At 65.0% G+C, this 55741-nt stretch carries 66 protein-coding genes (2 of these 66 cut by a window edge); 49 read left to right on the top strand and 17 right to left on the bottom strand.

Features of this window, described 5'->3' with window-relative positions; translation table 11 throughout:
• From AX725_RS00725 to AX725_RS00560, 38 genes are all read left to right on the top strand, one after another.
• On the top strand, positions 1-1064 hold the end of the coding sequence (locus tag AX725_RS00725) for a PriCT-2 domain-containing protein (protein WP_066114944.1). 1333 nt of this gene lie to the left of the window's left edge; 1064 of the gene's 2397 nt are visible here — the last part of the coding sequence; its start codon lies off the left edge, out of view; it ends in the stop codon at positions 1062-1064.
• Positions 1065-1516: 452 nt separating this feature from the next.
• Positions 1517-2077 carry a hypothetical protein gene (locus tag AX725_RS00720; protein WP_066114942.1) on the top strand — a complete coding sequence of 187 codons (561 nt, stop codon included), beginning with the start codon at positions 1517-1519 and terminating at the stop codon, positions 2075-2077.
• Positions 2074-2274, top strand: a complete 201-nt coding sequence (locus tag AX725_RS21090) for a hypothetical protein (RefSeq protein ID WP_202185036.1) — start codon at positions 2074-2076, stop codon at positions 2272-2274. Before AX725_RS00720 ends, AX725_RS21090 begins: the two co-directional genes overlap by 4 nt.
• Positions 2271-2675, top strand: coding sequence for a terminase small subunit (locus AX725_RS00715; RefSeq protein WP_066114940.1), 405 nt, complete (start codon positions 2271-2273; stop codon positions 2673-2675). The genes AX725_RS21090 and AX725_RS00715 overlap by 4 nt, the downstream gene beginning before the upstream one ends.
• Positions 2672-3895 carry a PBSX family phage terminase large subunit gene (locus AX725_RS00710; protein ID WP_066114939.1) on the top strand — a complete coding sequence of 408 codons (1224 nt, stop codon included), beginning with the start codon at positions 2672-2674 and terminating at the stop codon, positions 3893-3895. Before AX725_RS00715 ends, AX725_RS00710 begins: the two co-directional genes overlap by 4 nt.
• 45 nt (positions 3896-3940) lie before the next feature.
• Positions 3941-5434 (top strand): phage portal protein, encoded by a 1494-nt coding sequence (locus tag AX725_RS00705; RefSeq protein ID WP_082737523.1) that lies wholly within the window; start codon positions 3941-3943, stop codon positions 5432-5434.
• The gene (locus AX725_RS20785; RefSeq protein ID WP_156439114.1) at positions 5431-5607 is read left to right on the top strand and encodes a hypothetical protein; all 177 of its coding nucleotides are present in this window, start codon (positions 5431-5433) and stop codon (positions 5605-5607) included. The genes AX725_RS00705 and AX725_RS20785 overlap by 4 nt, the downstream gene beginning before the upstream one ends.
• Entirely contained in the window at positions 5607-6407 is an 801-nt protein-coding gene (locus tag AX725_RS00700) for a phage minor head protein (protein WP_197421690.1), read from the top strand. The genes AX725_RS20785 and AX725_RS00700 overlap by 1 nt, the downstream gene beginning before the upstream one ends.
• Before the next feature lie 90 nt (positions 6408-6497).
• Positions 6498-7259: a hypothetical protein gene (locus AX725_RS20780; RefSeq protein ID WP_156439112.1), complete on the top strand. Its 762-nt coding sequence runs from the start codon at positions 6498-6500 to the stop codon at positions 7257-7259.
• A gap of 32 nt (positions 7260-7291) precedes the next feature.
• Complete coding sequence (locus tag AX725_RS00695; RefSeq protein WP_066114935.1) at positions 7292-8644, top strand: DUF2213 domain-containing protein; 1353 nt, start codon at positions 7292-7294, stop codon at positions 8642-8644.
• Between the two features lie 12 nt (positions 8645-8656).
• Positions 8657-9127: a structural cement protein Gp24 gene (locus AX725_RS00690; protein WP_066114933.1), complete on the top strand. Its 471-nt coding sequence runs from the start codon at positions 8657-8659 to the stop codon at positions 9125-9127.
• A 12-nt stretch (positions 9128-9139) separates the two neighbouring features.
• Positions 9140-10234 (top strand): DUF2184 domain-containing protein, encoded by a 1095-nt coding sequence (locus AX725_RS00685; protein WP_066114931.1) that lies wholly within the window; start codon positions 9140-9142, stop codon positions 10232-10234.
• Between the two features lie 10 nt (positions 10235-10244).
• Positions 10245-10421: a hypothetical protein gene (locus AX725_RS00680; protein ID WP_156442078.1), complete on the top strand. Its 177-nt coding sequence runs from the start codon at positions 10245-10247 to the stop codon at positions 10419-10421.
• Between the two features lie 81 nt (positions 10422-10502).
• A complete protein-coding gene (locus AX725_RS00675; RefSeq protein ID WP_066114927.1) occupies positions 10503-10943 on the top strand; it encodes a phage tail fiber protein in 441 nt (146 codons plus the stop codon).
• A gap of 6 nt (positions 10944-10949) precedes the next feature.
• On the top strand, positions 10950-12737 hold the full coding sequence (locus tag AX725_RS20775; RefSeq protein WP_156442076.1) for a serine-rich family protein: 1788 nt from the start codon (positions 10950-10952) through the stop codon (positions 12735-12737).
• Positions 12737-13396 carry a DUF4054 domain-containing protein gene (locus tag AX725_RS00665; RefSeq protein WP_066045940.1) on the top strand — a complete coding sequence of 220 codons (660 nt, stop codon included), beginning with the start codon at positions 12737-12739 and terminating at the stop codon, positions 13394-13396. Before AX725_RS20775 ends, AX725_RS00665 begins: the two co-directional genes overlap by 1 nt.
• On the top strand, positions 13393-13770 hold the full coding sequence (locus AX725_RS00660; protein WP_066114922.1) for a hypothetical protein: 378 nt from the start codon (positions 13393-13395) through the stop codon (positions 13768-13770). The genes AX725_RS00665 and AX725_RS00660 overlap by 4 nt, the downstream gene beginning before the upstream one ends.
• Positions 13767-14198, top strand: a complete 432-nt coding sequence (locus AX725_RS00655) for an HK97-gp10 family putative phage morphogenesis protein (protein ID WP_066114918.1) — start codon at positions 13767-13769, stop codon at positions 14196-14198. The genes AX725_RS00660 and AX725_RS00655 overlap by 4 nt, the downstream gene beginning before the upstream one ends.
• A gap of 2 nt (positions 14199-14200) precedes the next feature.
• Positions 14201-14395: a hypothetical protein gene (locus AX725_RS20770; protein ID WP_066114916.1), complete on the top strand. Its 195-nt coding sequence runs from the start codon at positions 14201-14203 to the stop codon at positions 14393-14395.
• Complete coding sequence (locus AX725_RS00645; RefSeq protein WP_082737522.1) at positions 14337-14777, top strand: DUF3168 domain-containing protein; 441 nt, start codon at positions 14337-14339, stop codon at positions 14775-14777. The genes AX725_RS20770 and AX725_RS00645 overlap by 59 nt, the downstream gene beginning before the upstream one ends.
• Positions 14778-14790: 13 nt before the next feature.
• Complete coding sequence (locus AX725_RS00640; RefSeq protein WP_066114912.1) at positions 14791-15012, top strand: hypothetical protein; 222 nt, start codon at positions 14791-14793, stop codon at positions 15010-15012.
• A 47-nt stretch (positions 15013-15059) separates the two neighbouring features.
• Positions 15060-15503, top strand: a complete 444-nt coding sequence (locus tag AX725_RS00635; RefSeq protein WP_066045922.1) for a phage tail tube protein — start codon at positions 15060-15062, stop codon at positions 15501-15503.
• A gap of 3 nt (positions 15504-15506) precedes the next feature.
• Positions 15507-15992, top strand: a complete 486-nt coding sequence (locus AX725_RS00630; protein ID WP_066114910.1) for a GTA-gp10 family protein — start codon at positions 15507-15509, stop codon at positions 15990-15992.
• On the top strand, positions 15989-16174 hold the full coding sequence (locus AX725_RS00625) for a hypothetical protein (protein WP_066114908.1): 186 nt from the start codon (positions 15989-15991) through the stop codon (positions 16172-16174). The genes AX725_RS00630 and AX725_RS00625 overlap by 4 nt, the downstream gene beginning before the upstream one ends.
• Complete coding sequence (locus tag AX725_RS00620) at positions 16174-18783, top strand: tape measure protein (RefSeq protein WP_066114906.1); 2610 nt, start codon at positions 16174-16176, stop codon at positions 18781-18783. The genes AX725_RS00625 and AX725_RS00620 overlap by 1 nt, the downstream gene beginning before the upstream one ends.
• Entirely contained in the window at positions 18780-19382 is a 603-nt protein-coding gene (locus AX725_RS00615; protein WP_156442074.1) for a hypothetical protein, read from the top strand. Before AX725_RS00620 ends, AX725_RS00615 begins: the two co-directional genes overlap by 4 nt.
• Positions 19379-20038, top strand: a complete 660-nt coding sequence (locus tag AX725_RS00610) for a hypothetical protein (RefSeq protein WP_066114902.1) — start codon at positions 19379-19381, stop codon at positions 20036-20038. Before AX725_RS00615 ends, AX725_RS00610 begins: the two co-directional genes overlap by 4 nt.
• The gene (locus AX725_RS00605) at positions 20035-20430 is read left to right on the top strand and encodes a DUF6950 family protein (RefSeq protein WP_066045906.1); all 396 of its coding nucleotides are present in this window, start codon (positions 20035-20037) and stop codon (positions 20428-20430) included. The genes AX725_RS00610 and AX725_RS00605 overlap by 4 nt, the downstream gene beginning before the upstream one ends.
• Complete coding sequence (locus tag AX725_RS00600) at positions 20427-24734, top strand: hypothetical protein (protein ID WP_066119034.1); 4308 nt, start codon at positions 20427-20429, stop codon at positions 24732-24734. The genes AX725_RS00605 and AX725_RS00600 overlap by 4 nt, the downstream gene beginning before the upstream one ends.
• Positions 24735-24875: 141 nt before the next feature.
• On the top strand, positions 24876-26078 hold the full coding sequence (locus tag AX725_RS00595) for a tail fiber domain-containing protein (RefSeq protein WP_066114898.1): 1203 nt from the start codon (positions 24876-24878) through the stop codon (positions 26076-26078).
• The gene (locus AX725_RS00590) at positions 26075-26329 is read left to right on the top strand and encodes a hypothetical protein (RefSeq protein WP_066114894.1); all 255 of its coding nucleotides are present in this window, start codon (positions 26075-26077) and stop codon (positions 26327-26329) included. The genes AX725_RS00595 and AX725_RS00590 overlap by 4 nt, the downstream gene beginning before the upstream one ends.
• Positions 26326-26517: a hypothetical protein gene (locus tag AX725_RS00585; protein WP_066114892.1), complete on the top strand. Its 192-nt coding sequence runs from the start codon at positions 26326-26328 to the stop codon at positions 26515-26517. Before AX725_RS00590 ends, AX725_RS00585 begins: the two co-directional genes overlap by 4 nt.
• The gene (locus AX725_RS20765) at positions 26514-26651 is read left to right on the top strand and encodes a hypothetical protein (RefSeq protein WP_156442073.1); all 138 of its coding nucleotides are present in this window, start codon (positions 26514-26516) and stop codon (positions 26649-26651) included. The genes AX725_RS00585 and AX725_RS20765 overlap by 4 nt, the downstream gene beginning before the upstream one ends.
• A complete protein-coding gene (locus AX725_RS00580) occupies positions 26641-27804 on the top strand; it encodes a helix-turn-helix domain-containing protein (RefSeq protein WP_082737521.1) in 1164 nt (387 codons plus the stop codon). Before AX725_RS20765 ends, AX725_RS00580 begins: the two co-directional genes overlap by 11 nt.
• Positions 27801-28001 carry a hypothetical protein gene (locus AX725_RS00575; RefSeq protein WP_066114890.1) on the top strand — a complete coding sequence of 67 codons (201 nt, stop codon included), beginning with the start codon at positions 27801-27803 and terminating at the stop codon, positions 27999-28001. The genes AX725_RS00580 and AX725_RS00575 overlap by 4 nt, the downstream gene beginning before the upstream one ends.
• 68 nt (positions 28002-28069) lie before the next feature.
• Positions 28070-28591 carry a glycoside hydrolase family 108 protein gene (locus AX725_RS00570; RefSeq protein WP_066114888.1) on the top strand — a complete coding sequence of 174 codons (522 nt, stop codon included), beginning with the start codon at positions 28070-28072 and terminating at the stop codon, positions 28589-28591.
• A gap of 29 nt (positions 28592-28620) precedes the next feature.
• Positions 28621-28887 (top strand): Pam3-gp28 family putative phage holin, encoded by a 267-nt coding sequence (locus tag AX725_RS00565; protein ID WP_066114886.1) that lies wholly within the window; start codon positions 28621-28623, stop codon positions 28885-28887.
• 184 nt (positions 28888-29071) lie between these two features.
• Positions 29072-29464: a hypothetical protein gene (locus AX725_RS00560; RefSeq protein WP_066114884.1), complete on the top strand. Its 393-nt coding sequence runs from the start codon at positions 29072-29074 to the stop codon at positions 29462-29464.
• A 415-nt stretch (positions 29465-29879) separates the two neighbouring features.
• Here the strand turns inward: AX725_RS00560 and AX725_RS00555 are convergent, their stop codons facing one another.
• From AX725_RS00555 to radA, 16 genes are all read right to left on the bottom strand, one after another.
• Positions 29880-30140 (bottom strand): hypothetical protein, encoded by a 261-nt coding sequence (locus AX725_RS00555; RefSeq protein ID WP_066114881.1) that lies wholly within the window; start codon positions 30138-30140, stop codon positions 29880-29882.
• On the bottom strand, positions 30130-30366 hold the full coding sequence (locus AX725_RS00550; protein WP_066114878.1) for a hypothetical protein: 237 nt from the start codon (positions 30364-30366) through the stop codon (positions 30130-30132). Before AX725_RS00550 ends, AX725_RS00555 begins: the two co-directional genes overlap by 11 nt.
• Positions 30356-30619 carry a hypothetical protein gene (locus AX725_RS00545; protein WP_066114876.1) on the bottom strand — a complete coding sequence of 88 codons (264 nt, stop codon included), beginning with the start codon at positions 30617-30619 and terminating at the stop codon, positions 30356-30358. The genes AX725_RS00550 and AX725_RS00545 overlap by 11 nt, the downstream gene beginning before the upstream one ends.
• The gene (locus tag AX725_RS00540; protein ID WP_066114873.1) at positions 30612-31109 is read right to left on the bottom strand and encodes a hypothetical protein; all 498 of its coding nucleotides are present in this window, start codon (positions 31107-31109) and stop codon (positions 30612-30614) included. The genes AX725_RS00545 and AX725_RS00540 overlap by 8 nt, the downstream gene beginning before the upstream one ends.
• 413 nt (positions 31110-31522) lie before the next feature.
• Complete coding sequence (locus tag AX725_RS00535) at positions 31523-31951, bottom strand: hypothetical protein (protein ID WP_066112741.1); 429 nt, start codon at positions 31949-31951, stop codon at positions 31523-31525.
• 259 nt (positions 31952-32210) lie between these two features.
• Entirely contained in the window at positions 32211-32555 is a 345-nt protein-coding gene (locus tag AX725_RS00530; protein ID WP_066112743.1) for a hypothetical protein, read from the bottom strand.
• Positions 32555-32983, bottom strand: a complete 429-nt coding sequence (locus AX725_RS00525; protein ID WP_082736285.1) for an endonuclease domain-containing protein — start codon at positions 32981-32983, stop codon at positions 32555-32557. Before AX725_RS00525 ends, AX725_RS00530 begins: the two co-directional genes overlap by 1 nt.
• A 140-nt stretch (positions 32984-33123) precedes the next feature.
• Positions 33124-33507 (bottom strand): type II toxin-antitoxin system VapC family toxin, encoded by a 384-nt coding sequence (locus AX725_RS00520; RefSeq protein ID WP_060979900.1) that lies wholly within the window; start codon positions 33505-33507, stop codon positions 33124-33126.
• A complete protein-coding gene (locus tag AX725_RS00515) occupies positions 33504-33761 on the bottom strand; it encodes a type II toxin-antitoxin system Phd/YefM family antitoxin (RefSeq protein WP_060979899.1) in 258 nt (85 codons plus the stop codon). Before AX725_RS00515 ends, AX725_RS00520 begins: the two co-directional genes overlap by 4 nt.
• A gap of 57 nt (positions 33762-33818) precedes the next feature.
• Complete coding sequence (locus tag AX725_RS00510; protein ID WP_060979898.1) at positions 33819-34571, bottom strand: sulfite exporter TauE/SafE family protein; 753 nt, start codon at positions 34569-34571, stop codon at positions 33819-33821.
• Between the two features lie 6 nt (positions 34572-34577).
• The gene (gene secA / locus AX725_RS00505) at positions 34578-37301 is read right to left on the bottom strand and encodes a preprotein translocase subunit SecA (protein WP_060979897.1); all 2724 of its coding nucleotides are present in this window, start codon (positions 37299-37301) and stop codon (positions 34578-34580) included.
• Between the two features lie 122 nt (positions 37302-37423).
• Positions 37424-37702, bottom strand: coding sequence for a hypothetical protein (locus tag AX725_RS00500; RefSeq protein WP_060979896.1), 279 nt, complete (start codon positions 37700-37702; stop codon positions 37424-37426).
• A 74-nt stretch (positions 37703-37776) separates the two neighbouring features.
• A complete protein-coding gene (locus tag AX725_RS00495) occupies positions 37777-39567 on the bottom strand; it encodes a monovalent cation:proton antiporter-2 (CPA2) family protein (RefSeq protein ID WP_060979895.1) in 1791 nt (596 codons plus the stop codon).
• A 3-nt stretch (positions 39568-39570) separates the two neighbouring features.
• Entirely contained in the window at positions 39571-40005 is a 435-nt protein-coding gene (locus AX725_RS00490; protein ID WP_060979910.1) for an iron-sulfur cluster assembly scaffold protein, read from the bottom strand.
• 20 nt (positions 40006-40025) lie between these two features.
• Entirely contained in the window at positions 40026-40529 is a 504-nt protein-coding gene (locus tag AX725_RS00485) for a CvpA family protein (protein ID WP_060979894.1), read from the bottom strand.
• Positions 40530-40540: 11 nt separating this feature from the next.
• A complete protein-coding gene (radA, locus tag AX725_RS00480) occupies positions 40541-41920 on the bottom strand; it encodes a DNA repair protein RadA (protein ID WP_060979893.1) in 1380 nt (459 codons plus the stop codon).
• Between the two features lie 122 nt (positions 41921-42042).
• Between radA and AX725_RS00475 the strand changes: the two genes are divergently transcribed.
• From AX725_RS00475 to AX725_RS00455, 5 genes are all read left to right on the top strand, one after another.
• On the top strand, positions 42043-44379 hold the full coding sequence (locus AX725_RS00475) for a patatin-like protein (RefSeq protein WP_060979892.1): 2337 nt from the start codon (positions 42043-42045) through the stop codon (positions 44377-44379).
• 38 nt (positions 44380-44417) lie between these two features.
• Entirely contained in the window at positions 44418-45338 is a 921-nt protein-coding gene (locus AX725_RS00470; protein WP_060979891.1) for a TraB/GumN family protein, read from the top strand.
• A 119-nt stretch (positions 45339-45457) separates the two neighbouring features.
• A complete protein-coding gene (locus AX725_RS00465; RefSeq protein ID WP_060979890.1) occupies positions 45458-46069 on the top strand; it encodes a 50S ribosomal protein L25/general stress protein Ctc in 612 nt (203 codons plus the stop codon).
• A gap of 113 nt (positions 46070-46182) precedes the next feature.
• On the top strand, positions 46183-46752 hold the full coding sequence (pth, locus tag AX725_RS00460; protein ID WP_060979889.1) for an aminoacyl-tRNA hydrolase: 570 nt from the start codon (positions 46183-46185) through the stop codon (positions 46750-46752).
• Complete coding sequence (locus AX725_RS00455) at positions 46749-47579, top strand: hypothetical protein (RefSeq protein WP_060979888.1); 831 nt, start codon at positions 46749-46751, stop codon at positions 47577-47579. The genes pth and AX725_RS00455 overlap by 4 nt, the downstream gene beginning before the upstream one ends.
• On the opposite strand, the gene aac(3) is transcribed toward AX725_RS00455, so the two are convergent.
• Positions 47576-48373 carry an aminoglycoside 3-N-acetyltransferase gene (gene aac(3), locus AX725_RS00450; protein ID WP_060979887.1) on the bottom strand — a complete coding sequence of 266 codons (798 nt, stop codon included), beginning with the start codon at positions 48371-48373 and terminating at the stop codon, positions 47576-47578. The two genes, AX725_RS00455 and aac(3), sit on opposite strands and share 4 nt — an antisense overlap.
• A gap of 215 nt (positions 48374-48588) precedes the next feature.
• On the opposite strand from aac(3), the gene AX725_RS00445 reads away from it, so the two are divergent.
• From AX725_RS00445 to AX725_RS00420, 6 genes are all read left to right on the top strand, one after another.
• Complete coding sequence (locus AX725_RS00445; RefSeq protein WP_060979886.1) at positions 48589-50490, top strand: PhoX family protein; 1902 nt, start codon at positions 48589-48591, stop codon at positions 50488-50490.
• A 126-nt stretch (positions 50491-50616) separates the two neighbouring features.
• Complete coding sequence (locus AX725_RS00440; RefSeq protein ID WP_060979909.1) at positions 50617-51612, top strand: SDR family oxidoreductase; 996 nt, start codon at positions 50617-50619, stop codon at positions 51610-51612.
• Positions 51613-51702: 90 nt separating this feature from the next.
• Positions 51703-52803, top strand: coding sequence for a redox-regulated ATPase YchF (gene ychF / locus AX725_RS00435; protein ID WP_060979885.1), 1101 nt, complete (start codon positions 51703-51705; stop codon positions 52801-52803).
• Between the two features lie 71 nt (positions 52804-52874).
• Positions 52875-54437 carry an alkaline phosphatase D family protein gene (locus AX725_RS00430; protein ID WP_060979884.1) on the top strand — a complete coding sequence of 521 codons (1563 nt, stop codon included), beginning with the start codon at positions 52875-52877 and terminating at the stop codon, positions 54435-54437.
• On the top strand, positions 54434-55642 hold the full coding sequence (locus AX725_RS00425; RefSeq protein ID WP_060979883.1) for an alkaline phosphatase family protein: 1209 nt from the start codon (positions 54434-54436) through the stop codon (positions 55640-55642). The genes AX725_RS00430 and AX725_RS00425 overlap by 4 nt, the downstream gene beginning before the upstream one ends.
• 42 nt (positions 55643-55684) lie before the next feature.
• Positions 55685-55741 carry the 5' end (the start) of a MaoC family dehydratase gene (locus AX725_RS00420; protein WP_060979908.1) on the top strand. It continues 408 nt past the right edge of the window, so 57 of the gene's 465 nt are visible here — the first part of the coding sequence; the start codon lies at positions 55685-55687; its stop codon lies off the right edge, out of view.

Raw genomic sequence — 55741 nt, 5'->3', positions numbered from 1 at the left:
GCGCGGGCAAGAACCATGCCCTCAAATCGATCGGCGCGACCTTCGCCGCGCTCAACCTGCCAAAGCTCATCGGTGGCAGCGAGATCGCATCCGGCGCCGCCATAGTATCCACGCTGGTCAAGCACCCTTCCGTCTGCTTCGCCATCGACGAGTGCCAGTTCCTGCTCAAGGTGATGAACGACGGTGACCGCGCCGCCTTCAACCAGCAGCAGATCCTCAAGGTGCTCATGGAGGCCTATTCCAGCGCAGGCCTCGCCTATTTCGGCACCGCCTATGCCAACCAGAAGGAAAAGCCGACCGAGGTGATATTCGAGCCGTGCCTCTCGTTCGCCGGCGCCACCACTCCCGACAAGATGTGGGCTTCCTTCTCCAGCGCCAACGCCCGCGACGGCTCCCTTGCCCGCTTCCTCGTGTTCGATGACCCGACGCGCGGCGAGCTGGTGCGCTATCCCGGCCCCGGCATGGACGACATGCCCGACGCGCTCAAGGATGCCATGCTGGCCGTGCACGCGGGCGCAGAGGGGCACGATTACGCGCCGCTCGACATGGGCGGCGATCGGGGCGCGAACAGCCACAACGCCTATCGCGTGCCCTATGCCGACCATGCCGCCTCCGACCTTGCCTGGACAATGCGCGTGGAGGCCGATAACCTGATCTACGCCAGCAACCCCGCGCACGCCTCGTTCATCGCCCGCCTGGCCGAGAATGCCGCCAAGCTCGCGCTGCTCAAGGCCGTTACCGATTGCCCGCAGCGCCCCGCCATCACCTGCGCCGATCTCGAATGGGGCATGGCCCTCGCCCGCACCTGCCTCGACAACCTCATCGCAGGCGTCGACAAGCACGTCGCCGACAACGAATACGAGCGCGACAGCAAGCGGGTGCACGCGATCATAGAGGACGCAGGGGCAGGCGGGATTACCAAGTATCACCTGACCCGGGCTACCCGCTCGCTCGATACACGCCGCCGCGATGACATCCTACGCTCGCTGGTCGAGGCGGAACTCATCCGGCACGACAGCCACGGCACCGGCCCAGCGCGCAAGTCCGTATATTACGCCCAGTGACCAGCGCATAAACAGCCCCGGTCATATCCCCACCTCACCCCGCCCTAACCCGGCGGGGTTTTTTGTTGCCAAAATGCAACTGCAACTTTCCATTGTTTTGCGTAATAATGTTGCGAGAAGGTCGCTTGCATCCCTTTACATCCCTTTGCATCCCACCCCATTCGGGATGCAAAGTCCCGCAGAAAACTGCCAAAAACTACGCTTATATCCTTATATCCCTCTATGAGTCTGAGTTTGTGTCTCTCTCCTTCTTCCCCCTCTCCCTTAAAGGGGGATATGGGATGCAAGGATATAAGGGCCAAAACCCTAGGATTCCTGCGGGACTTTACATCCCAAACACCTCGGGATGTAAGCGGGATGCAAGCGGGATGCAGTCTCCGCCTTGAAATCCGGGCGGCGATCGGATAAAAACGACATCGACGCGGCGAGGCTCAACACCAAGGCCCGCCATTATGACCGCTATCACCATCGCGCCCATGGTCCCCTCCGACCAATCCGTCGCGCTCGCCCTCCCCCCCGATACCGACCTCGAAACCTGGCGCGCCATCGGCCAGACCATCGCAGCACAGCACCGCAACACCGGATGGCTCGTCGGCGACTGGCTCAACTTCGGCAAGGCACAGTTCGGCAACCAGGCCGAGATGTTCGCCGTCGAGCTCCTCGGCGAGCCCAAGTCCGCGCGCCAACTCGCCGCCCTCTGCTCCGCCTTCCCCTCCGACCGGCGCAACCCCGCCCTGTCGCAGCAGCACTATCTCGCCGTCCGCGACCTGCCCGCGCCCGATCGCGAGCGCCTCCTCTCGCAGGCCGAGGCCGAGCGCTTCACGCCCCGCGATCTCAAATACCGTGCCGCTGCACGTAAGGCCGAGATCGCCCCGCCGCTAATTCCGGAGGCCGACCTGGATTATGCCGAGCTCATGGCCATCGTCCGCGCATGGAACTGCGCCAGCAGCGGACCGCGCCGCGAGTTCGCAGAGCTCATGTCCGAATCTGACTACGGGATTATCAAGGCATGAGAGTTCTCCGCTACATTCCTCCATTTGCCAAGCGTATCCCCCGTGAGTTCAAAGAAGTTCTCGATGAGAGCGGATGGAGAGAGGTTGAACATCTGTTCGGAAAACGCACTTCTGTGAACCGTCGATGGGTCGAACATCTCGGCGGGAAGGATTATCTGCAGGCGCGCAAGCGCGAACGCAAGCGGAGGGCGAAGTGAGCCTCACCCCGAAGCAGGAAGCGTTCTGCCAGGCCTATATCGAGACCGGCAACGCTTCCGAGGCCTATCGGCGATCCTATTCGGTTGAGCGAATGAAGCCGAACGTCGTTAATGTGAAGGCCTGCCAATTGCTCGCGACGGCTAATATTTCGGTAAGGGTCGCCGAGTTGAAGGCCATGCACGCCGAACGGCACGCCATGACGGTCGACGATATCGCCGAAATGCTCAAGCAGGATCGGCAGTTCGCTCGTGAGATGTCCACGCCTGCTGCAGCCGTATCGGCGACCATGGGGCTGGCGAAGCTCTACGGACACCTGCGCGACAAGGTGGACCATACCAGCAGCGATGGCAGCATGGCGCCCAAGCCCAGCACGATCATCATCAAGGCAGCCGAGGCTTGACCACAGCCACGATCGAGATACCCCCCAAGCTCGTCCCGATCTACGCCCCGCCGCGCGGCTCGGTCCAATACCGCGCAACCTATGGCGGCCGCGGCTCGGCCAAGTCCTTCACCGCCGCTCTCATGGCGGCAGTGTGGGGCTATGCCGAGCCCCTGCGCGTGCTTTGCACCCGCGACCTGCAGGTATCGATCAAGGAGAGCTTCCACGCCGAATTGAAGGCGGCGATCGCTACCTACCCATGGCTCGAAGCGCATTACGATGTGGGCGTCGACTATCTGCGCGGGGCGAACGGCACCGAGTTCCTGTTCCGAGGGTTGCGCCACAACAGCGGCGGCATCAAGTCGCTGGCCAAGATCGACCTCACCATCGTCGAAGAGGCCGAGGACGTGCCCGAGGCGTCATGGCTGGCGCTTGAGGCAACCGTGTTCCGCCAACCAAGGTCCGAGCTGTGGTCAATCTGGAATCCCCGCCTTGACGGCTCGCCTGTCGACAAGCGGTTCATCAAGACACCGCCGCCCAATGCGCTCATTACCGAGATCAACTGGAACGATAACCCGTTCTTCCCTCCCGGCCTCGACGCCCTGCGCCAGCGCGAACAGGAACGCCTCGACCCGGCGACTTATGCCCATGTGTGGGAAGGCGCTTATCTCACGAACAGCGCAGCGCAGGTGTTCAGCGGCAAATGGCGGGTGCAAAGCTTCGAGCCTCAAGCCGGATGGGACGGCCCTTATCAGGGCGGTGACTTCGGCTATAGCCAGGATCCGACCGCCGCAGTGCGTTGCTACATTCACGGGGACACGCTCTACGTCAGCCACGAAGCCGGCGGGCGCGGTATCGAGCTTGATGCGATCGGCGAAAAGGTATGCACCGATATCCCAGGCTACGACCGCTATGTCAGCCGTTGGGACAGCGCCTCGCCCGGTTCGATCAGCATCCTCACCCGCTCCGGCGTGCCCAAGGCTGTTGCTGCCGTGAAGTGGCAAGGCTCTGTCGATGACGGCATCCGCTTCATGCGATCGTTCCGCGAGATCGTCGTGCACCCGCGTTGCAAGGCGACGATTAACGAGATGCGCCTCTACAGCTACAAGGTAGATCGGCTCACCGGCGATATCCTGCCCGTGCTGGTCGATGCCAATAACCACTATATCGACGCCATCCGCTACAGCATATCCAGCCTCATCAAGGGCTCCCGCTTCAACCCCCGCGCGCTCGCCTCATAGCCTGCGTCCGTAGGGCGCGCACGGCACCAGCGCCATTGTCAGCCCATGGGTATGATCCGCCGCCTCGCCGATGGGCTGACCAGTGCATTGACCGGCATGGGGCGCACCAGCGACCCGCGCACGGCCAATCGCTACGTCTACACCCCCAAGACCCGTGAGGATATCAACGCGGCCTATCGCGGCTCGGGCATCATGCGCAAGATCGTCAATGCGCCCGCCGATGACATGATCCGCGAATGGCGCGAGTGGAAGGCCGATGCCGACCAGATCGCCGCTATCGAGGCGGAGGAAGCCCGGCTTGCCATCCTGCACAAGATCCGCAAGGCCGAGGTGCTGCGCGGGCTCGGCGGCGGCGCCATGCTGCTCGGCCTGCCCGGCAACCCCGAGGCTCCCGCACCCGCATCCGTCGGCCAGGGCGGCCTTGCCTATGTCCATGTGTTCAGCCGGTGGCAGTGCCAGCTTGGCGACGAGGTGACGGACCTTGAAGACCCGCGCTATGGCCAGCCCGCATTCTATCGCTTGTCGAGCAAGGACGGGCAGATGTGGAACGTCCATCCCTCCCGCATCATTCCCTTTCAGGCGCGCCCGCTGCCCAATCTGCTCTCGCTATCGTGGGAGGACGAGTTCTGGGGCGAGTCCGTGGTCGAGCAGGTGCTGGACGCGGTGGAGAACAGCGACGCGGCCCAATCCGCCTTCGCCTCGCTCATCCAGAAGGCGCACCGCCTGCGCATCGGTGTGCGCGGCCTGTCCGAGCTCGTATCGACGCAGGAGGGCGAGCAGATCATGGCCGCCCGGTTCGCCAACCTTGCCCTGTCCGAATCGATCTACAACGCCACCGTCTACGAGCTGGGCGCGGATGGCGAGCCTGCCGAGCAGGTCGATGACGTGACCTACAATTTCGCGGGCATGAAGGACGTGATGAACGCATTCGGCGAGTTCGTCGCTGCCGTGTCCGACATCCCGGCCACCCGCCTGCTCGGCCGCGCGCCCGAGGGCATGAACGCCAGCGGCGAAAGCCAGCAGAAGGATTGGAACAAGAAGGTCCGCGCGCGTCAGACGATCGAGCTCAAGCCCTGCCTTGACCGGCTCGATCAGTATCTCATCCCCTCGGCCCTGGGCTCTCGCCCGGCGGACATCTGGTATGACTTCGCCCCGCTCGACAACCCGAGCGAGAAGGAGATGGCCGAGTATTTCAAGGTCGGCACCGACGGTATCGAGAAGCTGCAGGCGACGAACACGATCCCCGAGGTCGCGCTGGCCAAGGGCGTGCAATCGTGGATGGTCGAGCATGGCTTCCTGCCCGGCCTCGAGTCCGCGCTGGAGGAAACGCCCGAGAGCGAGCGTTATCCCGAGACGCCGGACGACGACGGGACCGACCCGAGTGCAATGCAGGCTCCAGCGGAAGGAGGTGATCCAGCATCTGCCGGTGGCGGGGCCACGCGCCCCGCCCGCCGCGCTGTGAATGACGCGGTCTTGGAGGTAATCAGGGCTGGCAATGGGCCGCTGGTTGACGCGACGCCAGAGGAGAAAAAGCCTTGACCAATCTGAAACTCAACTGCTCGCTTGCTTGGTGGGCTGGTCCGGCCCTCGAATGCCTGTCTGTGGTTTGCGCTGTCTTGTCGATGGCTGGCCTTGAGCGCAGCGCCGAATGGATTTCCGATGTCGGTGTCGGCTTCATCGCTCGCCACGGGGTGCGCGTCGGGGCAGAATAATGCCCTTCGACCTCCCCGCCATGGCCCGCCGCGCCCGGAACGTCCGGCGCAAGACCATCACCATCCGCGATATCATCCCGCCGCAGATGCTCGCGCGCGACCTCGCCAGCACCGCCTACGCCCCGATCGTCGCGGTATGGGAGGACGCCACTCCGCGCATCATGGACGCCTATTCCCTATCGCTCACGCAGATGACCATGGACAGCCCCGCCGATGTGCAGCGCGAGATCGAGGCGGCCGAGGGCGAGGCGTCGCGGCTCTACCTGCTGCTCGACGCCCGGCTGCGCGACTGGACCTTACGCGTCGAGCGCTGGTTTCGCGGCAAGTGGCGCGGGGCGATCCTGTCCGCAACCGGTGTCGATCTCGGCACGCTGATCGGACCGGAGGGCGTGCGCGCCTCGCTCGAGACGCACCTCGCCTGGAATGCCGACCTCGTGCGCGACGTGTCGGCCCAGGCCAGACAGCGCATCAGCGCCGCGGTGTTCGACGGCCTGCGCGCTCGCACCCCCGCGCGCGAGGTGGCGGCCAAGATCCGCGAGGCGACCGGCCTGGCGCGCGATCGCAGCGTCCGCATTGCATCCGACCAGCTGACCAAGCTCACCAGCTCGCTTGCGGACGAGCGGCGGCGGGAGGCGGGCATCGCTGATTGGGAGTGGAAGCACAGCGGCAAGCGCCATCCGCGCGTCGATCACAAGGCGCGCGACGGCAAGGAATACAGCGACGCGAAGCCGCCGCCGGAGATGCCTGGCCAGCTGCCGTATTGCGGGTGTCGCCAGCTCGCGGTGCTCAAATTCGATTAGGCGCGCGCGGCGGACTGTGGTAGAAAAGCGGGCCGGAAACGCTGCGTCAACAGCGCCCGGCCCTGACCACAACGATCATTGGAGGATCGAATGGCTGAACACGACAGTACCACTACGCCCAGAAAACGGAAGTCCTACCCGCCGATCAATCCAGGCGATGTTTTCGGCTCACTCCGGGTGTTGTCCGCTGCGCCCGATCGTGTAAATCCGAACGGCTCACAAACTCGGCGCTGGCTCACCGTCTGCGAATGCGGGCGAACGTCGGTCAAAGAGCAGAGCAAGCTCTATTCTGGCCAGTCGCGCCATTGTGGGTGCCAGCGAGAGTTTCAGGATTTCAGTGTCGGACAGGTATTTGGCCTGCTAACCGTGACCGGCCCTAGCTTCAAAAAAGGCAAGCAGTGGAAAACACCATGCAAGTGCCAATGCGGCGCTGATACCTTCCCTTTTGCCTTCTCGCTTTCGTCGGGAAAAACCAGATCTTGCGGCAAGTGCATCCGAGTGTGTTCCGACAGCACAAAGCAAGCAGTTTCCGCTGCCAATACCAAGCATGGCTGGCGCAACACCCCAGAGTATCTGGCGTGGATCAATATGCGCAAGCGATGCAACAATCCCACGAATCGCGCATATCGAAATTATGGCGCGAGGGGCATCAAGGTCTGCCCTGAGTGGCAGGACAATTTCGAGGCTTTCCTCTCGTATATCGGCCCTCGCCCTTCGCCAGAACTGAGCATAGACCGCATTGACAACAGTCGGGGTTACGAGCCGGGCAATGTCCGCTGGGCTGATCGATCAACGCAGTCGCGCAATCGCAGGCCGTTCATGATCGTGCCGGGCTCCCGAAGCCGTCCGTAAAGCGAGCCCATGGGCTGACATAGCGTCCGCCCATGGAATTCTCGGATAGCCTCATTCTCGACGCGCCGCGCCGGACAAGCGCCGGGTATCTGGTTGCGCGGGCGCGTGCAGCTACCACCGGGGTTTACCAGTATGCAGGCTATGAGGTCGATCCGACCAACGCCCACGGCCTGCGCGACAAGCAGATTGTCAACGTCCTTCGGGACGAAAACACGGTGTTCGACAAGGCCGCCGTGCAGTCGTTTATCGGCAAGCCGGTCACCGACGATCACCCTTCTCAGCCGGTAACCGCCGCCAATTGGCGAGATCACGCGCGCGGCACCATCATGGGCGCGATGCGTGACGGAGAATACCTCGCCTTCGACCTGATGCTGACCGACGCAGGCGCGATCGCCAAGGTCGATGCGGGCAAGCGCGAGCTCTCCAACGGCTATACCGCCAATCTGGAATTCGGCCAGTTTACTGCGCCGGACGGCACGGTCTGTGACGCGCGCCAGTCGAAAATCACGGGCGGCAACCATGTCGCCATCGTCGATCGGGGCCGGGCTGGCTCCGCGTGCCGAATCGGTGATGGTCTGCCGCAGTTGATGAGCGATGGGGTAAAGGAAGCTGCGTCGTGGCTCAAAAAGGCCATCGCGCTTCATAAGAAGCACATGGACGGATCGGCACCCACGACCGGTGCAGCCGGCGAAAAAAGCCAAATGCTCATGATGGAGCAGATGGAGAATGCGCTCGCGGCGTTAGTCGCCACCACTTCTAAGTCGCGCCCTTCCATGAAAATGGACCGCACCGGTTCCCAATGCCGAATCTCGGACAGCAAGCCCTTTGCTGCCTGCGATGCCAACCCCGCCATCCTGGCGGACCTAAACAAGGAAAAAGTGATGAAGAAGATCGTGCTCGACGGTCTGCAGGTCGATTTGTCGGACGCGGATGCAGTCGCAGCCGCGTTCACCAAGCTGCAGGACCAGGCCAAGGCTTCCGCTGATGAAGCCGACGAACACAAGAAGAAGATGGCTGCAATGGACGGTGAAATCGCCGCTCTGACCAAGCAGCTGGCCGATGCAAAGGCCGCAGCCGAACCCGCTGCCATCGACAAGCTGGTCGCCGACCGCGCCGCGCTGGTCTCGACCGTCAAGGCACTCGACGCCTCGATCGTCACCGACGGCAAGACCGATGCGGAAATCCGCCGCGCACTGGTCGAGGCCAAGCTGGGCGACGACGGCAAGGCGCTCGAAGATGCTGCCATTCCCGGCGCGTTCGCGGTGCTGGCACGTGATTCCGGCTCGTGGGCTTCCGCCGCCAAGGTCGTGCACATCGACGCTCGTGCGAACGTCGTGGATGCCCGCGCTACCGTCAACGCCATCCGCGCTTCGCGCTACGCATAAGGAGCCAGCACAATGCCTGTCCTTCAGAGCACCTATTCCGACGATCTCCCGGTTGCCTATGCCGGTATGATCGGCAACGGCGAGACGTCGAACCGCATCACCCGCACGGTCGAGACCAGCGGCGGTATTGCCTTTGGCCGCCCCGTCTATCGCGGCACCGGCGACCACGGCTGCACCAGCACCGTTGGCACGCTGGCGACGTTCCTGGGCTGGACCATCGCGACCTCGGCCATGGCCCCGGTGGCTGGTCAGGATGCCGATGAATATCAGCAGTATGACAACGCCTCGATCCTCACCAGCGGCGCCATCTACGTGACCGTGACCGGCAACGTCGCCGATGGCGCGGCCATCACGATCGGCACCGGCGCCGGCGCGGCCGACGACATCGGCACGACCGCAGCGGACGCGACGCACATCGCGACCGGCTGGATCGCCGACCAGACTGTTACCGGCGGCGGTCTCTGCCGCATTGTCAAGCGCTAAGGAGGCGTGGAAATGAACGCGATTACCAATCTCTACGACAGCGCTTCGGGCATCAAGGATCCGGGCCTGTTCATGGCCGCCGATGCGGACGTGAAGCGCGCCGTCATCTCGACCTGGGCCGCGGACAACGCGCGCCATGCCGCGACCTTCGCCGATAAGGTCGATGCGTTCTTCTCGGATGCGCAGGTCGGCTATGCCTTCCTGACGCCGCAGCTGCACCGCATCGAGGCCGAGGTCTACATGACCCGCTATCCCTCGTATGACATCACGCCCTTCATGCCGGTCATCACCGACGGCGATATGTGGGATGTCGGCACGCTGGTCTATTCGATGGACAATGTGGGCCATGCCGAGTTCATGGCAGGCGGCGCGTTCGACGTGCCTTATGCCAGCACCCAGATGTCGCAGGCCACCCGCAACTTCCACCTGGCCGCAATCGGCTATGAGTGGAACACGCAGGAACTGCAGCGCGCTGCCAAGCTGGGCCGCTCGCTCTCGTCTGACAAGGCGCAGGCCGCTGTCATGGCTGCCGACCGCTTCATCTACGGCATCGCGATGACGGGCCGCAACGCCAAGGGCGTCGATGAGAAGGGCTGGACCGGCTTCACCAACGCATCGGGCGTGACGTCGGCGCAGGTCGCTGCGGATGGCACCAGCTCGTCGCGTCTGTGGACGGCCAAGACCCCGGCGCAGATCCTGCGTGACATCAACGCCGCGCTGACCGCCGTGGAAACCGGCACCAGCGAGACCTCGATCGCCGACACGCTCGTTCTGCCGACCAGCGCCTACAACTACATCGCGACCACGCCGCGCGCCGATGGTTCGGACATGACTGTCCTTTCCTATCTGCGTGCGAACAACGTGTTCGGCCCGAACCTGACCATCCTCAAGAGCCGCGCGCTCGAGACGGCGGGCACGGGTAGCACGACCCGTCTGGTGGCTTATGAGCGCAATCCGCAGGTTCTGCGCTTCCTGCTGCCTGCGCCGCACCAGTTCCTGCCCGCATTCCAGAAGTCCAGCCTGACCTACGAGGTTGCTGGCCTGATGAATGTCGGCGGCCTGGATGTTCGCCTGCCCAAGGCGATCGTTTACCGCGACAGCTTCTAAGGTGGCTGGCGTGGCAAGGTATCGCAACATCGCGCCGGGCCCGCGTGGCGGCTATCTCAAGGGCAACCTTGTGGAAGTCGCGCCGGGCCAGGAGGTCGAACTCGACGACGCTCCCGAGGAGTGGTTCGAGGAAGTCGACGCGGGCCCCAAGCCCAAGCGGACGGGCAAGGCCGCGGCCGCAGAGTAACGTTAGACGCCGAACAGCGTCAGGGGTGGGCCCGCTCGGGAAGCCGGGCGGGCCTTTTTCATGGCCGAGGAGGGCCGATAAATGTCCAAAGGCAACACATTCGAGAACGACCTGCTGGCACTGATCTTCAACGCCACCACGATCGCCAACATCGCGAACAATGCTTCGACCTCGCCCCTGACGCAGCTGTTCGTCAGCCTGCACACGGCAGACCCTGGCGAGGCGGGCGATCAGACGACCAGCGAGTGCAATTACACCAGCTATGCGCGCGTCGGCGTGAACCGCAACTCGGGTGGCTGGACCGTGACCGGCAACAGCGTGAGCCCGGCGGCGAACATCGACTTTGCCAATCCGAGCGCGGCGACGAACCTTCCCCAGACCGCCACGCATTTCGGTGTGGGCACGGCGTCGAGCGGCACGGGCAAGCTGCTCTACAAGGGCGCGATCACCCCGAACATCGTCATCAGCAATACAGGCGTGACCCCGCGCCTGACGACCTCGACCGCGATCACCGAGGACTGATAGCCGATGGCTCTCGAATATGTTGGTGGCAAGACGGCGAGCATTACCGGCTCGACCTCGACCGCCACCAATATATCGCTGACAGACCTGACCGGCGGCCTGGCGAGTGCGCCCGCTGCCGGGGATATCGTGATCGTCGCTTATGCGGTGAGTTCATCGGGTGATGTGGCAATCGGCGTCAATACCTCTGGCTATGATGAAATAGCGGAGTTGTTCGCCAACGACACAAGAGACACCAACCTCTCTGTCAGCCGCAAAATTATGGGGTCGACCCCCGACACCTCGGTCGATGTTAGCGCAACTGGGGGAACGTTTAATCCTGGGGTCGTGACGATAGGCGTATGGCGCGGCGCTGACGCCACGACCCCACTTGATGTAGCGGCCACTACCGCCACCGGCCTTGATAGTTGGGCCCCCAATCCAGCGGCCATCACGCCTAGCACCACGGGCGCGCAAATCATTGTTATCGGCGCGGGTGCTGGGGGCACCGGCACTGCGGCGATCGGGGCGCTTTCCAGTTCAGAACTCAGCAACTTTAGAACCATCAGCTTTGACAACACGGCAAGGTCTGTTGGCGTCGGCATGGGCAGCTTCGCCTGGACATCCGGCGCGTTTGACCCGGCAGCGTTCAGCGTCACCGGCACCAACTCTACGTCCAACTCCAACGCATCCGTCACCCTCGCCTTGCGCCCGGCGGCGGAAAGCGGTGGCAACTCAGGGGCCGGCTCATCCGCAGGCGTTGCCAGCGCGACCGGCACCGGGCAAGCGATCGGCGCTGGTTCTGGCTCGGCCAGCGGGACAGCTACGGCCAGCGGCGCGAGCTCGACTCAAGAGGTGGCGGCGGGTGCAGGGTCGGCCTCGGGCAGCGCAACAGCAACAGGCGCGGGCGCATCAGCGGCAGCGGGCAACGGCGGCGCTTCCGGCGTGGCTTCTGTCACGGGCAGCGGCGCAGCGCAGGCCTCGGGCACGGGAGCGTCTGCAGGCACGGCGACTGCAAGCGGCGCGGGAACGGCTGTCAGCAACGCAGCGGGCACCGCGACCGGCTCCGCCTCGGGCGCGGCTGTCGGTTCTACCATCGCCGCCGGGGCGGGCAGCGCACCCGCATCTACCAGCTTGTCCGGCGCTGGCCTGGCGCTCGACAACAGCGGCGCATCGGGCAGCGCAGCGGGTGTTGCCACGGTATCGGGTGTCGGTCGCACGATCGCATCAGGCGCAGGCACAGCCAGCGCGGGCGCTTCCGTCTCGGCAACCGGCGCGCAGATCGTCGGCGCAGCAGGCGCAGCATCCGGCTCCGCGACTGCATCCGCCACGGGCCGCGCGCCATCGGCGGCCACAGCGTCAAGCGCGGGCAGTGCCACAGCAGCGGCGGGCGGAACGGGCATCGTCTCGGCCAGCGGCTCGGCAGCAGGCGAGAGCAACCTTGTCGCGATCGGGACAGCCATCAACGGCGGCACGGGTGTCTCGACGGGCGCGGCGACTGTCGCAGGGACCGGGCGTGCCTATTCGGCGGGTGTCGGCCTCGCGGCGGGCTTCGGTGTCGCTGTGGGCGCTGGGCAGTCCATTGCCGAGGCGGTGGGCGTCTCGTTCGGCCAGGCGAGCGCGAATGGTGCGGGCCTGTCGCTCGTCCCCAAGCCGTCCAGCCCCGCGCGCGCTGTCCGTAGCACCACAGAGCCCCGCATTGCAGGGTCCGTAACCGTGGCGCGTGAGGCAGGCTCGATCGCCGGGGGGCGGGTCGCTTCGATCGACGCAGCACCGCGCGCCACATCATCACCCCGGCCAAGGAGGGCCGCATAATGGCGCAAAGCTGGCCGTCCAAAGATCCCGACGAGACGCTCGACTATAGCTGGACCGTCCCGATCGACGCGGACGATGCCATTACCAGCGCCGCGCTCACCGTCGTTTCCGGCACCGTCACGATCGCCAGCCAGGATGCCACCGCGACCGGGCTAACCGCGTTCCTCTCCGGCGGCACCGACGGCGAGACGGCGATCTTCTCGGGCACCGCCACGACCGAGGGCGGGCGCACGTTCGAGGAAACCTTCTATCTGGTCGTCCGCACTGCGGTTGACGCCGAGGTCGCGGCCCTGCGCGCGCGCTATCCCGCCTTCGCCAGCGTGCCATCTGCCACCATCCGCTACTGGCTGGACGATGCGGCGCGGTTCGTCGATTCGAGCTGGACTGATGCGGATCGGCCGATTGGGCTGCTTGCCTGCGCGGCGCACCATATGGCGATGAACGGGCTGGGCAGCGAGGCGGCGACGCCGCAGGGCGTGACCAGCTTCAAGTCCGGCACATTCTCCGCCACCGTCGACGCGCGCCAGGCGGGGCGCACCGGCATGTCCGCCACCCGCTACGGCCAGGAGTTCCTGATGCTGACCCGCCGCAATCGCGGCGCGGCTCGCGTGATTGCCGCAGGGCGCGCGGTGAACAACGATTGGCCCTATCGCGCATGACCATTCCCGCTGCCTTTGCCAACATCGCAGCGCGCATGTCCGGCGCAATCGGCGCGCCCTTCATCGACGCCACGGCGGAATGGCCCGGCACCCCCACCCTCACCCCCGGCGGTTCGATCGCCACGCCCGGCACCCCGGTCATCATCCCGTGCCGTGTCCAGTTCGATGCGGTCACGCACGCGATGCGCGCGCGCGACGACTATCAGGACCGCGATGTGCGGATCCTCGTGCTCGGGTCCAGCCTCTCGCGCCCGATCGATAGCGAGGCGACAATCACGGTCGAGACCGGCCCCTATGCAGGCTCGTGGTTGCTGCGCAGCGTCACGACCGACCCCGCCGGCATCGGTTACGAGTGCCTGGGGCGCAGGGAATGACCGGCTCGCGAATCCGGGGCGGCAAGGCGCACCTCGCGCGCCTGCGCAAGCTCGAGAAGGACACCACTCGCTTCGTCGGCAAGGCGCTGTTCGCCGGTGGCGAGAGCATCCAGATCGAGGCGCAGCTTTCGATCACGCAAGGCGCGGTCAGCGGCAAGAACCATGTCCCGTCCAAGCCCGGCGAGCCGCCGAACCAGGACACGGGCAGGCTGGGCGACAATATCGAGACGGTGCAGAAGATGCAGCTGCTGGTCGAGGTATCGAGCAACGCGCCCTATTCCGCCGATCTCGAGTTCGGCACCTCGAAGATGGCCGCGCGTCCCTTCATGCGCCCGGCGCGCGACAAGAAGCGTGCCGAGGTCGTGGCGCTGGTCGAGCGGGCCGTATCGCAGGCCGCGCGCCAATCGCGCAGCAACGCAAAGGACTGAATATGAACGTAACGCTTGACCAGAGCTGGACCTATCGCACCCCGCTGCTGACCATCGAATACCCCGCCGGGGAGCACGACATGCCCGACGATCACGCGGCGGCGGCGCTCGCGGCCAACGTCATCAAGGAGAAGCGCAATGGCAACCGGTCTGGTCAGACTGTCCCGCCAAGCGGTGCTGACAGCCCTGAAAGCTGACGCGGGCGTTACCGCGCTCGTTCCCGCCGCTTCGATCCACGGCCAGTCCCCGCTTTCCGAGCCAACCTGGCCGTTCATCAAGCTCGGCTCGATCAGCTTCGCCCCGCTCGACGCCGCGTGCGTCGCGGGCGGCGTGGGCCGCATCGTCGTGCACGCCTTCGCCAAGCCGATCAAGAGCGGCAGGCAGGTGACGCAGACCGCCGAGGATCATGCCGGGCTGATCCAGTCTGCGATCGAGGCGGCGCTGCACAAGGCGCGTCTGCCGCTGGCCGGTGGCACGATGACGCTCAAGTGCATCAACACCGACCTGCTGGTCGATGGCGCCGAGCCGGAAGCTTTCCATGCGGTCACGGATTTTCGTGCAAGGGTCATCGCCGCGTGATACTGTTGGCGCGATGGCAGAAACCCCCGACCCCGCCGCACTGGCGCTGATCAAGCAACTCTACAAGCGCGGGCTGATCGATCTCGACGATATCGAGGAGATGGCGGACGAGGCCGGGCCGGAATCCGCGCACCTCATCCGCATGATGGCGATCGAGGCCGAGGCACCATCGCAATCCGATTGGGAAGCCGAGCGCGCGCGCCGTCAATTCCGCGTCGTCCGTAAAGAGGACTGACAAACGCCATAGCATCCCGCGCAATATCCACGCGCGGAGATCATGGCATGAGCCTTCCCAACGAGTTTGATTTTGGCCTGCTCAAGGTGGGCAACGGCGCAACTCCCGAGGTATTCACGACCGTCTGTGGCATCATTGATGTCGCGGTCAACGAGAGCGTCGACACCACCTCGCGCCGCGTGCGCGATTGCACCACGCCCAACAAGCCCGGCGTGACCAAGGTGAAGGTCAATGGCACCTCGTGGACCATCACGGCTTCCGGTCTCACCAATGCGAGCGAGGAAACCAATCTGCGCGCCCTGCTCGGCAAGCTGAACAACTACAAGGTCGAGGCCTATGACGACGACGGCACCGATGCGGGCGACCTGCTCGGCACGTGGTCGGGCGGCGCTGTCCTGACCGCCAAGAACATCAACGTCAACCGCGATAGCGACTCCGCGATCGAGCTGACCCTTGAAGGCGACGGAGCGCTGGCCTGGGCGGCGGCATGACGCATGGAAACCGCCCTCTCCCTTGAGTTCGCAGACGGCACCTATGCCTTCGACCTGAAACTGCCGCAGATTATCGAGCTGCAGGAAAAGTGCGGCACGATCGGCCCCGACGGCGCGCGCCAGCGCAAGAACATCCTCGCGATCTATTCCAGCGTCATGGCTGGCCGCGCGCTGATCGGCGATGGTGTTCATATCGGCGTGCCCGACCAGGCCGAGGCGGCGGTCCAGGAAGTCTACGAGACCATCCGGCTAGCACTGATCGGCGGCGGCGAGGCAATCGTGAATGGCGAAACAGTCAGGGTCTCCCCGCTCGACGCCAAGCGCCTTGTCGAGACCTATGTGCATCCGATGCCGCTGTCGGCCGCGTGGGATATGGCGGCTGCGATCCATTACGCCCGTGTGGTCGGCTATCAGCCTAAAAAAAAAGAAGTGACGCCGGAGACGGAAAGCGCGGCGGAGACCGGGACGGATTCTCAGACCCCAGCGTGATCTACGCCAACTGCGCCGCGATGCACGTAAATCCGGCGGACCTGACGTGGTGGGAATACACGGCACTGCTCGCCGGATGGAACGCCATGCACGCCGATACCAGCACCACCGGACCTAGCCCCGAGAAGATGGAAGCACTGCGCCGGTTCAGCGCCGCGCACGGCTTGGGAGCGCCCAACTGATGGCCGAGATCGATCCCGTCATCTTGCAGCTGCGCGCCGAGATGGGGCGCTACCGGGCCGAGCTCAAATCCGCGACCGCGCTCAGCGAGAACTCCTTCAACCGCATCGACCGCGACGTAAGGCGGCTCGAGCAGCAGTTCAGCCGGTCAAGCGCCGCGATCGGGGGCAGCCTGCGCGGGCTGGCCGGCACGTTCGCCGCCGCGTTCACGACGCAGCAGGTCACGGGCCTGATCGACAGCTACACCCGTCTGCAGAACAGCCTTAAAGTCGCGGGCGTCGAGGGGGAGAACCTGGCGCAGGTCCAGAGCCGCCTGCTCGACCTGTCGGGCCGCTATGGCGTCAACATCGAGGAGCTGGCGCGCCTGTTCGGCAATTCCTCGCAAGCCGCGTCCGATCTCGGTGCGAGCCAGGACCAGCTGCTCACGCTGACCGAGGCGACGGCGCAGGCGCTCAAGATCACCGGCACCAGCGCGGCACAAGCGCAAGGCGCGATCCTGGGCCTGACGCAGGCGCTCGCCAGCGGCACCGTGCGGGCCGAGGAGTTCAACCAGATCAACGAGGGGGGCTTGCGTCCCCTGCTCCAGCTCGTCGCCAATACCGAGCGCTATGGCGGCAGCGTTGCCCAGCTTCGCAATGCCGTGGTCGAGGGCAAGGTTTCGAGCCAGGAGTTCTACCAGGCGATCCTCGCGGGCAGCGAGGTGCTTGGCGGGCAGGCCAGCAAGGCGACCCTGACGATCGCGGGCGCGTTCGAATCGCTCAACAGCCAGCTGACGGTTTATGTCGGGCAGGCGGCGGAAGCGAATGGCGCGAGTGCGGCGATTGCAGGCGGCTTGCAGTTGCTCGCAAACAACCTCGACGTGGTGATCCCGGCTATTGCAGTGCTGGCATCAACGATCGCAGTTCAGTTCGTCGCGGCAAATGTCGCTGCACAGGCGGCGCTTGGTGGGACCGCGGCAAGCATGGGCGTTGTAGGGGCGGCGTCCTTTGCCCTGCAAGCAAGACTACTCGGCGCCGCGACGGGTATGGAGGCTGCCGCATTCGCAGCGCGAGGCCTGCAGGCCGCGTTGCTCGGCCCGGTGGGCATCGGGCTGGCGGTTACTGCGGTTGCGCTTGGGCTGAGCTATCTCGCCACGCGCACGCAAGAGGCCGCGCAGGCGAGCCAGACCTACGCCAAAATCCAGAACGAGGCGAAGCTGCAGACCGATCGTGCGGCAGACGCGGCTGACCGCCTCGCCACGGCCCACGGGAAGGCCCGGGCCCAAGCGCTCGCCCAGGCTCAGGCTGAGCGTGAGAACACCAAGCAAAAGCTGATCTCGGCACAAGCCAGTCTGATCCTGGCCCAGGCCGAGGCATCACGCGCTCGCGAGTTCGCCAAGCGCACTCGTGCCAGCGGTGGGCTGGCCGCGGCCGATCCGCGCGTCGCGCAAGCCGGGGGACGCAGGCTGGCAGATGCAGCGGCAGCGAGTTCCGCGACAGCAGAGGCCAACATCAAGGCAGCCGAGGATTCGGTTCGTTCGCTCCAGGCCAGCCTCGATCGCATCGATGCTGCGATCAAGAGTGTTCCCGGGGTTGCCAATGTCCCGGCGGTCAATACCCGGCGCTTGGGTGGCGGCGGCTCTGCGACCGGTGGCGGACCGGTTGACGTGGCGGGCGCAGGGCGCGCAGGCCGTGACGTCGGCGGCGCGATTGCTGAGGCGTTGCGTCGTCTTGACCAGTTCACGCGCAACCAGTTCGATCTCGCCAGCGCGGGCAATCAGAACGAGCAGGATCTGCTTCGATCTGGGCTGCGCATCGTACGGACTCGGGAAGAGCGCACCGCAATCGAAAAGCGCTTGATTGCATTGCAGTTTAGCCAGGAACGGGCCGAGCAAGAGCTGGTCCTCAATACGCTGGACAGCACAAAAACAGCGAAAGACATCGCACGCGCTCGATTGGCTGTCCTGGATGCCCTCCAAAAGCAAGCCGACAAAGAAGCGGAAATCGCGAACGAGTCGCCGGGTCAACGCTTTCTGCGTGAGGTGTCGCTCACGGGTGAGGAGATCAACGACGAGGTTGAGCTTGTAGCGACGCGCGGCCTCCAAAATCTGAACGACCAACTCGTCGATGCAATCTTCAACGCCGAATCTCTCGGCGACGTATTCAGCAACGTGGCGAAATCCATCGTCGCCGACCTGTTGCGCATCGCGATCCAGCAAGCCGTCATTCGCCCGCTGGCTGAAAACCTCTTTGGGGGTGGCGGCGGCGGTGGCGGCATCTTCTCGGCCATCGGATCCCTGCTGGGGCTTGTGCCTGGCCGCGCATCCGGCGGGCCGGTGTCCGCTGGTCGCCTCTACCGCGTGAACGAGGCGGCGGGCGCAGGCGGCGTCGAGCTGTTTCAGCCAGCGCAGAACGGCAACATCGTCCCGCTCGGCCAGACCCGGGCGGCGATGGGCGGCGGCCAGCAATCCATCTCCGGCACCATCACCATATCGCTGTCCGAGGATATCGACGGGCGCATCGTGTCCGTAGCTGGCCCTCTCTCCGTCCAGATAGTGCGAGAGGCGTCCGGGCCCCTGATCGAGGCAAGCGCGAAAGAGGCGCTGCGCCGGGCGGGGAGACCGAAACTGTGACCGAGATCATTGTCCCTGATTACAGCGCGATGGTCATCACGAACCTGACGCCGAACTTCCCGAGCCGGGTCAACCGCTCGGCATGGACCGGCAAGCGCAAGGTCGTGGGCCAGCCCGGCGGCGAGAACTGGACGGGCAAGCTTATCGTCCCCGACATCTCGACCGAGATCGAGGAGCGCAAATGGCGCGCCTTTCTTGTCGCGCTGCGCGGCCCGCAAAACTGGTTCAAGTGGTTCCTGCCGTGTCAGGCGCACAGTGGGGCCAAGCCGCTCGTCAACAACACACCCGCGCCCGGTTACGAGCTCTCGCTCGACGGCATGACGCCGTCCACCACGATCCTGACGGCAGGCTGCTTCCTGACCGTGCCCCTGCCCAGCGGACACAAGCGGCTCGTCTGCCTCACCGAGGATATGGTCACGAACAGCAGCGGTCAGGCGATCGCCCGGTTCGGCCCGGCGCTCGGCGAGATCCCGGCCAACAATGTCGAGGTCGAGAGCAAGGCGCCTTACATCCCGCTCGCCCTTACCAACACCAATACCGGCATCGACTATTCCGACGCGATCGCCGGGATTGAGCTTGATGTCGAGGAGGCGAAATGAGCCTTCCCGATATCGATGCCGTCGCCGCGCTCGACGCGCCGGTCATCAAGCCGGTCTGGTTCGCCTTTCTCGACATCAACGGCGACCCTGTGCGGTGCAACACTTCCGGCGTCAGCTTGCTGGTGGACGGCACCGGCGACCCTGATCTCGACGGCCAGACCTTTACGGGTATCGGCGGCGATCTCGTCGATATCTCGCCCGTGTCCGTTCGCGAGGGCGGTTCGGAGCGGGTCACGGCGCAGTTGAGCGGCCTGCCCCCGCTCGACGATGACATTCTCGAGCAGCTGGACAACCCGGCCAACTGGCAGGGGCGTGTCGCCCGGCTCTGGCGCACGATCCGCAATGCGGCGAACGAGCAGGAGGGCGGGTTTCAGGCTTATTACACCGGCTATATGACCGCGCTGGACTTCGCAGGCGACGAGTCGGGCGGCATCATCCGCGTCACGATCGAGACCTATCTCGCGGCGTTTAGCCAGGCCAGCAATCGCACCTATCTGGACCAGGAGCGCTACGACCCCGACGACTGGTCCGCGCGCGCCTCGATCGCGATTGCCAACGGCCTGACGCAGAACCCCGGCGCGATCATCGGCGGCGGTTCCGGTTATGGTGGCGGCTATGGCGGCGGTGTGACCGCGCCGAGGGTCAACGACCTATGACCGCACGGCGATCGACATGGGAGGCCGATCTCGCGGCCTATCTGGCGCAGAAGGCGACGGAGCCGTTCGAGTATGGCGTCAACGACTGCTGTCTGTTCGGCGCGGGCGCTGCGGCGGCGCAGACCGGCGTGGACAACGCGGCGGCGTTCCGGGGGCGCTACAGCACCGAGATTGGCGCGGCGCGCGCGCTTCGCCGCATCGGCGCGGGCGATATCGAGAGCACCTTCGACAGCTTCTATCCCGAGCGCCCGATCGGCTTCGCGCGGCGCGGCGACCTCGTGTTCAACGGCGAGGCGGTCGGTGTCTGCATCGGCGCGGTTGCCGTGTTCCTGTCCGACGATGGCTACAGCCATGTCCCGCGCGCCCAATGGCGCAAGGCCTGGGCCGTATGAGCAAGGTTCTCAAGATCGCCGCAGCGGTTGTCGGCGCGGCAGCGATCATCATCGCGACCGGCGGCGCGGCGGCATTCGGGATCGCGGGCGCGCTTTCCACCACTGTCGCGGGCATCAGCGCGGGTGCACTGCTCACCGTCTCGTCTGCCCTGTCGATCGGCGCGTCGCTGCTCGCCAAGAAGCCCAAGGCGCCATCCGTCAACGCGGCCAATATCGATCGCCTGAACAGCACCATCGACCTCCGCACCCCGCGCAAGATCGTGTGGGGCGACACGGCGGGCGCGAACGACGTTCGCGACCAGGAATATACCGACAACCAGACCGTGCTGCACCGCTTCATCGTGGTCGCCAGCCACAAGGTCCATTCGATCTACGAAATCTGGTTTGACGATGAGAAGGCATGGGACAGCGTGTCCGGCGTCGCCGCCAAGTTCGCGGGCTATCTCACCGTTACCCCGGTCACCGAGGGCAACGCCTTCAACGCCATCAACATCAGCCCGCGCATGGGGTCGAGCCGCCGCTACACCGGCCTCGCCTATGTCTATCTGCGCTTCAAGCTGACCGGCAACACCAAGAAAACCGAGAGCCCGTTCGTCCAGTCGATCCCGACGCGCGTGACGATCCGCACCAAGGGCGCATACATGTATGACCCGCGCCTCGACAGCACGCGCGGCGGTAGCGGCCCGCACCGCGCCGACGATCAATCGACCTGGGAATGGAGCGAGAGCGCATCACGCAACCCGGCGCTGCAAATGCTCTGGTGGATGCTGGGCTGGCGCATCAACGGCAAGATCGCCGTCGGCGGCGGCATCCCGCCCGAACGCATCGACATGGAATCCTTCATCACCGCCGCCAACCTGTGCGACGAGGATGTATCGATCGCAGCCGGCGGGACCGAGCCGCGCTATCGCAGCGACGGCGTGGTCAGCGAAGGCGATAGCCCGACCGTCATCATGGACGCGCTCAAGGCCGCGATGAATGCGGACCTTGATGATGTGGGCGGCAAGCTGCGGCTGTTCGTGTTCCACAACGATCTTGGCACCCCGCTCGCCGACTTCACCAGCGACGATATCCTCGGCGCATTCGAGTATCGCGCCACGGCCGCGCTCGACGAGAGCTTCAACGTCGTGCGTGGCACCTATACCGACCCGCGCGACCAGGCGCTCTATCAGCAGATCGACTATCCGCAGGTCGAGCTCCCGAGCCGGGACGGGATCGACCGTATCGACACCTTCCCCCTCGCCCTTGTCCAGTCGCCCAGCCAGGCCCAGCGCCTCGCCAAGCAGCGCCTGCAGCGTATGCAGTTCGGCGGCGTGTTCACCGCGACCGGGCAGGCGACATGGTGGAAGGTCCAGAAGAACAGCGTCGTGCGCCTCACCTTCCCGCCGCGGGGATGGGTCAACAAGCTGTTCCGCGTTGCCGAGCTCGAGCATCGCGTCGATGGGACCGTGCCGATCACGCTGCGCGAGGAAGCGGCGCAGATCTATGCCTGGGACGAGGAAGAAGGCGCGCCGGTCCAGGCGAACAACGGGCTTGGCTATAACCGGGCCGAGAACCCCATCGTTATCGCCATCGACGACAGCGGCGCGGTCATCCCGACCCCGGGCAGCCCCATCGTCAGCACCGTGCGCAACGAGTTCGGCGAGCCGCGCGATCCGGCGCAGCTGCTCAACAGTTCCTTGAGCGCCACGCAGGGCGGCCGCATCGGCTATGAGGGTCAGGAGGGCCGGGTCGAGGTTATGCGGCTCACGCCTCGCCTCCTGGAAACCGCGCCCGCATCGGCGATCACGCAGGTCGATAGCGATATCGACAGTCTCCGCCGCGCCATCACGCTGGCGTTGCGCGAGACAACCGGCGTGCGCAAGACGCTGCGCGACGCGGGGGTCTATGTCGATCCCGAGAATGGCCAGGTCAAGATCAGCGCGATCGACCAGACGGCGGAGCGGCTCAACCAGGTCGGCATCATCCTCGACGCGCAGGCGGCGACGATCAACCTGAAGGCCAGCACCAACTACGTCGACGAGCAGATCATCCTCGCCGTGCTCAACCCCGAGCAGGCGGCGGAACTCGGCCCGCTCATAACCCGGCTGACGCAGGCCGAGACGGATATCGACGGCCTTAACGCCACGATCATCACCAAGGCGTCGGTCGTAGACCTGAACACGCTCGGCGGACGCGTGACCACCGCAGAGACCGATATCGACGCGCTGCAGGGCGAGATCACGCTCAAGGTCAGCAACACGACCTTCGATGCGCTCGCCGATCGCGTAACCACCGCCGAGACGCAGCTTGAGGCCATCCCCGACGCGGCCTCGATCACGAACTCTGTCAACGCCACGCGTCTGGTGCAGCGCCAGGCCGACGACCTTGCCGATGCGAACATCCTGGGGTTGATCCTCGGCGACCGGGCCAAGCGTGACCAGGTGGCTGCGATCGCAGCGGCGCGGAACGAGCTGGGCGCGCGCATTACCGAGGAAGGCGAGGCGCAGGCGCGGTTCGCCGTGGCATTGCAAGCACGAGTCGGCGCGGCGGAAAGCTCCATCGCGACCGAGAGCCTCACCCGCGCCAATCAATTCATGTCGCTCGCCCAATCGCTGACGTCTCTCCAAGCCTCGTTCGATACCGAGGTGGGCACGCTGCAGGGCAATATCGACGCGCTGGCGCAGGTTGTCACCGACGAGACGGGCGCGCTTTCCACGACCATCAGCGAGGTCAGCGCGGCGCTTACGCAGGAGATCGAGGATCGCGAGGAGGCGGTCGATACGGTCGATGCGCGCGTGACCTCGGTCGAGGAGGCCAGCGTCGAGCGGGATGGCGAGATCCGCGGCCTCATCACGCGCCAATCGACGGCCATTCGCGGGTCGCAGGAGGAGGCGGCGCGCTTTCAGGATGGCGTCATCAGCGGGCTTCTGCTCGGCGACCGCGCGGCGCGCCAGGCGAACCAGCAGATTGCATTCGCGCGCGAGGAAATCGTCACGCAACTGACCGACCTCGAAAGCGGCTTTTCGTCCAGCCTGTTCGCGCTGGGCCTGCGCATCGGCGAGACAGAAGGCTCGATCCGCGAGCTCGACCGGATCGTCATCGAGAACAACACCGCGCTGGTGCAGAGCATCGACACGCTGCGGCTCGACACCGAGGTGCTGGTCGGCGGAACCAACACCCGCGTCGATACGGTCGAGAGTGACCTCGGCAACACCATCGGGCGCGTCGATGGGCTTGAGGAGGATTTGCCCGCCGGCCTTGCTGCCGAGGAAGCGGCCCGGAACGTCGCGATTTCCGGCGCGATCATTGCCGAGCGCGTGCTTTGGCAGGAAGGCGACAGCGTCATCGCTGGCGATCTTGCCACCCTGACCACTACCGTTGGCGAGAACACCGCGACGCTGGTCACGTATGGCGAAAGCATCGACGGGCTTGAGGCGCGCGGTGGCATCCGGTTCGACATTAATGGTCGGGTGAGCGGCGTCGGTGTGAGCGCGACGGCCACCACGACCAAGATGACCCCCGTGGTCGACGCTTTCGAGATTGTCGATCCCGATACAGGCTTTGCCTATCTGACTGCCGACGAGGATGGCCTGCGCCTGCAAAACGGCAAGATCGTTCTGGACACCGGCACCAACATGAAGGTGCAGGGGCTTGGCTTTGGAACGTCTAACCAGTTCGTCTCATGGTATGGGCCGACGCGCGCCCTTAACCTGTGTGACGAGGCGAGCGCATACAGCTACGAAAAAGTCGACGGTTCCGCCTATTTCGGCGGTTCGCTCTCTGCGGGGGTCATTCGCAATTCCGCAAGAACAACGGACATTACCAACGCCGCCACTATCACGATTGGGCCGTTCGGCACCAACGGCGAGCCAATCCTCGTTGTCACAAGCTACGGCCTGATCAGCGGCCAGACCATTGCCTATCCCGCCACGACCGCGGGGCTGGACGATTGGGAGGAAGCCGTAACCCTTTGGGGCGCGACGGCAACCGGCACCAACCCGAACCGGGCCGTGAACGCGACCAAGGCGATCAGTTGCTCCATCATTGTCGAGACAGACGGGCCGCTTGGGGCAAGCAGCTCGCCATTCTCCACCCTGACTATCAGTGGCGGCACGGAAACGCTGGTCGGCACCGCGCCCATCGTTGGGGATAGCGATGGGGTGCTTGTCTACACACGCACAATTTCCGGCTCCGTCACCGCGACGGACAACAGCGGAGGCACTGCCAACCGCACTTTCATCGCGACACTTACGACGCGGACCGACGCTGTGCTCGGGACGATCCAGAGTCAAACCATCTCCCTCACAGCGACCGAAGAATAAGGAGCAAGAGCAATGGAGGCGCAAGCTTTACCAAAACGACGGGCGGCGCAGCGGCCTGACCTCGACCGTAAGTCTTGAGGACAGCCTGCCCCAGTCTGTGACCCTGATTAGCACTGAACAGATTACCTAGGAGCGAAAGCAATGGTCGCGTTTTACAATACCGGCACGATCAGCATCAACAGCGGCAGCACCGCGCTGACCGGTGTTGGGACCGAGTGGAACGAGAATGTCAGGCCGGGCATGGCCGTCGAGTTTCTCGACGAGCACGGTTCTTTCGAGATTCTGTCCGTCAACAGCAATACCTCGATTACGCTGGGGCGCCCGCGCGTCGGCGGCAATCTCAGCGGCGCGCCCTATCAGATCGTCCCCATTCGCGGGCTCGACATCACCAATCAGAACCTGCTTTCGGAGCTCATTACCGACTATCAGGACGTCGTGCTCGGCATCGGTGCGGGGCTTATCTCCGACGGCACGGCCAGCGCCCCGGCCCTGCGCTTCTCTGCGGACCAGGACACCGGCGTTTACCGGATCGGAGCCAACGCGTTCGGCGTCGCGACAGGCGGCGCGCTCCGGCTCGCGTTTGTAGGTGCGAACAACTTCCTGCTCGGCGGCGCAACGACATCGGCTTATTCTGCGACCAACCGCACGGCGGTCCAGATCGATGGCGTCGAGGGGGCGGTCGTCGCTTTCCGCACAGCCAGCACGAACCGCGGCTATGTGTTCGCCACCGCAGACCAGATCCTGCTCGAGGCGGAACCCGTCGCCGAGATCAAGTTCAACACGCTCGGCGCAAAGCCGATCCTGTTCGGAACCTCGAATGTCGTGCGTTTCAGGATCGACCCGACCGGCCCGCTGCTCGGCGGCAAGACCGCATCGGACGGCACGGTGCAGGGCGTGGAAATGCACCCCAGCGGCACCTTCTACGGCACCAGCGTCTCGACCTTCGCGGGCTATTTCAACCGGCTGACCACGGACGGCTCGGTTATCTCGCTCCGCCGACAGGGCACGGAGGTCGGCAGCATCTCGGTCACCACGACCGCGACCGCCTACAACACCAGCTCCGACTATCGCCTCAAGGAGAACCTGGAGCCGCTGACCGGCTCGGGCGCGTTCATCGACGCGCTCAACCCGGTGCGCGGCACGTGGAAGAACGGCGGCGACACCTTCATCGGCCTGATCGCGCATGAGGTGCAAGAAGTCTGCGAAACCCCGGTAGCGACCGGCGAGAAGGACGGCGCGGAGATGCAGGCGCTCGCTTACAGCGCCCCGGAAATCATGGCTCACATGATCGCAGAGCTCAAATCGCTGCGCGCCCGCGTGGCGGCATTGGAGGCGGCGGCATGACCTACGAGCAATACCGCGCCGAACGGGAGGCCGAGGAAGCCCAGCGCGCCGCCGAGCGACAGGCTCGCCGCCAAGCGGCGATGGCGATGACGCCCGAACAGCGACAGGCCGAGCTTGAGGCAATGCCGCACGCTCAGCGCTATCTGGTCGAACGGATGATCGCGCACGATACGAAGCTCGCTGACCAGATCGCAACGCTGACAATGAGGGTCAACGGCTTGCACCGCAGCATAAAGGCCCTGACCGCATGACCAGCGACCACATCTCCGATGGCATCAAGCACGGCATTGATGCGCTCTCCATCGCCACCCTCTTGGGGACGCTCACCTCCATGCTGCCTTCCATCGCTGCGATTGTGACCATCGTTTGGACCGCGATCCGCATTTACGAGACCCGCACAGTGCAAGGCTGGCTGGGCCGCAAGCCGCCGGCAGAATGACCCGCCCGCTGGCCATCATCGGGGCGCTGACCCTGATTTGGCTGGCAGGCGTAGCGAAGCCGACCTTCGGGGCGGTGACATTGGCCGCGTTCCTGACCGGATACGCAACAGCAAGGATGGCTCGTGCAGATTGACCCCAAGCTGAAAGAATACGCGACCGACAAGCAGGCGGCCTATATCGACGCCATCAACGAGCATGGTGGTATGCGGCCCGCTGCTGCGGTGCTTGGCGTTGACCATAGCGCCCTGTCGCACGCAATGCGCCGCGTGGAAGCCAACGCCGCCCGCCGAGGGTATGCGCCGGGGCATTTCGAGCACGGTGTAGCCCCTGGCTACCAGATGGGCAAGGTGACGGTCCAGCGGGGCGCCGATGGCAACGTAGAGCGGGTATGGGAGCGGCAGCACCCTGACCAGGCGCGGGCGCAGGAAGCCCTGGCCGCGGCGGTGGAGGCGATGGCCAAGAACATCACGCCGGTCACGCCCGAAGCGCCGCCACGACTGACGCTCAAGCATCTGCTGACCCTTTACACCTTCACCGATTACCATGTCGGGATGCTCGCCTATCATCGCGAGGGCGGCGCGGATTGGGACGTAAAGATCGCGGAGACCATGGGCATCAGCGCGATGCAGGCAATGGTCGCGCAATCCCCTGCGGCCGATACGGCAGTGGTCAACATCCAGGGGGATTTCCTGCATTGGGATGGATTGATCCCGGTCACCCCCTCGCATGGCCATGTGCTCGACGCCGATAGCCGGTTCGGCAAGGTGGTGGATGTTGCGATCCGGCTTATCCGCCAACTGGTATCGCTGGCGCTGCAAAAGCACCGGAGCGTCAAGCTTCTGATCTGCGAGGGCAACCACGATGTTGCTTCCTCGCTCTGGCTTCGCAAGCTGTTCGGCGTGCTGTTCGAGAACGAGCCGCGCGTCTGCGTCAATGACAGCGAGCTGCCCTACTATGTGTTCGAGTGGGGCAAGACCTTGCTCGGCTTCCACCATGGGCATTTGCGCAAGAACGACCAGTTGCCAGCACTGTTCGCGGCGCAGTTCCGCGAGGCGTGGGGGCGCTGTCCCAAGGTCTATATCCACACCGGCCATCGGCACCACAAGGAAGACAAGGAGCACGCGGGCGCGCGGGTTATCCAGCATCCGACGCTGGCAGCGCGCGATGCCTATGCGGCGCGCGGCGGGTGGTGGTCAGAGCGCGCGATCACCTCGATCACCTACCACAGCCAATACGGGGAGGTCGGATCCTCGACGGTCACCCCCGAGATGTTGGAGGCAGCATGATTACCGAAGAACAGGCGGGCCTTTTCCGGGTGCGGGACGATGACCCGTTCGGCGCTGACCACGAAATCCCCGATTACGCAGACGCCTTTGCCACCTCGCTGGAGCGGATCGCCCGTCAAATCCGGCGGGGCGATGTGGTTAGTGACCTGGGGCCGTGGGTGTCCCTGATCGGGCGCATGATGGAGCGAAAGATATGAAAATCCCCAGCATTGTTCAGGCGGTTGCTTCGACGCTCATACGGCAACACCCGCCAAGGATCGAGCCCATGCCCACCGCTGACCCCTTCCCCGCGATCCTCAAGAAGGTTCTGGTGCACGAGGGCGGGTTCATTGACCACCCCAAAGACCCCGGCGGCGCGACCATGAAGGGGGTGACGCAGGCGACCTATAACGGCTGGCGCGCTCGGCAGGGCAAGGAACCGCGCTCGGTTCGCTTCATCACCGACGCAGAGCTGACCGCGATCTACCGCCGCGACTTTTGGGACAGGGTGCGTGGCGACGACCTGCCGCCGGGCATCAACTATGCCGTGTTCGATTTCGCCGTGAATAGCGGGGTGAGCCGCGCCGCTCGCTATCTGCAAAAGGTGGTCGGTGTCGCGCAGGATGGCCAGATCGGGCCGAACACGCTTTCCGCCACGCGCTCCAAAGACCCGGCTGCTGTGATCGACCAGCTCTGTGATGACCGGCTGGCGTTCATGCGCTCGCTGCGCATCTGGCCAACGTTCGGCAAGGGCTGGCGCAGGCGCGTCGATGACGTTCGCCGCGTCGCCAAGACCATGATTGCATGACAATTCCCCAAGACGAAAGGACAAGGACAATGGCAGAGCAGACCCCCATCATCGTGACCGACAACACCCTTGAAGGTCAGATCAGCACCCTGCTGCGCTATCTGGTGGCAGCGGGCGGCGCGTTCGCGCTCGGCAAGGGGTGGATTGACGACGTGACCCTGCAAGCCCTGACCGCGCTCGCTACCGTCGCTGTGCCGATGGTCTGGGGCATCTGGAAGACCTACACCGCCAAGCAGAAGCTGATCGCAACCGCACAGTTCGCGCCGGACTCGATTGCGCAGGTGGTGAGGAAATGAAAACCGCCACGTGCGGAGCAGAGGTGGCGGTCACTGGCGGCGATCAACCCGCCAGCCCCTTTCGGGGTTTTGAGAACACGCGAGCCGGATTACGAATACCGACCGGGCCACCGCCATTTGCGTCTCTAGAAAACGATGGGGGCGCGATCCCCCACGCCGCCGCGTGATTGTCGGAGTATAACCCATGGGCAAGTTAATCGCAAGCGGTGTCGGCAGCAAGCTGGACGATATTGTGCCGCATCTCTGGATCGTCCGCATCGTTATTCTGATCGTGCTTGGCGTCTGCGTCGTGCTTGCCCTGAACTACGCATCATGCAGCCGTCAGGAGGCCGCGCAGAGCCGCCAGGACGAGCGATCGGCGCAGGCGGGCACCAAGACAGCGGGCGAGGCTCTGGACACGCTGCAAGAGGCGCAGGAACGGGACGCAGGGACAGACCGGATCGTCATCATCGGAAAGAAGGAAGTCGCAGATGCGCAAACGGACGTTGACGCTGATGCTGCCGCTCGTCGCGCCATTTGCGGGATGCAGCACACTCGTGACCAGCCCGCCTGCCGAGTGTTCTCAGTTCATCCCTGATAGCTGGCGCGAGCCGATCCCCGGCGCACCGCTGCCCACCGGCATGGACGCACGCGCATGGATGGCGTTCGGGATCGAGCAATCTGGCCAGCTCGACAAGAGCAACGGGCGCACGGCGGATATCCTGCACATCGTGTCTGCCTGTGAGAAGAATGCGAACAAGGCGCGGGCTCGGGGGAAGTGGCTAGGGGTGTTCTAAGGCTGTCAGGATGCATCGCCTGCGCTCAGCATTGGCGATCTATCGTCGATCTCCAAAGCGCAAGTGCTGACGGCGAATGTCAGCAACATGCAGAGCGGGAAGATGATGAACATGAAGTTCCCCACCTTGATCGGGTCAGGCCCTCGCATCACCCCTCACCCCCGATAGCAGCCGAGATAGCCCGGACCATGGCGAGGGCGTCGATCTGTTTGGGGGTCATCCTGCACTCCTGATAGCTGCGGCGATGGAAGTGGCAACGTCTGTCGCGTCGTCCCATTCCATGCACCCCTTTGCTGCCTCATCCGCCACCTGTGCATCCCTCTCCTTCTGCGCCGCTACCTCGCGGGCGATTAGGGGGAGGATCGTGTCGGCGAAGGCCTCAATCCGGCTGCCCAGCGGAATACCTGTCAGGGTGTCAATCTCGGGCTGATACGCTTCGATCAGGCGGCAGAGTTCGTGGCGAAGGTCATCCTGCATTGTCAGCACTCCTGATAGCATCTGCCCGTTTCCGAAGAACCTGGGCACACGATTGGGCCATGTGGTGGCCACCCGAATAGCCGTCGAGATATTCGGCGGCGTCGGTCAGGTGGGTTGCCACCTCGCGGGCGATGAGGGGGCGCAGTGCGCGCGCCCTGTTCTCGACTGTCGCAGCCTGTGTTGCGACTAGAACCCGCGCGATCTCATTGGTCAGTTCATCCTGCATTGCGTGTCTCCATGTGATCTGTTGCGGCTGCGAGCGCCCATTCAAGGGCCGCAATTTCTTTCCGATGCTTGAGGGCCGCGCTGGTGTGGTCGGCATAGTCGCGGGCAACGTAGGTATCGTGTCCGGTGCGCGCTTCAAAGCGGTCCCACTCGGGCTGCAAAAGCTCAAGCATTCGCTCGCACGAGGCCAATTGCTGCCTACGGTCTGACAGCATCTTTTCGATGGTCAGGCGCTGGTCAGTCTGTTCAACCATTGTGATCTCCTAGTGCTTGGCGGATGAATGCGTCGGTGCATCCCTCACACGCCTGATACATCCAAGCATCGTGTTTGCAGCGATCGTGCTTGGATGGTCTGCCGTCTGGAAACCACGGCGTCTCAACCGGACGGGGTATAGTGCCAGCTTCGATAGCTTCTAACACGCCCCTCAGCCGAGCAATCTCCGCCGCCTGGCGCTCAACGGTGGCTTGCAGGGTGGCGCGTTCGGCGGCGCGGTGGGCCTCCGCCCATTGCTGCATGTGCATCTGGACGTGTTCGGCAAGCACCTTCGCGGCTTCCGGCATGTCCGCGATATCGGCCTCGACCGTGCCGTCATTGTGGATTTTCAGCAGCGGCCTGATGGGCGAGCCGATCACGAACGCAGATGGGGTGTTCGCGCCAGTATCGGCCATTGTGATCCCCCCTGAATATTCGCGCGCTTGGTTCTGCAGATGCTCGACCAGCGCCATCTGTTCACCCGTTTCCATCGCCGCCTCCGATCTTGGAGAGGGTGGCGCGGGGGGAGTTCCATGCGATAAATGCTGTGCAAGCCGGGTCATCCGGGTGCGCGCCAGTATCGCGGCTGCATGGCCCAAGGTCGGCACAGTCGCGGCACAACCGTTCTTTGTTGTCCTTGGCCTCGCTCATCGATGCCCCCTCTCACCATATTTTGCGCGCCGAGTAGCCCATGCGCGGGAGCGGATTGCGGCAAGCTCATGCGCTGCCTTGGGTGGCGCGCTCCGGTGACGTGGAGCCTGACCGGGGAGATACGGGCCGCAGTCCAAGCCGGTGCAAGGCGAGCAACCGCAGACGCATTCGCCCCCGACACTGCCAACGTAAATGACCCTCGGGGCGCTGTCCTGGGTATGGGTCATGCTGCGGCTCCCTCTGGTCATGGGGTTCACTTTCCGTAACAGGCCCAAGCGGGCGCAACCGCGATGATTGCCGAGTGCAGGTCTTCGACATGCCCCCAGCTTTCGTTATAGACCCGCCAGCCCTTCTCGTTGTCACCATCGTGGTCAGGCTCGCGGCCATAGGCGCACTCGTCGAGCCAACGCGCCGCGAAATCTGCGCAGCCGAAAGCATCCATTTTGAATGGAAAAGCGACGTAGCCCTCCTTTTTTTCGTAATCAGACCAAAGGAAGATGATCCGATCCGGGCGCTTGGGCTTGTCGAGATGGCGGTATGCCTCGTGCGTAAAGGCCTCATGGCCAGCGCGGATCACATAGCCCACGGCAGCTTTGTGCCCGGACCCGGCGAAGGCCAGCGCGATAGCATCGGCCAGCGTCTTTTTGCCTGTGCAGATCATATTGAAGGCAAAGTTGTCCATTACAATCTCCTATGCGGCTCCCCGACCAGATGCGCAGCGTTGACAACAGTTGTGGTCCAGCGCACCAATCGGGCCAATTACAAGCCAGTCCGACGCATCACGTCCGCACGCAGTCTTGCCGTCCGATCCCTGCAAGTGATAAACATCGCGCGACCACCACTGATTGCCCTTCGCGCCCTTTTGGACACTTGGGCGCGGGCGAGGCGAGCAGATTGCTATAAGGGGCTTCATGCTGCGGCTCCCTTGAGGCGGGGGGACATCAGAACATCTCCATCTGTGCTGGGTTGAGGCTGGTCAGCCATTCCAGAATTGCATTGGCGTCCCGGCTGTCCTTGCGCTCCATGGCGCTGCGAAGATCTGCGATCGCGAGGGCAAGGGCATCGGCGCGGGTCGGTGCGGCCCTGTGCATGGTCAGCGGCGCCGATCTGCCGTGGCAGTCTCCCTGCATCAGCTGGAACGCAGTTGCCCACAGCCATTGCTCGCCAGTGTTGCAGAACTCGATCTCGGCTATAGGGCATCCGCGCCAGCCCTTTTGCTCGCGGGGCAGTGTGAGGCTTTCGGTGGCCGGGTAGACGCCGTGTTCGTTCGGGGTGATCGTAGCCATTACGACCTCTCCAGATAAGCGATTGCAGCGGTGCGATAGGCAAGGTCATCAATGGCTGAGAGCCGGACATTGCAGCGATGGCAGAGGATGCCCCGAACCTTGCCGGTAGTGTGGCAGTGATCGATGCAGGGGCGTTCCATGGGGCCGGTGCAGATGGCACACACCCCGCCTTGCTCGGCAACCATGCGGTCAACGTCAGCGGGGGTCAGGCCGTAGCGCGTCTTGATCTGCCATGCGCGCTTCTGCTCGGCAGGCGGCTTGCGTCCCCGGTAGCCTTTCTCGCGGCGATATTCGTTCATGCACTCCCGGCACCAGCTTTGAAGCTTATCACCACGGCGCTGGAATGCACTCTCAGCCTTGCTGGCCTTACAGCGAGCGCAGGCCTTCGCTCCGATGCCGGAAAAGCAGGATGCTGCGCGCATGGTCATGCGGCCCAGCGCGCAAAAAGGTTGGACAAACTATCGCTGGGACGCCGCAGGATTCCGTTGGGCGCTAGGGGCGGTTGGTCAACGCCAAACCCCTGATTTCCCACAAAACCCCGTTTTCTACTCGGGGAGCCAGCCTTTTGTCAGATCGCTGACGCGATATCCGTTTTCGCAAAATCATTCCCGACATAGAGAAGTCCGCATTCTCGGTCCTTCGCCAGCTGATAGGCAAAGCAGTCTCCGAAATTGAGCGATGCGGGGTGGATGCCCTTGCCCCATCGTGAGTAGCTTGCGGCGACGCGCTTGGCGAAATCCTCTGTCACCGCGACAATCTCGATCCCCAGCCCCGACACCATCTGCGCCATTTCCGGTCCGAGATTTCGCCCTCCAGCGACGATCAGCGCTTCTGACAATGTCGCTGCAGACATGATCAGCGGCTGATCGGACGCGAGACATTCGGCACAGGCCGACGCTGAATCCTCGTCCAGCAAGATCGCCATCAGCGCCGAGGTGTCGACAGCGATCAACGCGGCAGGCCGTCATCGCCATAGAGATAGTCCTGGCTGCGCGCGGCTACGGCACCAGGGCGGGACTTGCCCGCAACAGCCCTGCGGACCGTTTCGAGCACCTTCTTTCGGGCTGCGGCAGTGGTTACCGGAGCTACTGGCACGATCCGTACAACGGCTTGTCCGTGCCGGGTCAGCACGACCTCTTCGCCCGCCTGAGCCCGCCTGACGAGATCGGTGAGCTGCGCTTTCGCGTCGGATACGGACACGTCCATGGAAAATCTCCCAGATCGACACCCGAATTTTAGACCAAAAGATGGTCCAAATCAATCCTAAACCCCGAACCGCTGCCAGAGCAGTTGCCCCGCGACGTAGAGGATCAGTACTGCCGTACCGATGCGGATCAGCTTTTGTGGGAGCAGCTTCACGCCGGCCAGGCTGCCGATCTGCCCGCCGATCAGCACGGATATGAATAGCGGCCAATAGGCCAGGATCGCAGCCGGGGTCGCGGCAGCATCCGCTTTCATCAACTGCCCGGCAAGGCCGGCGAGCGAGTTGACCAGAATGAACACGCTGGCGCTGGCCGCGATCTGGCGCGCGCTCGCCCAGCGCAACAGGTGCAGCACAGGTGCCAGGAATATCCCGCCGCCGATGCCGACAATGCCGCTGAAAAATCCGACGCCCATGCCGATCGGAACGCTGCCCCAGTTGAGCTGCGAGCGCGGCGCGGTGCCCTGCCCCGGCTCGCGCTGGAACAGCATCAGCAGCCCGGCGACCAGCAGCGCCGAGCCCAGCAGCGCGACGAACAGCGGCTTGTCCACCGGCAGCCGCCCGCCCGCCCAGGCACAGGGCGCCGACAGCAGCAGGATCGGCCAGAGCAGCTTCCACGGTACCTGCCCTGCCCGCGCAAAGCGAAAGGTACCGCCGGTCACCACGATCAGGTTGCACACCAAAGCGATCGCCGGGAGCAGCTTATAGTCTGTCCCGGCGAGCACCAGCAGCGCATTATAGGTCGATCCACCACCAAAGCCGACCGACGCATAGAGCAGAGCCGTCAGCGCGAAGCCGGCAGCCAGCCCCCACATGACGGCTCAGGCAGCCTTGCCGTGGCAGTGCTTGTACTTGCGGCCCGATCCGCACGGGCACGGGGCATTGCGGCTGATCTCGCTGCTGACCAGATCGACCGGGGCCTCAGGCAGCGGCGACTGGCGCGGCGGCAGCGTGGCGGTGACGGTACCCAAGGTGCCGCCGTCGATATCCGCGCTGTTATCCTCGCCAGTAAACGGATCGAAATGGGTGGTCAGGAAATCGGGCAGCTCGGGCAATGCGGGCACTTCCGGTTCGCGGATTTCCAAATTCATGATCGTGCCGGTCACGTCCTCGCGGATCACCTCGAGCATGCGCTCGAACAGGCCGAACGCCTCGCTCTTGTATTCGTTGATCGGCGTCTTCTGCGCATAGGCGCGCAGGAACACGACCTGGCGCAGCGCATCGAGCGTCGCCAGATGCTCCTTCCAGTGATGGTCGAGGCTCTGCAGCAGCACCGATTTCTCGATCGAGCGCCACATGCCGGTCTCGATCTCGCTCGCCTTGGCCTCCACCTTGGCCTCGGCCATCTCGCGGATGCGCTGCTCGAGCATTTCGGGATCGACCGCATCTTCCTGCAGCCAGGCGTCGATGTCGGGTTCCAGCCCGAACACCTCGGAGACGCGCGCCTTGAGCTGCGCGACATTCCACTGCTCGGGATAGCTGCCCGGCGGGCAGGCTTCGCCGACGATCGCGTTGACCGTGTCGGCGCGCATGTCGGCGACGACATCGTCGACCGCCTCGGCGTCCATGATCTCCGAACGCTGTTCGTAGATCACCTTGCGCTGGTCGTTCATCACGTCGTCATATTCGACGACCTGCTTGCGGATGTCGTAGTTGCGTGCCTCGACCTTTTTCTGCGCGGTCTCGATCGCCTTGGACAGCCATTTGGAGCCGATCGCCTCGCCATCGGCCAGGTTGTTCTTCATCATCCGCGAGAACAGGGTATCTGGTCCGAAGATGCGCAGCAGGTCGTCTTCGAGGCAGAGATAGAAGCGCGAAAGGCCGGGGTCGCCCTGACGGCCCGAACGGCCGCGCAGCTGGTTGTCGATGCGGCGGCTTTCGTGCCGCTCGGTGCCCAGCACGAACAGGCCGCCGGCATCGAGCACCTGCTGCTTTTCGGCGGCGACTTCCGCCTTGATCCGTTCGATCGCGGCATCGCGCTCCGGTCCCTCGGGCATGTCACGCAGTTCGTCGTCGATGCGGAATTCGACATTGCCGCCAAGCTGAATGTCTGTTCCGCGGCCCGCCATGTTGGTGGCGATGGTCACCGCGCCCAGACGGCCCGCCTGCGCCACGATATGCGCTTCCTGCTCGTGGAAGCGCGCGTTGAGTACGCTGTGCTTTACGCCTTCCTTGTTCAGGAATTCGGAGAGCATTTCCGACTTTTCGATCGACACCGTGCCGACCAGCACCGGCTGGCCGGTCTCGTATTTCTCGCGGATCGCCTTGGCGATCGCCTGGAACTTGTCGGTCGTGTTCTTGTAGAACTCGTCCTCCTCGTCGATGCGGCGGATCGGGTTGTTGGTCGGAATGGTGACCACGTTCATCTTGTAGATGTCGAAGAATTCCGCCGCTTCGGTCGCCGCCGTCCCGGTCATGCCCGACAGCTTGGGATACATGCGGAAATAGTTCTGGAAGGTGATCGAGGCGAGCGTCTGGTTCTCGGGCTTGATCTGCACGCCTTCCTTGGCCTCGACCGCCTGGTGCAGGCCGTTCGACCAGCGGCGCCCGTCCATCATGCGCCCGGTAAATTCGTCGATGATGACGATCTGGTCGTCCTTGACGATATAATCGATGTCGCGCTTGAACATCACATTGGCCTTGAGCGCCTGATCGAGGTGATGGACGATCTGCGTGTTCTCGACATCGTACAGGTTGCTGCCGGTGAGCAGGCCGGCTTCCTCGAGCAGCCGCTCGGCCTTCTCGGTTCCGTCCTCGGTCAGGATCACCGAACGCGACTTCTCGTCCTTCTCGTAATCCGCCTCGTCGAGCTTGAGCACGATCGCGTTGACCGCGATGTACATTTCGGACTTGTCGTCGGTCGGGCCGGAGATGATCAGCGGGGTGCGCGCCTCGTCGATCAGGATCGAGTCCACCTCGTCGACCACCGCGAAATTGTACGGGCGCTGCACCATCTGGCTGCGCTCGTGCTTCATGTTGTCGCGGAGGTAATCGAAGCCGAGCTCGTTGTTGGTCGCATAGGTGATGTCGGCGGCATAAGCCTCACGCCGCTGCGTCTCGTTGAGATTGGGCACGATCACGCCGGTTGTGAGCCCCAGGAAGCGATAGACCTGGCCCATCCATTCGGCGTCGCGCGCAGCGAGATAGTCGTTCACCGTGACGACGTGGACGCCCTTGCGCTCGATCGCATTGAGGTAACAGGCGAGCGTTGCCACCAGCGTCTTTCCCTCGCCGGTGCGCATTTCGGCAATCTCGCCGCGGTGGAGCACGATGCCGCCGACCATCTGGACGTCGAAATGGCGCATGCCAAGCGTACGGATCGAGGCTTCGCGGACGGTGGCAAAAGCCTCGGGCAGGATGTCGTCGAGCGTCTCGCCCGCTTCAAGGCGCGCGCGGAACTTGAGCGTCTGGTCGCGCAGTTCCTCGTCGGACATGGGGGAGATCTGCGGCTCGAAGGCGTTGATCTTGTCGACGATCTTGAGCAGGCCCTTGACGTAGCGGTCGTTGGCAGAGCCGAAAAGCGATTTGGCAATGGCGCCCAGCATGGCGATAATTCCTTGGAAAACTTGGGAGAAACGGTCGAATGCCAGGCACAGGCACACGTGTCTGGCCGGCCCCGGTCAGGACAGGGGCTGAAGACGCATCGAAAGACGCGCCGGATTGCAGCTTATTGGAGCAGCCGGTCCGAACGATGGACGGTAAGCGGCGCGACACGGATGGTGCGCGCAATCAGGCGGTGCTGGCTCGGCCGCAAGGCGATGATCAGCGGCAGGAGCGTCACGACGAGCAGCACTGCGGCACTGATCGCGACCTGGCAGTCCTCGGCCAGAATCTGCGAGTCGCGAACCACGCCATTGCCCTGCGCCAGGGCCGGATCGGCCAGGCGCACGCCATCGCTCACCGAAAATCCGGTCAACAGCGCAAGCAGGGCAAGAAGCAGTTTCACTGGGAGCACGTCATCCTGTTCAGGCGGTTACATAGGCAATGGCAGGCCATTCGTCCATGGTCTTGCACGGACGGTCATGCCTGTTCGGCCTGCGGATCGAGCGCCTGCGGGTCGAAGGCCTCCGAATCCACCGCGCCGAAGCTCAGGTGCATTCCCGCCCTCATACTGCCGGCCTCCATCTGGAGTTCCAGCCGTTCGCAGTCTCTCCGGCGGAATTCCTCGACCACGCGGTCGGCGACGATGGGGTCGATCCCTGTGCGCAGCAGCGCGGTATGCGCCAGCTTGACCGAGGATTCGAACAGCTCGCGCTGCGCCGCCGCGATCGGTGCGTGCTTTAATGCGAGCAGCTGGCGACGGTCGTTGGCGCGCACGAAAATCTTCGCGTCTGGAAAGGCATGCGCGATCGGTTCGATCTGATCAGGTCCGAAATTCTTGTCGTCCATGCAGAACAGCAGCGCGCCTGCGCCTTCCGCGCCTGCCCGGCGCAGCAGGTCGATGCGGGTGCCATCGCCATAGAAGACCTTGCGGCCGAATTCGCCGCTGAGGCGGATTTGATCAGGGTTGATGTCGATCAGCGTCACCGAGATGCTTGCTCCAGCGAAGATCTGGGCTACCGCCTGGCCGAACCGGCCATGGCCGATGACGATCGCGTTCGACTGGCGCGCCTGTTCGGGATCGACCATGTCCTCGGTGCCCGACCCGCGCACCCCGCCGAACAGCCGGGTGGTGAGCATCAGGAAGGGCGTGGTCGCCATCGACAAGGTGACGATCGCACCGAAACGGCTGGCGGCGGCGGGTTCGATCAGCAGCGCCGCCTGCGCCTCGGCGAACAGCACGAAGGCGAATTCGCCGCCCTGGCTGAGCAGCAGGCCGAGCACGAACGCGGCGCGATTTTCCATGCCGAACGCCTTGGCGATGCCGAAGATGATCGCGACCTTGATCGCCACCAACGCCAGCGCCATCGCGACGACGAACAGCGGATCGGCCATGATCACGCCGATATCGAGCATCATGCCGACGCCGAGGAAGAACAGCCCGAGCAGGATCGAGCGGAACGGATCGATATCCGCCTCAAGCTCATGCCGGAAGGGCGAATCCGCCAGCATCACCCCCGCGATGAACGCACCCAGGGCTGCCGAAATCCCGATGCTGTGCATCAGCGCGGCGCTGCCGAACACCGCGAACAGCCCGGCGACGATGAACAGCTCGCGTTCGGCCACCTTGCCGATCAGCTTGAGCAAAGGCGCGAGGCCATAACGCCCGGCGAGGACCAGCCCGGCGATCGCCGCGACCGCATAGAGCGCGAGCAGCCAGCCCGGCGTCTGCGGCCCGGTCTGCGGCGCGCGCGACAGCGCGGCGATGATCGTCAGCAGCGGGACGATCGACAGGTCCTGGAACAGCAGGATCGAGAAGGCGCGCTCGCCGGTGGGGGTGTTCAATCGCCCCTGCGATTGCAGCAGCGGCAGCACCTGCGCGGTCGAAGACAAGGCGAGCGGCAGGCCGAGCCCCAATGCCGCGCCCCAGGTCGAGCCGGTGACGAGGAAGACGAACCCGGCAAGCACCAGCCCGCACACCACGACCTGCGACAAGCCCAGCCCGAATATGTCGCGCTTCAATTGCCACAGCCGCGCCGGGGCGAGTTCGAGCCCGACCAGGAACAGCAGCAAAACGATGCCGATTTCGGCGAAACCGACGATCAATTCGGGATCGGCGACCAGCCCGAGCACCTGCGGCCCGATGATGATGCCGCCGACCAGATAGCCGAGCACTGCGCCGAGCCCGAGCCTGCGGAACAGCAGCACGAAAGCGAGCGCAGCGGCGAGCAGCACCGTGCCCGACAGGAAGATATCGCCGCCATGTTCCATGGTTCAGGTGTCCGTTCGGGCCGATGTTTCGAGCGCGGCGACCGTCGCGCGCCAGGGCAGCATAATCGAACCGTGCCGCGCCGGATAGGGCAAGGCGGAGGTGAGATGCTCGATCCCCGGCCACGTGCCGGGATCGCTTCGTTCGCCCGCCAGAAACGCCGCCAGATCGTCGCGCGCCGCCCCCAGCGCGTCCCTGCCTTGCCCCGCGACATGCGCTGCGAGGATCGCTGTCGAGGCCTGGCCGAGTGCACAGGCGGTCGCCTGCACGCCGAAGCGTTCGACCCGCCGGTCCCCATCAAGCGCCAGCCCCAATTTCACCACCGATCCGCAGCTCTGCGATCGCAGTTCGGCGCGGTGCGGCAGATCGTCGGTCAGCGGATGATCGGCGAGCGACACCGCGAGCGCGAGGATGGCAGGCGTATACAGCACCTCAGCCATGGCGGCCCCGGCGGCGCGGCTCACTCATCGCCGAGCGTCTGCTGATAGTCGTAGAGATCGACCAGAGCGGTGCCGCTGGCATTGAGCAGCGGATAGGTGCGGCTGTCGGTGATCCATTCGGGCTGGCCCTCGTTCGGCCAGACGATGCCGTGCAGCATGGTGACGAGCAGATAGGCCAGGGTCGCCAGGATCAGCCCCTTGACCGCGCCGAAACCGAAGCCGAGCACCCGGTCGATCGGCCCCAGCACCGATTTGCGCGTGCGGCTGCGCAGCGAGGTCGCGATCAGCTTTCCGATCAGATAGACGCTGAGGTAAATGCCGACCAACGCGAGCGCCGCCGCGCCCGCATCATTGCCCACCGGCTCCTTGAGCAGCGCGGTGACCGGCGCATGGAACAGCCGCAGCGCGAAGATGCCCGCCACCCAGGCGATGAGCGAGATCGCCGCATAGACGAAGCCGTTGAGGAAACCCAGAATCGCGCCGCCCGCAAGCAGCGTGAGGACAAGGACATCGAATGCGGTCATGAGGCGAACCGCTAGTTGCGGCCCAGCAGTTGGTCAACGAGATTTGCCAGCCGCGCATAGGAACTGAGCCGCATTCCGCCGGTATCGCCCGACGCCTTCGCCGTCACGCTGGCGGGCACCAGCGCCTTTTCGAAGCCGAGCTTCGCCGCTTCGCGCAGCCGCAGCCCGGAATGCGCGACGGGGCGCAGCTCGCCCGACAGCGCGAGTTCGCCGAACACGATCGTGCCCGAGCCCAATGGCCGTTCGGACAGTGCCGAGACCAGCGCCGCCGCCACCGCCATATCCGCCGCCGGATCGGACAGCCGATAGCCGCCCGCTACATTGAGATAGACTTCCGCGGTCGAGAAGCTCAGCCCGCAGCGCGCCTCGAGCACCGCCAGCACCATCGCCAGCCGTCCCGAATCCCAGCCGACCACCGCACGGCGCGGCGTCGCCCCACTCGACAGGCGTACGGTCAGCGCCTGGATCTCGACCAGCACCGGCCGCGTGCCCTCCAGCGCCGGGAAGACCGACGTGCCCGGCATCTGCGCATCGCGGTCGCTGAGGAACAGGCTCGACGGGTTGCCCACCTCGGACAGACCCGCCTCCTCCATCGCGAACACACCGATCTCGTCGGTCGCGCCGAAGCGGTTCTTGATCGAGCGCAGGATGCGATACTGGTGGCTGCGCTCGCCCTCGAAGCTCATTACGGTGTCGACCATATGCTCGAGCACGCGGGGGCCTGCAATCGTGCCATCCTTGGTGACATGGCCGACCAGGATCACCGCGCAGCCGCTGTCCTTGGCATAGCGGATCAGTTCCTGCGCCGAGGCGCGCACCTGGCTGACCGTGCCCGGCGCGCCTTCGATCAGGTCGCTGTGCATCGTCTGGATCGAATCGATCACCAGCATCACCGGCGATTCCAGGCCGCGCAGCGTGGTCAGAATGTCGCGCACCGATGTCGCCGAGGCGAGATCGATCGGCGCATCGGCAAGGCCCAGCCGCAGCGCGCGCAGCCGCACCTGATCCGCCGCTTCCTCGCCGCTGATATAGACGATCGCATGGCCTGCCCGCGCCATATTGGCCGAGGCCTGGAGCAGCAAGGTCGACTTGCCGATGCCCGGATCGCCGCCCATCAGCGTTGCCGATCCCGCCACCAGCCCGCCGCCCAGCGCGCGATCGAACTCGGCAATGCCGGTCGAGATGCGCGGCGGCAGCTCGACCGCAGCGTCGAGCCGGGCGAGCTGGATGCGCTGCCCGCCGGTCTGCAGGTCGTGCCGCGCCGAAAAGGCCGTCGGCGCGGCCTGCTCGCTCAGCGTGTTCCACTCGCCGCAATCGGGGCACTGGCCCTGCCAGCGGTTGGAGACGCTGCCACAGGCCTGGCAGACATAGGTTTTGCGCGGCTTTGCCATGGCACGCGCATAGCCCGAACAAAACTGGAACGCAATTGGCGCTTTGCGCTTGCAGCGTAACATCGATAGCGTGCAGACGAAGTGACAAGAAGAGGCTGAACGAAAAGGTCCGCGCCGCCGCCATGCGCCAGAAGGAACTCCGCATCGCCCTGGTCTGCTATGGCGGCATCAGCCTCGCGGTCTATATGCACGGCATCACCAAGGAAATCTGGCGCGCAACCCGTGCCAGCCGCAATTTCCACGCGGGCGATCCCCCGGCGAGCGGCAGCCAGAGCGTGTATCGCGAACTGTTCGAGGCCTTTGCCGCGCAAAGCCAGGTCAAGCTGCGGCTGCTGCCAGACATTATCGCCGGGGCGAGCGCGGGCGGCATCAACGGCGTGTTCCTGGCCCAGGCGCTGACCAGCGGCCAGTCGCTCGAACCGCTGACCCGCATGTGGCTCGAATGCGCGGATATCGACCGGTTGCTCGATCCCGATGCGCGGCCGTTTTCGCGTTTCACCAAATTCTGGGCGCAGCCGCTCGTCTGGCTGCTGCTTAGGCGGCCCGGCGGCGCGCTCGACCGCAGCGTCGCGCCCGAAGCGCGCGCCGAGGTGCGCACCAAGCTCTCGCGCCTCGTTCGCGCGCGCTGGTTCGCCCCGCCGTTCAGCGGCACCGGATTTTCCGCGCTTTTGTATGAGGCGATGGAGGCGATGGCGGCGACGCCCGCAGGCCCGCGCCTGCTTCCGCTCGGCCAGCCGCTCGACCTGTTCGTCACCGTTACCGACTTTCGCGGGCATCTCGAGCGGCTGCGCCTCAACAGCCCGGCCGAGGTGGTCGAGACCGAGCACCGGCTTTCCATAGGCTTTCGCTATCTGCGCGGCCGCGACGATTCGCTCGCCGATCCAGCCGAGCTCGTGTTCGCCGCGCGCGCCACCGCGAGCTTTCCGGGTGCCTTCCCGCCGTTCAACGTCGCGGAGATGGACCGGATGCTGGCGCGACGAGAAAGGCACTGGCCCGGGCGCGAGGCGTTTCTGGCGCGCGTGTTCCCCCAGCAATATGCCGAAGGCGAGGCCGAAAGCGCGGTGCTGATCGATGGATCGGTGCTCGCCAACGCCCCCTTTGCCCAGGCGATCGACGCGCTGCGCGACCGGCCCGCGCATCGCGAGATCGACCGGCGCTTCGTCTATATCGACCCCAAGCCCGATATCGTCGGCGGCATGGACCAGTCGCGCGAACGCGATGCCATGGGCCAACGGCTGCCCGGCTTCTTCTCGACCATTTTCGGCGCGATCTCGGACATTCCGCGCGAACAGCCGATCCGCGACAATCTGGAAGGCATCGAGCGCCGCTCGTCGCGCGTGCGCCAGATGCGCGCCATCACCGATGCGCTGCGCGCCGAGGTCGAGGAAACGGTGAGCAAGCTGTTCGGCTACACCCTGTTCCTCGACAGCCCGACGCCGCAGCGGCTGACCAAATGGCGCAACAAGGCGCAGGACCGCGCCGCGCATATGGCGGGCTTTGCCTATGCCTCCTATGCGCAGCTCAAGCTCGCGACGATCGTCGAGGACATGGTCGACACGCTCCGCCGCGCGCATCGTGGCCCGCGCGCGCTCTACGCCGAGCGATTGCGCGAGGCCATTCGCGCGGAGCTGCACCGCAGCGGCATGGACCGGCTCTCGGGCAAGGGCGGCGGGGCCAGCGACGAGGCGATCCTGTTCTTCCGCACCCAGGACCTGGGCTTCCGCATCCGCCGCTTGCGCTTCCTGGCGCGGCGGCTGGGCGAGGATATCGCGCAATCGGGCCGCACACCGCCCGAAGCGGTGGTCGCGATGCACGAAACGCTCTACGCCTGCCTTTCGCACTATCTCGACCGTGAGACGACAGACCATCTCGGCCAGGGCTTTGCCGATATTGCCGCAGGTGCGATCGACGACCCGGCCATGGCGATTGCCGAACTCGCTGCCCGCCGCGACCTGCGCAGCGCGGATGGGATCGTCGACGAGCAGCTCGCAGGCGCGCTTGCGCTGCTGCCGCGCGAGAGCCGCCGTTCGCTGCTGCTCGCCTATCTCGGTTTTCCGTTCTACGACATCGCCACTTTGCCGCTGCTCCAGGGCGAAGGGCAGAACGAATATGACCCGATCAAGGTCGATCGCATCTCGCCCGACGATTGCCAGTCGCTGCGTCAGGGCGGCGCGGCGGCGATGCTCAAGGGCATCGAGTTCAACAGCTTCGGCGCATTCTTCAGCCGCGCGTATCGCGAGAACGACTATCTCTGGGGACGCCTGCACGGGGCCGAGCGGCTGATCGACATCATCGCCTCGTCCATGCCCGACGGCAGCCTGTTTCCGCCGCATCTGCTCGCCGATTTCAAGCGCCGCGCGTTCCTGGCGATCTGCGATGAGGAAGCGGCGGTGCTGACCACCGATCCCGATCTGGTCCCCGGCATCCGCCGCGAAATCGAGGCGGCGTTCGGCGGTTAGGCTTTGCTTTGCGCGCTTGCATCCCTAGCTTGGTGCCCATGAATTCCACGATCGCCCGCTGGCTGATGCTGCCGCTGCTCCTGATGATCCAGGCGTGCAGCGGCTTTCCGTTTCTCGACATGGGGATGGCCGCCTGGGACGGCCCGAAAAAGGGCACGCCTGCACTCTGGCATGTCCAGGGGCCGAATGGCGGCGAAGCCTGGCTGTTCGGCGGCATCCACGCGCTGCCCACTGACATCAGATGGATCAGCCCGAAGATGAAGCAGGCGATGGATCGGTCCGACCGGCTGGTGCTCGAAGTCGTGGGCCTCGAGAATTCTGCCGATATCACGAAAACCTTCCAGGAGCTTGGCAACAGCCCGGGCCAGCCGCCTCTCGCAGATCGCCTGCCGCCCGAGCTGCGCGACAAGGGCGAGGCGCTGCGCGCTGCCAGCCGCCTCGCGCCCGCGCGGTTCGAGACGCTCGAAAGCTGGGCCGCGGCGATCTCGCTCGCGGGCGCCGCCACCGCCAATCTGGCGATGGTGCGGGAAGAAGGTGTCGAGCGCGTGCTCGCCGCGCGCTACCGGCGGCGCGACAAGCCAGTGATCGGGCTCGAGACGCCTGCGCGCCAGTTCACCTATTTCGATCAGCTGGCCGAGGCCGATCAGCGCGCGATGCTCGAAAGCGTGATCGCCGATGCCGACAATGCCCCCAGGGCCTATCGCGACATGGTGACCTCGTGGCTCAAGGGCGAGCCCGAAAAGCTTGCCGAAGCCGCCAATCGCGGCCTTCTCGAACGTCCGCAGATTCGCGAACGCATCCTGGTGCGCCGCAACCGCGACTGGGCCGCGCAGATCGAGGACCTGCTGAGCCTCGGCGCCAGGCCCTTTGTCGCAGTCGGAGCAGCGCATCTGGCGGGCGATGACAGCGTCCAGGCGCTGCTCGAGGCGAAGGGCTATACGATCACCCGCCTCCAATAGGCCCGAAACGCTTGCTTTTTGCGAGAGTCGCGACTATGCGCACCGCTTCCCCGACGCCATGGTCATCCCTGGAGGCGTGGCCGGGGATATTTTGACCATCTGTAATCTGGAGACAGTTTATGAGCGATACGCTTACCCTGTCGGCCCAGCTGCGTGATCGGGCAGGCAAGGGAGCCTCCCGTGCACTCCGCCGCGAAGGCCGTGTACCCGCCGTCATTTACGGCGACAAGAAGGATCCGGAAACGATCCATGTCGAAGAGCGCGCGCTGAACAAGCTGCTCGGCACCGGCCATTTCATGAACTCGATCGTCGAGATCGAAGTCGATGGCAAGACGATCGTCACCCTGCCCAAGGACGTGGCGTTCCACCCGGTCAGCGACCGCGCGATCCATGTCGATTTCCTGCGTATCGCCAAGGGCGCGACCGTTGAAGTCGCCGTGCCCGTCGTGTTCGTCAACGAAGAAGCCTCGCCCGGCCTGAAGCGCGGTGGCGTGCTCAACGTCGTGCGTCACGAGCTGGAACTGGTCTGCGACGCGACCAACATCCCCGACGAGATCGAGATCGACGTCACCGGCACCGATGTCGGCGATTCGATCCACATCTCTGCGGTCAAGCTGCCCAAGGGCGCGACCTCGGCGATCACCGACCGCGATTTCACCATCGCCACCATCGTTGCTCCCTCGGCGCTGAAGTCGAGCGAAGGCGACAACGAAACGCCGGCTGGCGAGTAATCCATCTTTCTCGCCCTCTCCCCCTCGGGGGAGAGGGTTGGGAGAGGGGAATGTCGAGAGGCTGGCACAATGCCCCTCTCCCCGCCCCTCCCTGAACCAAAGGGAGTGGTTCCATGCAGATCTGGGTTGGCCTGGGCAATCCCGGCCCCGAATTTGCCCTGCACCGGCACAATGTCGGGTTCATGGCGATCGACATCATCGCCGACATGCACGGTTTCGAGCCGCCCAAGCGCCGCTTTCAGGGCTGGGCGCAGGAAGGCCGTCTGGGCCACCAGAAGCTGCTGCTGCTCAAGCCAGCGACCTTCATGAACAAGTCCGGTCAGGCGATCGGCGAGGCGATGCGCTTCTTCAAGCTCGAACCGCAGGACGTCACCATATTTCACGACGAGCTCGACCTTGCCCCGTTCAAGGTCAAGGTGAAGCGCGGCGGCGGCACCGCCGGGCATAACGGCCTGCGCTCGGCCGACCAGCATATCGGCCCCGAATTCCGCCGCGTGCGGATCGGCATCGGCCATCCCGGCAACAAGGACCGGGTGACGGGCCATGTGCTCGGCAATTTCGCCAAGACCGAACTCGATGACCTCACCGACATGCTCGGCGCGATCGGCGCGGAGGCCAGCTGGCTCGCTAAGGACGACGACGTGCGCTTCATGAACGATGTCGCGATGAGGCAGCAGGGATGAGCCTTGCTGCCCGCAGCGATACCCGGCTGCTCGCATATTTCGCGCTGTTGTCGCTGATCGCGACCGGCTGCGGCATTGCCGCGATGGTGCTGAGCGGAACGCCGCAGATGCGCTGGATCCCCAATGTCATCGTCTGGGTGCTCGGCGGCGGCGCGGCCTTCGCGATCGCGCGGACCGCGCCCTCGTCCAGGGTCTGGATCGGCATTGCCCTTGGCGCGCTGGCGCTGGTGGCGGCGACGCTGGTCGGCCCGGATCAGCAGGGCGTGCATCGCTGGCTCGCCGCTGGGCCCCTGTTCGTCAACATTGCCTCGCTCACCCTGCCCGCCGCGATCGTCGCAATGGCGCGCCTGGGCGCACAGCATCGGCTGGTGCCGATCATCGCGACGCTGCTCGCCGCGATTCTGGCGCTCCAGCCCGATGCGTCGCAGGCCTTCGCGCTCGCGCTCGCCGGCTTTGCGATCCTCGTCACCGACAAGCGAATCTCGGCGCTGGTGACGGCACTTTGCCTGTTCGGAATCGCCGCGCTGTCGCTGCTGCGCGCCGATCCGCTTCAACCCGTGCCGGAGGTCGAGCAGATCATCCAGCTTGCGCATGCGTCCGCGCCTGCACTCGCCTGGGCCGCCGTAGCGAGCCTGGCGGCCATCCCCGCGATTCTTTTCGCGCTGCGGCTGGACGATGTCGCCGCGCGCGCGCTCGCGCTCTATATCGCAGTCGCCTGCGCCGCGCCGATCTTCGGCTGGTTCCCAGTTCCGCTGGTCGGCGCAGGCATGAGCTTCCCGCTCGGCCTGTGGCTCGGCATCGGTCTGCTCGCGGCGCGGCGCGGCTAGAAGCGGCGCTCGAGCCACTCGACCGCAAAGCGCGTCATCGCGGGCGCACCGACCAGCAGCGCATCGGCCGCGCCGACCTTGCCCTGCCGTCCGCCGCCCGCCGTGACGAAATCGCGTACCACTTCGTCGAAATAGTCGTCGTCCAGCCCATCAACCACCGGATTGCCGGTATCGAACTCCTCGACCGTGCGCCACACCGTCCGCCCGTCCTCCAGAAACGGCACGTCCCAGCGCACCACGCGCTTGCCCGGAATATCGGCGAGATGTTCGGCATGGTGGAGCAGCGTCATCGTCTCCCACGGCGCGCCGATCATCACGACCTTGCCGCCTGCCTCGACCAGCCGCGCCAGCGGGGTGCCGGGGCCATAGCCATAATCGAGCGGGTGCGGATCGATCAGCCATGCGGCCTTCGCCCCCAGCGCGACCATCGAAGGACCGGGGCTGACACTGCGCAGCGCACCGGGCGTGGTGCGCAGGAACTCGGGAAACGCGCCATTGTCGCGGATCGCGCGCGATGCGGCGGGATCGAACGGCCGCACATGATCGCGCCATTCGGGCAGTATGTGCCCTTCCTCGTCGCAAGCCGCTTCGGGGGCGCCCTGCCAGTCGGCATAGGCCATGATCGTGCCCTCGGCCCCCACCACTTGGCGCAGCGCCGCGATCAGCGTATCCGGCCCCGCGATCATCGGCCCGATGCTGCGCAGACCGGCATGACCCAGCACGATATCGCCCTGCCCCAGGCCTAGCGCCGCCAGATCGCGCGCGAGATCGTCAACAGTCCAAAAGGCTTTCATGCTCGCGCAGATGTGTGCGGACGGGTCCTGAGACAAGTCCTTGGGGGAGCGGCAAATTGCCCCCGAAACGATGTCTTGTTCGTGACGCACAGCTTTCTTCGACCTGTCATCGCGCCGCCATCACGATCGCGCGCAATTCGGGCAACACACGCGCACGCCGCATCAGCGCGGGGCTGAACGCGGCATCAACACCATGATTTTTCGGGGGAATCACCTTGTCTCACCTGACCGACGCGGCGCGCGCGCCCTATCGCATCGAAAATGCCGACCATGACGATCCCAACAGCCTGGAAGCGATCGTCGCGGCCAATCCGTCGCGCCGCAAGATCCTGGTGAACGGCCTGTTCGGCCTGGCGCTGGCGCCGATGGTCGCAAGCTGTGGCGGTGACGGCAATGGCGCGGGCAACAATGTCACGCTGCCCCCCAATACCGGCACCGCGCCGACGCCGACACCGACCCCGGCCCCTGCCCCAAGCTTCTCGGTCACGTTCAACTCGGTCCCGGCCAACCAGAACGACCGCGTCACCGTGCCCACCGGATATGAGACCGCCGTGCTGCTCAAGGCGGGCGATCTGATCGAGCCCGGCGTTGCAGCCTTCAACGGCTCCTTCCCCACTCCCGGCCAGGCCGAGAAATGGGCCGGCGGCAACCATGACGGCATGGAGCTGTTCGCCATTCCCAACACCGATGCCAACACGTCAGGCGTGCTGGCGGTGAACTTCGAATATCCCGATTTCAACATCCTGATGAGCGATGCAGACGTGGCTGCGGTCACCAGCAACCCGGCATCGGCCACCGCCGCGCAGCGCCAGCTCGCGCTCTCGGCGGTCGGCGTCGGCGTGGTGGAAATCGCCAAGGGCGCGGACGGCAAATGGTCGGTCGTGCCCAATTCGCGCTACAACAAGCGCTATACCGGCAACTCGGCCTATCGCGTCGGCGGTCCGGCGGCGGGGCTGCTGAGCAACCCGATCAAGGGCACGCTCAACAACTGCGCCAGCGGCCGCACGCCGTGGAACACCTATCTCACCTGCGAGGAAACCACGGACAATTATTTCGACCCGAGCCAGCCTGCGACTGACTATGGCTGGGTGGTCGAGATCGATCCGTTCCAGGAGCTCGCCCAGCCGACCAAGCGCACCGCGATGGGCCGGTTCGACCATGAGAACACCGCGTTCATGGCCAATGCCGATCGCCGCGTCGCCTTCTACATGGGTGACGATGCGACCCCGGGCTGCATCTACAAGTTCGTCTGCGAACGCGCGTTCAGCGCCACGAACCGCGCGGCGAATATCGACATGCTCGATTTCGGTCAGCTGTTCGTTGCGCGCTTCAACGCGGACGGCACCGGCGAATGGCGTCTGCTGCAGCAGGGTCAGAACGGCCTGGTTGTGGGTGCACGCGATCCCGGCAATGTCAGCCAGTCGACCACGCCACCGACCCCGACCGTCGTCGATTTCCGCAACCAGGCCGATGTGCTGATCAACACCAAATCGGCCGCTCGCGTCGCCGGCGGCACCGTGATGGACCGCCCTGAATGGATCACCGTCGCGCCCGACAACACCGCGATCTTCGTCGCGCTGACCAACAATTCGGGTCGCCGCGTCACCGATGCCACCAACCCGCGCGTCACCAACCGCCACGGCCATATCCTCAAGATGCGCGAATCGGGCGATTCGCCGCTCGCCACCACCTTCACCTGGGAACTGTTCCTGCTGGCGGGCGATCCGGCGCTGCGTCCGGGCGGCGAGAACCTCGTCGGCAATATCAACGGCGACACCTTCTCCAGCCCCGACGGCATCCGCATCGACCCGCAAGGCCGCCTCTGGGTGCAGACCGACCACTCGGTCCCCGGCACATCGGGCGTCAGCGGCGTGACCATCGACCAGGCGTTCGGGCACAATGCGATGTTCCATGTCGACCAGCGCACCAAGCAGTCCAAGCGCTTCCTGGTCGGTCCGCTCGGCTGCGAGATTACCGGCATCGCCTATACGCCCAGCCTCACCGACTTCTTCGTCAATATCCAGCACCCGACGGGCAACTGGCCGATCGCCGGCGAAAAGCCGCGCTCGTCGACCATCGTGGTGACGCGGACCGACAAGCAGCCGGTCGGCAACTGATCGTGCCGCAATCTTGCACTGCGGCTGAGGGTTAACCGTAACAGAAACGCCCAAGACCCTGAAACATTTGCGGCCGCCAGCAGGTTTTGCGATGCTGGCGGCCGCAACCCTTCAGGAGTGACCGCCATGGCCGAATTTCCCCATCGCCGCGACGTGCTTGCCGGTAGCGCTCTTGCCGGAATGGCGGCGTTTGCGCCTGGTGTCGCCGCGCAGGCGACGGCAACGCCCGATCTCAAGGGCAAATCCATTCTCATCACCGGCGCCGCCACCGGCTTCGGCTTTCTCGGCGCACTGTATTATGCGCGCGCCGGTGCGAAGGTCTTCGCGACCATGCGCAACCTGCCGCGCCCCCAGGCCAGCGAACTGCTCAACGCGGCGGAGACCGAAAAGCTGGACATCACCGTGCTCGAACTCGATGTCCTTTCGGAGGCCATGGTCGCGAGGGCCGTGCTCGAAGCCGAGGCGCAAGCCGGTGGCGCGCTTGATGTCGTCATCAACAATGCCGGGATCGGCATTACCGGCCCGGTCGAATTGCAGGACATGGAGGCAACGAAGCTGATCTTCGACACCAACGTGTTCGGTGCCCAGCGCGTCGCCCGCGCGGCGCTGCCCGCGATGCGCAAGGCCAAGCGGGGCCTGATCGTCAACATCTCCTCGCAGCTCGGCCGGGTGATCGTCCCCAATGGCGGGCATTATTCCGCGACCAAGTTCGCGCTCGAAGCCTTGAGCGAGCAGATGGCCTATGAGCTGGTGCCGCATGGCATAGACGTGACGATCATCGAACCGGGCGGCTTTCCCACCGATGTCTGGCGCAACCGCAACCGCTATACCGGCGCGCTCAAGGCGCGGCTCGATGCCGTGCGCGCGGCGGCCTATCCGGCGGTGGTGGCGCGCATGGGCACGGAGGATGGCAGCGGTCGCTCGGCCGATCCGATGGATGTGCCCCGCGCCATCGCCGAGATCATGGCGCTGCCCGCCGGCCAGCGTCCCCTGCGCCGCGCTGTGCATCCCGGTCCCAAGCCGCAAGAGGCGATCAACGAGGTTTCTGCGAAGGTGCAGGTCCAGATGCTGGGCGGCTCCCCCTATGGCCCCTGGGTCAAGGCAGTGCACGAAATCGGCTGAGCGGAGGCACTGGAATTGCCCCGGCAATGGCGCTAGGGCGCAGCCAGGATCGGCGCAGGCGCCGACAAACACTTTCAGGCTGGGAAAATCATGGGTTTCAAATGCGGTATTGTCGGGCTGCCGAATGTCGGCAAGTCCACGCTGTTCAACGCGCTGACCGAGACGCAGGCGGCGCAGGCGGCGAACTATCCGTTCTGCACGATCGAGCCCAATGTCGGCAATGTCGCGGTGCCCGATCCGCGTCTCGACAAGCTGGCCGCCATCGCGGGCAGCCAGAAGATCATTCCCACCCAGCTCGCCTTTGTCGATATCGCGGGCCTGGTGCGCGGCGCATCGAAGGGCGAAGGTCTGGGCAACCAGTTTCTCGGCAACATTCGCGAGGTCGATGCGATCGTCCACGTGCTGCGCTGCTTCGAGGATGACGACATCCAGCATGTCGAGAACAAGGTCGATCCGATCTCGGATGCCGAGACGGTCGAGACCGAGCTTCTGCTCGCCGATCTCGAGAGCCTGGAGAAGCGCGTGCCCGGTCTGGTCAAGCGCGGACAGCAGGGCGACAAGGAATCGAAGATCGGCGCGTCGGTGCTCGGCAAGGCGCTCGAGCTGCTGCGCGAAGGCAAGCCCGCGCGGCTGACCGAGCCTGCCGATGACGAGGAAGCCCGCGTGCTCGCGCAGGCGCAGCTGCTCACCTCCAAGCCCGTGCTCTATGTCTGCAATGTCGACGAAGGCAGCGCCGCGAACGGCAACGCGTTCAGCGCGCGGGTGTTCGAAAAGGCCAAGGCCGAGGGCGCGGAAGCCGTCGTGGTTTCCGCCGCGATCGAATCCGAGCTGGTCGGCATGGACCATGACGGCCGGATGGAGTTCCTCTCCGATCTCGGGCTCGAAGAGACCGGCCTCGCCCGCGTCATCCGCGCCGGATACGATCTGCTCCACCTCATCACCTTCTTCACTGTCGGCCCCAAGGAAGCGCGCGCCTGGACGGTTGAGGTCGGCTCCAAGGCCCCGCAGGCCGCAGGCGAGATCCACAGCGATTTCGAACGCGGTTTCATCCGCGCCGAAACCATCGCCTATGACGATTATATCGCGCTGAACGGCGAGGCGGGCGCGCGCGATGCCGGCAAGCTGCGCCAGGAGGGCAAGGAATATGTCGTGCAGGACGGCGACGTGCTGCACTTCAAGTTCAACGTCTGATCCGTCACCGGCCTGTCAGATAATCCGGGCATGGCGGCGCAAGGCCGCCGCCCCTCGAAGGACCATGATCCATGCTCTCACGCCGCCTGTTCCTCGCCGCCGCGCCGCTCAGCCTGGCAGCGCCCGGCATCCTCAGGGCGCAGTCGGTGAGCGTGTTCCGCACCTTCCCCTTCGCGCTGGGCATCGCCTCGGGCGACCCCTCGCCCGACGGATTCGTGATCTGGACCCGGCTCGCGCCCGAACCGTTCGAGGCGCATGGCGGCATGGCGATGGCACCGATGCCGGTCGACTGGGAAGTGGCGAGCGACGACCGTTTCGCCACCATCGTCGCCAGGGGCCAGGTGATAGCCCGGCCCGAGACCGCGCACAGCGTGCATGTCGAGGTTTCGGGGCTGCAGCCGCAGCGCCCCTATTGGTACCGCTTCACCGCAGGCGGCGAGCGCAGCTTTGCCGGCCGCGCGCGCACCCTGCCGCTCGCCCAGGCGGCGGTCGATCGGCTGAAATTCGGTGTCGTGGGCTGCCAGAATTTCGAGGACGGCTATTACGGTGCGTACAATCACCTCGCGCGCGAGGAACTCGATTTCGTCTTCCATTATGGCGACTATATCTACGAATATCGCGGCAGTCCGACGCGCGCGAACTATTTCGGCGGCGGGCTGCAGGTGCCGGTGCGCCAGCATCTGGGCCAGGAGCTGTTCGATATCGGCGACTATCGCCTGCGCTATGCGCAGACCAAGACCGATACCGACCTGCAGCGCGCGCACGCGATGCACAGCTTCTTCCCGACGTTCGACGATCATGAGGTGGAGAATAACTGGGTCGCCGGGATCAGCGAGAATGCTGACGTTCCCGCCGATGCCTTCGAACTGCGCCGCGCCGCCGCGCTCCAGGCCTGGTACGAGCATATGCCGATCCGCCGCGCCAACATGCCGCGCTTCGGCAGCGGCACCTTCCACCGCACCGCGCGCTTCGGCAACCTGGCCGAGCTGCAGTTGCTCGATACGCGCTCCTATCGCAGCGACCAGGCGTGCGACGACGGCTTCAAGCCGATCTGCGAGGGCGTGGGCGACAAAACCGCGCAGGTGCTGGGCGCGGAGCAGGAGGAATGGCTGGCGCGCAACCTCAGGCGCAACAGCGCGCGCTGGAACTGCCTGGCGCAGCAGATCATGATGATGAGCCTCGACCGCCGCCGCGCGGCGAACGAGGATACCCGCATCGCCAATATGGACAGCTGGGCCGCCTATGAGGTGCCGCGCCAGCGCATGCTCGGCCGGATGGCGGGTCTCGGCAATGTGGTGGTGCTGACCGGCGACGAGCACCAGAATTTCGTCGGCGATCTGGTCCATCAGGACAAGGTCGTGGGCACCGAGATCGTCGCCACCTCGATCAGCAGCGGCGGCGACGGATCGGATCTGCGCTATGGCAGCGAGCAGATGATGAAGAACAATCCGGAGCTCAAGTTCCTCAACGACCAGCGCGGCTATGTGGTCTGCGAGGTGACACCCGATGCCTGGCTCGCCCATTTCCAGGTGGTCGACAAGGTGTCGGTGCGTCAGAACAGCATCAAGCGCCGCGCGACGGCAGAGGTGGCGCACGGCACCCCCGGCGCGCGGATGACCGGGCTGTCGGCATGATCGCGCGGCTGGTCGCAGCGCTGCTGGCGCTGGCGCTCATCAGCCCCGCCGCCGCGCAGGAGCCCGACCCGCCGGTCACCATCCTGATCTCGATCGACGGGATGCGCCCCGACTATCTCGAGCGCGGGCTGACGCCGAACCTTGCCGAATTCCGCCAGCGCGGCGTCGCAGCCGCCATGCGGCCGAGCTTTCCCAGCAAGACCTTTCCGAACCATTATACCATCGTCACCGGCAAGCGCCCCGACCGCAACGGCATTGTCGGCAACCTGATGATCGACCCCGTCCGCCCCGACCAGATGTTCAGCATGGGCGATGCGCGCCAGGCGCTCGACCCGTTCTGGTGGGCCGAGGCCGAGCCGGTCTGGATCACCGCCGAAAAGGCGGGCGTGCGCACCGCGACGATGTTCTGGCCCGGCAGCGAGGTCGCGCATGGCGACAGGCGTCCAAGCGACTGGCTGCGCTTCGACCAGGCGATTGGCAACGCGCAGCGCGTGAACACCGTGCTCGACTGGATACGCCGCCCCGCCGCCATCCGTCCGCGCCTCGTCACCATGTATTTCGACACGGTCGATACCGCCGGACACCGCTTCGGCCCGGGCCGCTCGCCCGAGCTCGACGCCGCGATTGCCGAGGTCGATGCGCGCATCGGCGATCTGGTGCGCGGCGTCGAGGCCTTGGGCGTGCGCGCCAATGTCGTCATCACCGCCGACCATGGCATGGCCGAGACCGCCGAAACCCGCGTGATCCAGCTCGATGACCTGATCGACCGCGCCAGCTATATCGCGGTCGAAGCCGGGCCCTATGCCGCGATCGAACCGGCGGCGGGCACTGACGACCGCGTCTATCAGGCACTGCTGAAGCCGCACGACCATATGGCCTGCCATCGCAAGGAGCAGATCCCTCAGCATCTGCATTATGGCAAGAACCCGCGCGTCGCCGCGATCATCTGCGTTGCCGAGATCGGCTGGACCATCCTGTCCGGCCCGCCATCCTGGCCGGTCAAGGGCGGCGCACATGGCTATGATCCGGCCAATGCGGACATGCATGCACTGTTCATGGCTTTCGGCCCCTCGATCCGCCCGACGGCGAACCTCCCGGTGTTCGACAATGTCGATGTCTATCCGCTGCTCGCGGCACTGACCGGGATCGCTCCCCTGCCCTCGGACGGCAATGCAGCGACGCTCGCCCCGCTGCTCGCCCGCTGATTTTGCTTGCAAATACAAGGTTGCGCATCAAAACTCATGTCCATGATCCATTATGAAGACCTGGAAGTCGGCTCGACTTCGAAATTCGGCCATTATGAC

This window comes from Blastomonas sp. CCH9-A1 (genome assembly GCF_001557175.1).
Lineage (GTDB): Bacteria > Pseudomonadota > Alphaproteobacteria > Sphingomonadales > Sphingomonadaceae > Blastomonas > Blastomonas delafieldii_A.
Note: the sequence above shows the minus strand (reverse complement) of the source record. Positions and strands in the feature narration are given on the sequence as shown.

Coding starts and splice junctions, on each gene's coding strand:
- AX725_RS00720 (WP_066114942.1), top strand. CDS start 1,517: ATGACCGCTATCACCATCGCGCCCATGGTCCCCTCCGACCAATCCGTC.
- AX725_RS21090 (WP_202185036.1), top strand. CDS start 2,074: ATGAGAGTTCTCCGCTACATTCCTCCATTTGCCAAGCGTATCCCCCGT.
- AX725_RS00705 (WP_082737523.1), top strand. CDS start 3,941: ATGGGTATGATCCGCCGCCTCGCCGATGGGCTGACCAGTGCATTGACC.
- AX725_RS00700 (WP_197421690.1), top strand. CDS start 5,607: ATGCCCTTCGACCTCCCCGCCATGGCCCGCCGCGCCCGGAACGTCCGG.
- AX725_RS20780 (WP_156439112.1), top strand. CDS start 6,498: ATGGCTGAACACGACAGTACCACTACGCCCAGAAAACGGAAGTCCTAC.
- AX725_RS00695 (WP_066114935.1), top strand. CDS start 7,292: ATGGAATTCTCGGATAGCCTCATTCTCGACGCGCCGCGCCGGACAAGC.
- AX725_RS00690 (WP_066114933.1), top strand. CDS start 8,657: ATGCCTGTCCTTCAGAGCACCTATTCCGACGATCTCCCGGTTGCCTAT.
- AX725_RS00685 (WP_066114931.1), top strand. CDS start 9,140: ATGAACGCGATTACCAATCTCTACGACAGCGCTTCGGGCATCAAGGAT.
- AX725_RS00675 (WP_066114927.1), top strand. CDS start 10,503: ATGTCCAAAGGCAACACATTCGAGAACGACCTGCTGGCACTGATCTTC.
- AX725_RS20775 (WP_156442076.1), top strand. CDS start 10,950: ATGGCTCTCGAATATGTTGGTGGCAAGACGGCGAGCATTACCGGCTCG.
- AX725_RS00665 (WP_066045940.1), top strand. CDS start 12,737: ATGGCGCAAAGCTGGCCGTCCAAAGATCCCGACGAGACGCTCGACTAT.
- AX725_RS00660 (WP_066114922.1), top strand. CDS start 13,393: ATGACCATTCCCGCTGCCTTTGCCAACATCGCAGCGCGCATGTCCGGC.
- AX725_RS00655 (WP_066114918.1), top strand. CDS start 13,767: ATGACCGGCTCGCGAATCCGGGGCGGCAAGGCGCACCTCGCGCGCCTG.
- AX725_RS20770 (WP_066114916.1), top strand. CDS start 14,201: ATGAACGTAACGCTTGACCAGAGCTGGACCTATCGCACCCCGCTGCTG.
- AX725_RS00645 (WP_082737522.1), top strand. CDS start 14,337: ATGGCAACCGGTCTGGTCAGACTGTCCCGCCAAGCGGTGCTGACAGCC.
- AX725_RS00640 (WP_066114912.1), top strand. CDS start 14,791: ATGGCAGAAACCCCCGACCCCGCCGCACTGGCGCTGATCAAGCAACTC.
- AX725_RS00635 (WP_066045922.1), top strand. CDS start 15,060: ATGAGCCTTCCCAACGAGTTTGATTTTGGCCTGCTCAAGGTGGGCAAC.
- AX725_RS00630 (WP_066114910.1), top strand. CDS start 15,507: ATGGAAACCGCCCTCTCCCTTGAGTTCGCAGACGGCACCTATGCCTTC.
- AX725_RS00620 (WP_066114906.1), top strand. CDS start 16,174: ATGGCCGAGATCGATCCCGTCATCTTGCAGCTGCGCGCCGAGATGGGG.
- AX725_RS00610 (WP_066114902.1), top strand. CDS start 19,379: ATGAGCCTTCCCGATATCGATGCCGTCGCCGCGCTCGACGCGCCGGTC.
- AX725_RS00605 (WP_066045906.1), top strand. CDS start 20,035: ATGACCGCACGGCGATCGACATGGGAGGCCGATCTCGCGGCCTATCTG.
- AX725_RS00600 (WP_066119034.1), top strand. CDS start 20,427: ATGAGCAAGGTTCTCAAGATCGCCGCAGCGGTTGTCGGCGCGGCAGCG.
- AX725_RS00595 (WP_066114898.1), top strand. CDS start 24,876: ATGGTCGCGTTTTACAATACCGGCACGATCAGCATCAACAGCGGCAGC.
- AX725_RS00590 (WP_066114894.1), top strand. CDS start 26,075: ATGACCTACGAGCAATACCGCGCCGAACGGGAGGCCGAGGAAGCCCAG.
- AX725_RS00585 (WP_066114892.1), top strand. CDS start 26,326: ATGACCAGCGACCACATCTCCGATGGCATCAAGCACGGCATTGATGCG.
- AX725_RS20765 (WP_156442073.1), top strand. CDS start 26,514: ATGACCCGCCCGCTGGCCATCATCGGGGCGCTGACCCTGATTTGGCTG.
- AX725_RS00575 (WP_066114890.1), top strand. CDS start 27,801: ATGATTACCGAAGAACAGGCGGGCCTTTTCCGGGTGCGGGACGATGAC.
- AX725_RS00570 (WP_066114888.1), top strand. CDS start 28,070: ATGCCCACCGCTGACCCCTTCCCCGCGATCCTCAAGAAGGTTCTGGTG.
- AX725_RS00565 (WP_066114886.1), top strand. CDS start 28,621: ATGGCAGAGCAGACCCCCATCATCGTGACCGACAACACCCTTGAAGGT.
- AX725_RS00560 (WP_066114884.1), top strand. CDS start 29,072: ATGGGCAAGTTAATCGCAAGCGGTGTCGGCAGCAAGCTGGACGATATT.
- AX725_RS00555 (WP_066114881.1), bottom strand. CDS start 30,140: ATGCAGGATGACCTTCGCCACGAACTCTGCCGCCTGATCGAAGCGTAT.
- AX725_RS00550 (WP_066114878.1), bottom strand. CDS start 30,366: ATGCAGGATGAACTGACCAATGAGATCGCGCGGGTTCTAGTCGCAACA.
- AX725_RS00545 (WP_066114876.1), bottom strand. CDS start 30,619: ATGGTTGAACAGACTGACCAGCGCCTGACCATCGAAAAGATGCTGTCA.
- AX725_RS00540 (WP_066114873.1), bottom strand. CDS start 31,109: ATGGAAACGGGTGAACAGATGGCGCTGGTCGAGCATCTGCAGAACCAA.
- AX725_RS00535 (WP_066112741.1), bottom strand. CDS start 31,951: ATGGACAACTTTGCCTTCAATATGATCTGCACAGGCAAAAAGACGCTG.
- AX725_RS00530 (WP_066112743.1), bottom strand. CDS start 32,555: ATGGCTACGATCACCCCGAACGAACACGGCGTCTACCCGGCCACCGAA.
- AX725_RS00525 (WP_082736285.1), bottom strand. CDS start 32,983: ATGACCATGCGCGCAGCATCCTGCTTTTCCGGCATCGGAGCGAAGGCC.
- AX725_RS00515 (WP_060979899.1), bottom strand. CDS start 33,761: ATGGACGTGTCCGTATCCGACGCGAAAGCGCAGCTCACCGATCTCGTC.
- AX725_RS00510 (WP_060979898.1), bottom strand. CDS start 34,571: ATGTGGGGGCTGGCTGCCGGCTTCGCGCTGACGGCTCTGCTCTATGCG.
- secA (WP_060979897.1), bottom strand. CDS start 37,301: ATGCTGGGCGCCATTGCCAAATCGCTTTTCGGCTCTGCCAACGACCGC.
- AX725_RS00495 (WP_060979895.1), bottom strand. CDS start 39,567: ATGGAACATGGCGGCGATATCTTCCTGTCGGGCACGGTGCTGCTCGCC.
- AX725_RS00490 (WP_060979910.1), bottom strand. CDS start 40,005: ATGGCTGAGGTGCTGTATACGCCTGCCATCCTCGCGCTCGCGGTGTCG.
- AX725_RS00485 (WP_060979894.1), bottom strand. CDS start 40,529: ATGACCGCATTCGATGTCCTTGTCCTCACGCTGCTTGCGGGCGGCGCG.
- radA (WP_060979893.1), bottom strand. CDS start 41,920: ATGGCAAAGCCGCGCAAAACCTATGTCTGCCAGGCCTGTGGCAGCGTC.
- AX725_RS00475 (WP_060979892.1), top strand. CDS start 42,043: ATGCGCCAGAAGGAACTCCGCATCGCCCTGGTCTGCTATGGCGGCATC.
- AX725_RS00470 (WP_060979891.1), top strand. CDS start 44,418: ATGAATTCCACGATCGCCCGCTGGCTGATGCTGCCGCTGCTCCTGATG.
- AX725_RS00465 (WP_060979890.1), top strand. CDS start 45,458: ATGAGCGATACGCTTACCCTGTCGGCCCAGCTGCGTGATCGGGCAGGC.
- pth (WP_060979889.1), top strand. CDS start 46,183: ATGCAGATCTGGGTTGGCCTGGGCAATCCCGGCCCCGAATTTGCCCTG.
- AX725_RS00455 (WP_060979888.1), top strand. CDS start 46,749: ATGAGCCTTGCTGCCCGCAGCGATACCCGGCTGCTCGCATATTTCGCG.
- AX725_RS00440 (WP_060979909.1), top strand. CDS start 50,617: ATGGCCGAATTTCCCCATCGCCGCGACGTGCTTGCCGGTAGCGCTCTT.
- ychF (WP_060979885.1), top strand. CDS start 51,703: ATGGGTTTCAAATGCGGTATTGTCGGGCTGCCGAATGTCGGCAAGTCC.
- AX725_RS00430 (WP_060979884.1), top strand. CDS start 52,875: ATGCTCTCACGCCGCCTGTTCCTCGCCGCCGCGCCGCTCAGCCTGGCA.
- AX725_RS00425 (WP_060979883.1), top strand. CDS start 54,434: ATGATCGCGCGGCTGGTCGCAGCGCTGCTGGCGCTGGCGCTCATCAGC.